This window comes from Flavobacterium sp. ACAM 123 (assembly GCF_000264055.1).
Lineage (GTDB): Bacteria > Bacteroidota > Bacteroidia > Flavobacteriales > Flavobacteriaceae > Flavobacterium.
This window is the reverse complement of the sequence record NZ_AJXL01000002.1, coordinates 1-57,671: the sequence shown is the minus strand read 5'-3', so window position 1 is coordinate 57,671 and position 57,671 is coordinate 1. Positions and strand designations below refer to the sequence as shown.

Annotated in this window: 48 protein-coding genes and 1 pseudogene; 12 read left to right on the top strand and 37 right to left on the bottom strand. The window is 35.3% G+C overall.

The annotated features are described in order from the left end of the window. Positions 1 to 80: 80 nt before the first annotated feature. The 12 genes and pseudogenes from A3SG_RS0100730 to A3SG_RS0100675 form a co-directional block, all read right to left on the bottom strand. Positions 81 to 1,295: an efflux RND transporter periplasmic adaptor subunit gene (locus A3SG_RS0100730; RefSeq protein ID WP_016988090.1), complete on the bottom strand. Its 1,215-nt coding sequence runs from the start codon at positions 1,293 to 1,295 to the stop codon at positions 81 to 83. Between the two features lie 2 nt (positions 1,296 to 1,297). Further along, on the bottom strand, positions 1,298 to 2,545 hold the full coding sequence (locus A3SG_RS0100725) for an efflux RND transporter periplasmic adaptor subunit (RefSeq protein ID WP_016988089.1): 1,248 nt from the start codon (positions 2,543 to 2,545) through the stop codon (positions 1,298 to 1,300). 2 nt (positions 2,546 to 2,547) lie between these two features. Continuing rightward, on the bottom strand, positions 2,548 to 3,777 hold the full coding sequence (locus A3SG_RS0100720) for a TolC family protein (RefSeq protein ID WP_016988088.1): 1,230 nt from the start codon (positions 3,775 to 3,777) through the stop codon (positions 2,548 to 2,550). After that, positions 3,764 to 5,701 (bottom strand): efflux RND transporter permease subunit, encoded by a 1,938-nt coding sequence (locus A3SG_RS22645; RefSeq protein WP_029596528.1) that lies wholly within the window; start codon positions 5,699 to 5,701, stop codon positions 3,764 to 3,766. Before A3SG_RS22645 ends, A3SG_RS0100720 begins: the two co-directional genes overlap by 14 nt. 7 nt (positions 5,702 to 5,708) lie before the next feature. Further along, positions 5,709 to 6,989, bottom strand: coding sequence for an efflux RND transporter permease subunit (locus A3SG_RS22640; RefSeq protein ID WP_016988086.1), 1,281 nt, complete (start codon positions 6,987 to 6,989; stop codon positions 5,709 to 5,711). 5 nt (positions 6,990 to 6,994) lie between these two features. Beyond that, a complete protein-coding gene (locus A3SG_RS0100705; RefSeq protein WP_016988085.1) occupies positions 6,995 to 7,465 on the bottom strand; it encodes a heme-binding domain-containing protein in 471 nt (156 codons plus the stop codon). Then, positions 7,466 to 8,173, bottom strand: coding sequence for a DUF3347 domain-containing protein (locus A3SG_RS0100700; RefSeq protein WP_029596527.1), 708 nt, complete (start codon positions 8,171 to 8,173; stop codon positions 7,466 to 7,468). 76 nt (positions 8,174 to 8,249) lie between these two features. Beyond that, a pseudogene (locus A3SG_RS0100695) lies at positions 8,250 to 8,615 on the bottom strand (heavy-metal-associated domain-containing protein); the annotation flags it as partial. Between the two features lie 150 nt (positions 8,616 to 8,765). Continuing rightward, positions 8,766 to 9,131: a hypothetical protein gene (locus A3SG_RS0100690; RefSeq protein WP_016988082.1), complete on the bottom strand. Its 366-nt coding sequence runs from the start codon at positions 9,129 to 9,131 to the stop codon at positions 8,766 to 8,768. A 100-nt stretch (positions 9,132 to 9,231) separates the two neighbouring features. Then, positions 9,232 to 9,576 carry a phage holin family protein gene (locus tag A3SG_RS0100685; protein ID WP_016988081.1) on the bottom strand — a complete coding sequence of 115 codons (345 nt, stop codon included), beginning with the start codon at positions 9,574 to 9,576 and terminating at the stop codon, positions 9,232 to 9,234. Positions 9,577 to 9,620: 44 nt separating this feature from the next. Further along, positions 9,621 to 10,391 (bottom strand): alpha/beta fold hydrolase, encoded by a 771-nt coding sequence (locus tag A3SG_RS0100680; RefSeq protein WP_016988080.1) that lies wholly within the window; start codon positions 10,389 to 10,391, stop codon positions 9,621 to 9,623. A gap of 144 nt (positions 10,392 to 10,535) precedes the next feature. Further along, entirely contained in the window at positions 10,536 to 11,249 is a 714-nt protein-coding gene (locus A3SG_RS0100675; protein WP_016988079.1) for a pyridoxine 5'-phosphate synthase, read from the bottom strand. A 116-nt stretch (positions 11,250 to 11,365) separates the two neighbouring features. On the opposite strand from A3SG_RS0100675, the gene A3SG_RS0100670 reads away from it, so the two are divergent. The 8 genes from A3SG_RS0100670 to murI all read left to right on the top strand — a co-directional run bounded on the left by A3SG_RS0100670 (position 11,366) and on the right by murI (position 19,696). Beyond that, complete coding sequence (locus A3SG_RS0100670; protein WP_016988078.1) at positions 11,366 to 12,022, top strand: CBS domain-containing protein; 657 nt, start codon at positions 11,366 to 11,368, stop codon at positions 12,020 to 12,022. Between the two features lie 72 nt (positions 12,023 to 12,094). Beyond that, complete coding sequence (locus A3SG_RS0100665) at positions 12,095 to 12,979, top strand: NAD kinase (RefSeq protein WP_016988077.1); 885 nt, start codon at positions 12,095 to 12,097, stop codon at positions 12,977 to 12,979. A 172-nt stretch (positions 12,980 to 13,151) separates the two neighbouring features. Continuing rightward, the gene (locus tag A3SG_RS0100660; RefSeq protein ID WP_016988076.1) at positions 13,152 to 13,835 is read left to right on the top strand and encodes a DUF6089 family protein; all 684 of its coding nucleotides are present in this window, start codon (positions 13,152 to 13,154) and stop codon (positions 13,833 to 13,835) included. Between the two features lie 4 nt (positions 13,836 to 13,839). Then, on the top strand, positions 13,840 to 14,580 hold the full coding sequence (locus tag A3SG_RS0100655) for an isoprenyl transferase (protein ID WP_029596526.1): 741 nt from the start codon (positions 13,840 to 13,842) through the stop codon (positions 14,578 to 14,580). Then, a complete protein-coding gene (bamA, locus tag A3SG_RS0100650; protein WP_016988074.1) occupies positions 14,513 to 17,242 on the top strand; it encodes an outer membrane protein assembly factor BamA in 2,730 nt (909 codons plus the stop codon). Before A3SG_RS0100655 ends, bamA begins: the two co-directional genes overlap by 68 nt. A 36-nt stretch (positions 17,243 to 17,278) precedes the next feature. Further along, complete coding sequence (locus tag A3SG_RS0100645) at positions 17,279 to 18,280, top strand: OmpH family outer membrane protein (protein ID WP_016988073.1); 1,002 nt, start codon at positions 17,279 to 17,281, stop codon at positions 18,278 to 18,280. Positions 18,281 to 18,305: 25 nt separating this feature from the next. Then, positions 18,306 to 18,806, top strand: a complete 501-nt coding sequence (locus tag A3SG_RS0100640) for an OmpH family outer membrane protein (protein ID WP_016988072.1) — start codon at positions 18,306 to 18,308, stop codon at positions 18,804 to 18,806. Positions 18,807 to 18,919: 113 nt separating this feature from the next. Further along, positions 18,920 to 19,696 carry a glutamate racemase gene (gene murI, locus A3SG_RS0100635; RefSeq protein ID WP_016988071.1) on the top strand — a complete coding sequence of 259 codons (777 nt, stop codon included), beginning with the start codon at positions 18,920 to 18,922 and terminating at the stop codon, positions 19,694 to 19,696. 10 nt (positions 19,697 to 19,706) lie between these two features. Here the strand turns inward: murI and A3SG_RS0100630 are convergent, their stop codons facing one another. Both A3SG_RS0100630 and A3SG_RS0100625 read right to left on the bottom strand, forming a co-directional pair. Next, on the bottom strand, positions 19,707 to 20,222 hold the full coding sequence (locus A3SG_RS0100630; RefSeq protein ID WP_016988070.1) for a gamma carbonic anhydrase family protein: 516 nt from the start codon (positions 20,220 to 20,222) through the stop codon (positions 19,707 to 19,709). Between the two features lie 13 nt (positions 20,223 to 20,235). Continuing rightward, positions 20,236 to 21,234, bottom strand: coding sequence for a type IX secretion system membrane protein PorP/SprF (locus A3SG_RS0100625; RefSeq protein ID WP_016988069.1), 999 nt, complete (start codon positions 21,232 to 21,234; stop codon positions 20,236 to 20,238). A gap of 157 nt (positions 21,235 to 21,391) precedes the next feature. On the opposite strand from A3SG_RS0100625, the gene A3SG_RS0100620 reads away from it, so the two are divergent. The 3 genes from A3SG_RS0100620 (at position 21,392) to A3SG_RS0100610 (ending at position 24,202) form a co-directional block, all read left to right on the top strand. Next, the gene (locus A3SG_RS0100620; protein WP_016988068.1) at positions 21,392 to 22,297 is read left to right on the top strand and encodes a NifU family protein; all 906 of its coding nucleotides are present in this window, start codon (positions 21,392 to 21,394) and stop codon (positions 22,295 to 22,297) included. A 125-nt stretch (positions 22,298 to 22,422) separates the two neighbouring features. After that, on the top strand, positions 22,423 to 22,623 hold the full coding sequence (locus A3SG_RS0100615) for a dodecin family protein (protein ID WP_016988067.1): 201 nt from the start codon (positions 22,423 to 22,425) through the stop codon (positions 22,621 to 22,623). Positions 22,624 to 23,374: 751 nt separating this feature from the next. Continuing rightward, complete coding sequence (locus A3SG_RS0100610) at positions 23,375 to 24,202, top strand: mechanosensitive ion channel family protein (RefSeq protein WP_016988066.1); 828 nt, start codon at positions 23,375 to 23,377, stop codon at positions 24,200 to 24,202. A 3-nt stretch (positions 24,203 to 24,205) separates the two neighbouring features. Here A3SG_RS0100610 and tsaB read toward each other — a convergent pair whose 3' ends face one another. The 3 genes from tsaB to A3SG_RS0100595 are packed head-to-tail and all read right to left on the bottom strand — an operon-like array spanning position 24,206 to position 27,616. Next, positions 24,206 to 24,880, bottom strand: coding sequence for a tRNA (adenosine(37)-N6)-threonylcarbamoyltransferase complex dimerization subunit type 1 TsaB (tsaB, locus tag A3SG_RS0100605; RefSeq protein ID WP_016988065.1), 675 nt, complete (start codon positions 24,878 to 24,880; stop codon positions 24,206 to 24,208). 57 nt (positions 24,881 to 24,937) lie between these two features. Then, complete coding sequence (locus A3SG_RS0100600) at positions 24,938 to 26,239, bottom strand: efflux RND transporter periplasmic adaptor subunit (RefSeq protein ID WP_016988064.1); 1,302 nt, start codon at positions 26,237 to 26,239, stop codon at positions 24,938 to 24,940. A 6-nt stretch (positions 26,240 to 26,245) separates the two neighbouring features. Beyond that, positions 26,246 to 27,616, bottom strand: coding sequence for a TolC family protein (locus tag A3SG_RS0100595; protein ID WP_016988063.1), 1,371 nt, complete (start codon positions 27,614 to 27,616; stop codon positions 26,246 to 26,248). Positions 27,617 to 27,810: 194 nt separating this feature from the next. Here A3SG_RS0100595 and A3SG_RS0100590 point away from each other — a divergent pair, with 194 nt between their 5' ends. Then, the gene (locus A3SG_RS0100590) at positions 27,811 to 29,220 is read left to right on the top strand and encodes a DUF4403 family protein (RefSeq protein WP_016988062.1); all 1,410 of its coding nucleotides are present in this window, start codon (positions 27,811 to 27,813) and stop codon (positions 29,218 to 29,220) included. Between the two features lie 12 nt (positions 29,221 to 29,232). Here the strand turns inward: A3SG_RS0100590 and A3SG_RS0100585 are convergent, their stop codons facing one another. The 20 genes from A3SG_RS0100585 to ruvB form a co-directional block, all read right to left on the bottom strand. Then, a complete protein-coding gene (locus A3SG_RS0100585; protein WP_035663110.1) occupies positions 29,233 to 29,460 on the bottom strand; it encodes a hypothetical protein in 228 nt (75 codons plus the stop codon). Between the two features lie 34 nt (positions 29,461 to 29,494). Beyond that, a complete protein-coding gene (locus A3SG_RS0100580; protein ID WP_016988060.1) occupies positions 29,495 to 30,037 on the bottom strand; it encodes a DUF420 domain-containing protein in 543 nt (180 codons plus the stop codon). A 5-nt stretch (positions 30,038 to 30,042) separates the two neighbouring features. Beyond that, positions 30,043 to 30,729, bottom strand: coding sequence for an SCO family protein (locus tag A3SG_RS0100575; RefSeq protein WP_016988059.1), 687 nt, complete (start codon positions 30,727 to 30,729; stop codon positions 30,043 to 30,045). An 11-nt stretch (positions 30,730 to 30,740) separates the two neighbouring features. Further along, entirely contained in the window at positions 30,741 to 31,382 is a 642-nt protein-coding gene (locus A3SG_RS0100570) for a hypothetical protein (protein ID WP_016988058.1), read from the bottom strand. A 77-nt stretch (positions 31,383 to 31,459) separates the two neighbouring features. After that, positions 31,460 to 31,816 carry a cytochrome C oxidase subunit IV family protein gene (locus tag A3SG_RS0100565; protein WP_016988057.1) on the bottom strand — a complete coding sequence of 119 codons (357 nt, stop codon included), beginning with the start codon at positions 31,814 to 31,816 and terminating at the stop codon, positions 31,460 to 31,462. A gap of 18 nt (positions 31,817 to 31,834) precedes the next feature. Continuing rightward, the gene (locus A3SG_RS0100560; RefSeq protein WP_016988056.1) at positions 31,835 to 32,812 is read right to left on the bottom strand and encodes a cytochrome c oxidase subunit 3; all 978 of its coding nucleotides are present in this window, start codon (positions 32,810 to 32,812) and stop codon (positions 31,835 to 31,837) included. A gap of 42 nt (positions 32,813 to 32,854) precedes the next feature. Next, positions 32,855 to 33,442, bottom strand: a complete 588-nt coding sequence (locus A3SG_RS0100555) for a heme-copper oxidase subunit III (protein ID WP_016988055.1) — start codon at positions 33,440 to 33,442, stop codon at positions 32,855 to 32,857. A gap of 2 nt (positions 33,443 to 33,444) precedes the next feature. Continuing rightward, positions 33,445 to 34,347, bottom strand: coding sequence for a heme o synthase (cyoE, locus tag A3SG_RS0100550; RefSeq protein ID WP_029596525.1), 903 nt, complete (start codon positions 34,345 to 34,347; stop codon positions 33,445 to 33,447). 170 nt (positions 34,348 to 34,517) lie between these two features. After that, positions 34,518 to 36,587, bottom strand: coding sequence for a gliding motility protein RemB (locus tag A3SG_RS0100545; protein WP_232226228.1), 2,070 nt, complete (start codon positions 36,585 to 36,587; stop codon positions 34,518 to 34,520). Positions 36,588 to 36,654: 67 nt separating this feature from the next. Then, a complete protein-coding gene (deoC, locus tag A3SG_RS0100540; protein ID WP_016988052.1) occupies positions 36,655 to 37,398 on the bottom strand; it encodes a deoxyribose-phosphate aldolase in 744 nt (247 codons plus the stop codon). Positions 37,399 to 37,641: 243 nt separating this feature from the next. Beyond that, a complete protein-coding gene (locus tag A3SG_RS0100535) occupies positions 37,642 to 38,025 on the bottom strand; it encodes a VanZ family protein (protein ID WP_016988051.1) in 384 nt (127 codons plus the stop codon). Continuing rightward, complete coding sequence (gene gcvH, locus A3SG_RS0100530; protein ID WP_016988050.1) at positions 38,018 to 38,398, bottom strand: glycine cleavage system protein GcvH; 381 nt, start codon at positions 38,396 to 38,398, stop codon at positions 38,018 to 38,020. Before gcvH ends, A3SG_RS0100535 begins: the two co-directional genes overlap by 8 nt. Positions 38,399 to 38,487: 89 nt before the next feature. Beyond that, the gene (gene sprA / locus A3SG_RS0100525) at positions 38,488 to 45,648 is read right to left on the bottom strand and encodes a cell surface protein SprA (protein ID WP_016988049.1); all 7,161 of its coding nucleotides are present in this window, start codon (positions 45,646 to 45,648) and stop codon (positions 38,488 to 38,490) included. 25 nt (positions 45,649 to 45,673) lie between these two features. Beyond that, on the bottom strand, positions 45,674 to 46,255 hold the full coding sequence (gene ruvA / locus A3SG_RS0100520; protein WP_016988048.1) for a Holliday junction branch migration protein RuvA: 582 nt from the start codon (positions 46,253 to 46,255) through the stop codon (positions 45,674 to 45,676). Between the two features lie 92 nt (positions 46,256 to 46,347). Next, positions 46,348 to 48,630, bottom strand: coding sequence for an NADP-dependent malic enzyme (locus A3SG_RS0100515; protein WP_016988047.1), 2,283 nt, complete (start codon positions 48,628 to 48,630; stop codon positions 46,348 to 46,350). Between the two features lie 153 nt (positions 48,631 to 48,783). After that, positions 48,784 to 48,936, bottom strand: a complete 153-nt coding sequence (locus A3SG_RS22050) for a CBS domain-containing protein (RefSeq protein ID WP_016988046.1) — start codon at positions 48,934 to 48,936, stop codon at positions 48,784 to 48,786. Between the two features lie 954 nt (positions 48,937 to 49,890). Then, positions 49,891 to 51,423, bottom strand: a complete 1,533-nt coding sequence (locus A3SG_RS0100505) for a RagB/SusD family nutrient uptake outer membrane protein (protein WP_016988045.1) — start codon at positions 51,421 to 51,423, stop codon at positions 49,891 to 49,893. Between the two features lie 21 nt (positions 51,424 to 51,444). Beyond that, the gene (locus A3SG_RS0100500; protein WP_029596523.1) at positions 51,445 to 54,453 is read right to left on the bottom strand and encodes a SusC/RagA family TonB-linked outer membrane protein; all 3,009 of its coding nucleotides are present in this window, start codon (positions 54,451 to 54,453) and stop codon (positions 51,445 to 51,447) included. 1,153 nt (positions 54,454 to 55,606) lie between these two features. Beyond that, complete coding sequence (gene queG, locus A3SG_RS0100490) at positions 55,607 to 56,533, bottom strand: tRNA epoxyqueuosine(34) reductase QueG (RefSeq protein WP_029596522.1); 927 nt, start codon at positions 56,531 to 56,533, stop codon at positions 55,607 to 55,609. Positions 56,534 to 56,562: 29 nt separating this feature from the next. After that, on the bottom strand, positions 56,563 to 57,585 hold the full coding sequence (ruvB, locus tag A3SG_RS0100485; RefSeq protein WP_016988041.1) for a Holliday junction branch migration DNA helicase RuvB: 1,023 nt from the start codon (positions 57,583 to 57,585) through the stop codon (positions 56,563 to 56,565). Positions 57,586 to 57,671 lie beyond the last annotated feature (86 nt).

Genomic DNA, 57,671 nt, shown 5'->3' with positions numbered 1-57,671 from the left:
TTTCAAAGTTCATAGAGCTAAGTTAATTAATTATTACCCATTAAACGACTAATAAACAGTATATTACGTATTCTTTATCCTTACATTTTCATCCCTGCCATAGGATCGCTTCCTTTACGGAATATATATTCACTGTTAATAGCATAGGCGCCGGTAATAACTACTTTTTTTGTACTGTCCACTTCTGATGTGATTTCGACCATTCCATTAGCTTCTACCCCGGTTTCAACCATCACATTCTCAAATAGACCATGACTTTTTTCGACCCATATGTACTTATGATTTTCTTCTCTAATGACGGCATCTATTGGAATAAACAATCCTTTTTTATTGGATTGGGTTAATTTTGCCACTGCCTGCATTCCTGGTTTTAACAACAAGTTCGAGTTAGCGATTTCCATGCGAATTAATAGCAACCTAGAATCTGGATTGATCTCCGGATTAATAAATGAAATAGTAGCTTGTATTTCTTTATCAGGGTAATCAGTGAAGGAAACTAAAGCCTTCTGTCCAATTTTTAATGATTTTGCATAGCTGACGTTTACTTGCGTTTCAAGCCAAAGCATGTTTAAAGCGACCAACTTAATTATTGCGGCACCTTCCATCACATAACTGCCTTCAGTAGCCGTTATCTCCGAAATATATCCGCTGTAGGTACTATAAAAAGTGGTATATGGTGAAATTTGAGCATTACTTTTAATGATTTCAATTTGCGCATTGGACAAACCATAAAACAATAACTTTTGTTTGGCCGCTTGCAGCATGCTTTTGGCATTGTTCCCAAAGTCACCAGGCATTGACAGTTGTTTATAGGCCGCAAAATAATCCTGTTTAGCAATGGCTAAATCCTCGCTGTACAACTGATAAATAGCTTGATTTTTTTCAACATAATCGCCTGTAGTTTTGAAATATAATTTCTCAATTCGCCCCATCGCTCTTGCTGAAATGGTTTTAACTTGTTCCTGATTAATTGTCAAAACACCCGTATAGTTTTCGTTTAGACTACTATTTGTTTCCTCTATATTTTGAGTGCTTATATTTCCCAGTTTTATTTGTTGATCGCTTAGGGCAATTTCATTAGAGGCCGAATTGTCTTTTTTCATCGGGGTCAAATCCATATGACAAATAGGACATTTCCCGGGCTTGTCTTCCTTTATCTGGGGATCCATGGAACAGGTGTAAAATATACTTTCTCCATCTTGATGCGCGCTATGATCTTCCTTATTTTTAGTATTACATCCCATTAAGACAACTAATGCCAGGATCAGGAAACTGAATTTTTTTATCTTTTGCATAATTATTCTGTTTTAATAAAGCTTTCGCTATCCATTAAATAGTGTGCATTTTCAGCTATTGCCTCATTTACATCCAGCCCTTCGAGGACCTGGATAAAATCATTGAGTTCAATTCCTGTTTTTATTTCTTTTGCTTTAAAACCGTTTCTTTTTTTAATAAAAACTACTTTTTTACTGCCGATACTCACTAATGCTTGCCTATGAACCCAAATGCCCTGAATGGGATTTGTTTCAACAACACCTTGCAATCGCAATCCAATCGGGAATTTCAAATTACTATTATTCAAATACACTCTGATTCTGTTCGTCTTATCCGTTGCGCTGAGTTGTGTTTCTATAAAATTCACTTTGGCATTTATAAAATCATTATCATCTAATTCTGAAGAAAACCGAATCGCTTGATTGACCTTGATCAAAGTGCTTTGTCCTTGCATCACATTGAAAATTCCCCATACTTTATCGGTATTCACTAGCTTAAAAACTACTTCGTTTTTCTTAATGTAATCTCCTTCTTTCAATGTTAAAGAGGTTGTTGTGGTCGAACTGTTTTGCATGGATTCTGCTACGCCAGTAGTCATACTTTCGGTTCCTTGAACAATTCCGTAAGTGGGACTGTAAATAGTGATCACAGGATTTGTTCTATTGGCTGCAGCCAATGAATTAATCTGACCTGTTGTCATTCCATAAAGCGCTAATTTCTGTTTAGAAGCATTTATAATAGATTTGTTTTCGGCATCGTTAGTGATTAAATAAATAAAGCTTTGCTGTGCTGTCAATAGTTCCGGACTATACAAATCAAAGAGTCGTTGTCCTCTACTTACTTTCTGGTATTTGTAATTTACATACATTTTTTCGATTCGGCCGCTAATCCTCGCCGCAATATTCACCGATGAATTAGGATCATACGCCACTATACCGGGCAACTTTATTTCACTACTGATAGTCGTATCCTTTGCCGTTGTAGTTTGAAAGTCCCCTACTACAAACCTATCGGTAGGTCGCAGTAAATGGTCAATGTCATTGCTTTGCACCGATTGTCCCTCAGTCACTTTCTTTACCAAATCCATCCCGCATATCGGACAATTTCCAGGTTCGTCCCTAATAATTTCAGGATGCATCGAGCAAGTATATACTTCAGAGGTCTTTTCAACGTCAGATTGTGCATTGTTATTATTTATAGCATAGTATACTCCAAATCCAACTACTAAAACAACAACTGCCACCAAGCTATATTTTATGTATTTGTTCATAATTATTTCGTTTCTAGTTGTTTTTCAATCGCTACTTGAGTGCTCAATATGGCCTGCAACTTTTCTAACTTTTCTATTTGAGCCATATTCAGGGCTTCCCAAGCATCTAATACTAAAAACAGATCTCCAGTATTATTTTGCCAGGCTATTATAGAAGTGTCATAATTTCGTCGTAATGCCGGAATGATGCTTTTGTCGGCAATTTCATACTGCTTTTTTAAGTTGGCCAACTCCGCCTGCATGCCTGAAATCATTCCTGTTGCTTCATTCAGTATCATTTGTTTTTGCCAATCCAGACTTTCATTTTTTATTTTAAAACTACTGATATTGGCTTTGTTCATTTTTGATGACCAAGGCATAGGGATTGTGATCATTCCCATCAAGGAAAATTGTTGCGGACCATTTCCAAAAGTGAACATGTGAACGTAGTTGACACCAAATTCAGGTAATAATTTAGCTTTCTCGATTTCAATCTTCAACTGATTTAAGGCAATCGTTTTCTCAATCGCTTTGACGTCACTTCTATTTTCAGAAAGCGAAACTGTATCTGATTTCAAAGGATTAAACTCCTTTAACACAAAATCAGATTCTATATCAAAAACAGTACTTTTGTCTCTTGCCATTAAAGTATTAAGTGCGATTTTCCTTTGTGAAATCTCATTTTGCAGCATCACTACCCTGCTTTCTAATGCACTGTATTGTGATTTTGCCTTGTAGTAGGTGGGTAGTTTATCCATATTATACTGATAGCGTATCTCCATACTTTTTATCATATACTCTAAAAGCAATAGATTATCGGTAGCTACTTTTATTTTTTTATCGAGTACAATCCATTGGTAATAATTCGTTTTTACCAAGGCATTCAACTGATTCAAAGTATAGTTTTTATTTTCTGCCTCTACCGAAGACATGGCGTTCATGTAATCAGAATCGGCTTTTAGCCTTGAAGCATTCGGAATCATTTGTGTCACACCTACCATATAGGAGCCCATATCTGGATTTATGTTGTAAGGAGTCATGAACAAGCCTGTACTCAGTTGAGGTGCCATCCAACTACGCGCTCCTTTGGCCGCTGCATCCATGCTCTGTATATCGGCATCGTACATTTTTAACTGGGGATTATTCGTTTTGACATTAGTCAAAATGGCATCCAATGAAAGTGTCTGCGCTACTGCGGCAGTACCGTTTAGCAGCAAACAAGTGATAATGATATAATATTTAATGTGTCGCATCGATAAGATCTATTTTGCCTTTTGTTCTTAATTCATGTTGCTTTGTCATTTCAAAAACAATAGGAGTTACTAATAATACATAAATAACAGAAGTGATTGTTCCTCCAATAAGCGGAACCGTAATGGGAATCATCACATCAGCACCCGTCCCTGTCGACCAAAGAATGGGAACTAATCCAAATAGAGAAACCGAAACCGTCATTAATTTTGGTCTCAACCTTTTTGCAGAGCCATCAATAATGTACTGTCGGAGGATGTCCGTGGTAATTGTCTTATTGCTATTGCCATGTTTTTCAACCATCTTATTCATGGCCTCGTTCAGGTAAATCGTCATTATCATCGCTGTTTCTATCGCCATTCCAAAAAGTGCGATGAACCCGACTGCAACGGCAACAGATAAATTAATCCCATAAAAATAGACCATAAAAATCCCTCCTATTAAAGCAAAAGGAACTGTTATCATCGTTATTAATGCTTCCTTCATTGATTTATATGTAAAATACAAAATCAGGAATATAATTAGTACAACTATCGGCAATATCAGAGATAGTGTTTTGTTGGCCCGAATTTGATTCTCCCATTGACCGCTCCATTCCACATAATATCCTTTTGGCAGTTTAGTCATCATGGTATTGAGCTTATCCTGCGCTTCCTCTACCGTACTTCCTAAATCCCGATCCCTAACATTAAACAAAACACTCCCACGCAGCATGGCATTTTCACTGTTTATCATCGGCGGTCCATCACTTATCTTTATATCTGCGACGGCATCTAAGGGTATTGGCCCGTATTCCATAGTTTGTACCTGCAGCTTTTTTAAGTCTTCGATACTATTTCTATACTCTTGGGCATATCTGGCATTTACAGAAAAACGCTGTCTCCCTTCAATAGTAGTCGTCAATGTCATTCCGCCAATAGCCGCTTCTACCACATTATTCACATCATCAATGCTGAGGCCGTATCTACCAATAGCCTCACGCTTTGCTTCAATATCGATATACTTCCCACCGGTTATTGGCTCGGCATACAAATCTTTCACTCCTTCAGTTCCTTCTAGCGTCTTTTTAATTTTTTGTGCCAAAGCTTCGATAGTATCCAAACTTGCCCCATAAATTTTCACTCCTACGTCTGTTCTAATTCCCGTCGAAAGCATGTTTATTCGATTAATAATAGGCTGCGTAAAACCATTAGTAACACCCGGTATTTGCAGTTTATTATTTATTTCATCTATGATATCACTTTTGGTTTTACCAGCTCTCCATTCGTTATGGGGTTTAAGCAAAATGATTGTTTCAATCATACTTATAGGACTATTGTCCGTTGCCGTATTGGCTCTGCCCGCTTTTCCTAAAACATGGGTTACCTCAGGAATTGATTTTATTATTTTATCCTGAACCTGCAATATTCTTTTTACTTCAGAATTAGAAACATCAGGTAAGGTGACAGGCATAAACAAAATAGATCCTTCATCTAAAGGAGGCATAAACTCTGAACCGAGACGCGTATACATCAATCCTCCTATCAGTAAAGCAATGCAGTTTACTAATAAAATGCTTTTTCTCCATTTTAAACAAAAAATCAGAATTGGCGTATACCAACTTTCCATTTTTTTATTGATTGGATTCTTATTCTCTGGACGCAATTTTCCTTTTAGCAAATAACTAATTAGAACTGGGGTCAGTGTAATGGCTAAAAAGGCATCTACTATCAGTATAAATGACTTTGTCCACGCTAAGGGACTAAATAATTTTCCTTCCATCCCCGTTAGTAGAAAAACGGGTAAAAAAGAAGCAATTACAATAAGTGTTGAATAAAAAACTCCAGGTCCTACGAGCTTAGATGAAGATTCAATTAACTTCATTCTTTCATCAGCTGATAATGGATCGTGTTCTTTTTTAAATATCTTTTTAAATAACTTTTTCATCGGTTGATTATTGATTGTTATCCATTTCTTCTTGTTTCTCAGAGATGGTTCTATAGGCATTTTCGACCATGACTATTCCATCGTCAACCACGACACCAATCGCTAAGGCAATTCCGGTAAGCGACATAATATTAGAGGAAATCCCAAAAGCCTCTAGCAAAATAAACCCTATAGCAACAGATATTGGCAACTGTATTAAAATAATCAAGGCACTTCTCCAATGGAAAAGAAAAAGTAGAATTATTATGGAGACTGCAATCATTTCTTCGATTAAAGTTCCTTTAACGGATTCAATTGCTTTTTTAATTAGCTCGCTTCTATCATAAGACGTTTTAAAAGTTACTCCTTCAGGCAATCCTTTTTCGACTTCTTTCATTTTCAGTTTCACCGCGTCTATGACCTTATCCGCATTTTCACCGTAACGCATCACAACAATCCCACCGACTACTTCACCTTCTCCGTTTGCGTCAAAAATACCCAGACGTAAATCTCCGCCCATTTGAACTGAACCGATATCTTTAACTCTTACGGGAACCGAATTATAATTCTTTATGGCAATTTCTTCAACATCTTTGATGTTTTTTATATAGCCAAGCCCTCGAACAATATAGGCCATGTTGCTCATTTCAAATTTGCGCCCACCAACATCATTATTACTAGTCTTTACGGCTTTCATCACTTCCATCATACTAACATTGTAGTACTGCATTTTCAAAGGATCTAAAACCAATTGATATTGTTTTTCAAAGCCTCCAAAGGACGCTACCTCAGCCACACCAGGAACCGTTTGTAAAGCAAATTTCACATACCAATCTTGCAGTGCTCTTTGCTCGCCTAAATCCATTCCATTCGTCTCTAAATGGTACCAAAATATATGCCCTACTCCTGTACCATCAGGGCCCAAAGTGGGAACTACGTTCTGCGGCAACAATCGTTGTGCATAATTTAATCGTTCCAGCACTCGAGTTCTTGCCCAATAAGGATCTACATTATCTTCAAAAATGACGTAAATAAAACTCATCCCAAACATGGAAGAAGCTCGGATGTTTTTGACTTTAGGAACTCCCTGTAAATTAGAAACTAAAGGGTAGGTTACCTGATCTTCTATTACCTGTGGACTTCTACCCATCCACTCCGTAAAAACAATAACTTGATTTTCTGATAAATCAGGAATCGCATCAATGGGGTTTTCTTGCACACTATAAATTCCCCAACCAAACAAGCAGGCGGAAACGAGCAAAACAATCGCTCGGTTTTTTAGTGAGAATGATATTAATTTTTCTACCATTAGGATTAATTATTTGCTGAAATACTGTCGCTCTTTTTTTCCATCCAATTTAGCAATACCGCTTTACTCTCTTTAGTGAGTCTGGCATTTTTATGTATGATCGTATAAGAATCCAAAGGCATTTCATCTGATTGTATTTGTTTGATCATTCGATCTAATTTGCTTCGTTGTTTTCGCTTGGAGTAAGTGCCGTATTCGCTAAAATTCAAATTTTCTTTTCCTTCACTAATATGACTGTCCAGAAACAGTCGTACCGGCTGAACATAGGAGTACCAGGGATAATTAGTACTATGGCTATGGCAATCAAAACAGGAATTTTGCAAAATAGTTTGCACTTTTGCAGGAGCTGAAAATGTCTTAGAAAAATGTAACGGTGTGACTGGCCCGTAATCTATATTACGGGCTGGCTGATACAGTTGCATCAACAAAAAAACGGCAATACCTAAAAGGGCTGTTTTCTTGATGACAGATCTCATTTAAAACTCTCTTTCCACTCTCCCACAACTCAACATTTCAGCGCCGTAATATGGGTTTTTGATCTCTTTCGAGTCACTTATCCAATAACCACTTTTACCTTGATCATACATTGGGCAATACTCTTGATATAATTTTTTATTGGTACCAAAAATTTTTATCATGTCATTCATGTCTCTACTCAAAAGAGCAAAATGTTCTCTTTGATGACTTATTTTTCCAGAATTATCTCCAATATGTTCGGCATGTTCTTTGGCATCATCTACAATATCATCGTATTCCTTTTTCAACTTTGCATCGATTGCAGTTGCGTTTGCAGTATTGAAAGTTGCCAATAATACTTTAGCTGCGGCAGCTGCACCATTTGAATCATCCTTAACAAGTGCATTTTTAATTTTCAAATAATCATTTACATTAGCATCTACAATTGCAGAAAAAGGAGTTACTGCAACTTTTTCTATTTTTACTTCTCCAGAAACAGCTTCCGCTTGCACTACTGGCTCAGTTAGTTTCATACCGCATTTAGAACATTCCTCACCTTCCTTTCCTGTAACTTCAGGATGCATTGGGCAAGAGTATAATTGACCCTCTGTCTGATTATCGCTTGTTTCCATAGTAGTTGTTTCAGCACCAGCTTCTGTTTTTCCATCCTTACAAGATGCAAATGCAACCATTAAAACAAGGAGACTTAATTTTGATATATTTTTCATTTTGATTTATTTTTATTGTTTTATTATTTTACTTTTTCTTGCGTTGTACTTCTACTGCCTGACTTCTATGAACAGTATTTTCTTTTTCTTCTTTTACATCGGCTGCTCTGTCATACTGACAACAGCCCGGAAGCTTATTAAAAGCAGCCTCTTCTGCATGGAACTGCTCACTGTCATAACCCACTAAAGCAATGCGCTTCAGGATTTCATCTTTATTGGTTATTTTCGAATCATAAATAAGCGTAGCCATTTTACTGTCTTTATTCCAGTCTACAGAGGCTATGTCTTTTTGATTCCCTGCTTTTTCTATTTTAGATTCGCACATGCCACAGTTTCCAAATATTTTTACGGTTTCTGTTTTAGAATTTTTAATTTGCGCAGTAGAAACTACAGCCGATAACAATAGAGTTATTGCCATCAATCCTTTTGTAATTGAGTTCATTTTATAAATAATTTAAAAGTGAAGTTGCTAAATCAATGTCTACAATAGCCCTAATGTCATTGTTAACAGTTGATAATAGCCGATAAAAAAATGATTTTGAAGCAAGATTTGCTTCGAATTTGACACACGATTGGCTGTCAAGAATAGGTTTTAGCTTATTTTAGGAATAAGCCAAAGATTAGTATATCCAGCAGAAGTGAAGGATACCGATTGATAAAATTTTTGTTTTTCAGATGAAAAATTAAAATTGGCACTGTCAATTTCAAATTGCGCATGAGAAGCAATTGCTGTATTTACAGTTGGAGTACTGCATAAAGCCTTTCCACATTTTCCATCGCAACCTTTATGTTTGTTACTTTTAGAACGGGAGTCCTTTTCACAACAATCTTTCTTCTTAGTCTTAGAAGACATTTCCATGGTACAAGAACCACCATCTGAATTTCCACACGCAAAAGTTGTATTTGGCATCATAAAGAGGCCAAGCAAAACGATTAATATAATGTGGATTTTTTTCATATTCTTTAAATCTAGTTTACAAAATTACTGAAAAAATAGTAGCACGTCACTAAATATTTGTTAAAAATGGCGGTTTGCTACTACTTTTTTATTCTTGTTCTTACTTATCCTCTCCTAATATTTTATACATAATGGACTGCAATATGGATAATATAACACTGAAAAACAAGGCAGTCCAGAATGAATCTACACTAAATCCTCCTACAATATTATCACATAATATGATAATCAAGGCATTGATAACTAATAAAAACAACCCTAAAGTTACAAAAGTAATTGGCAGGGTTAAAATAACCAAGATGGGTTTGATAAAAATATTAAGTAGTCCAAGAACAATTGCTACAATTAAAGCAGTAGTAAAACCCGCCACACGAACCCCTGTCATAAAGTTAGCTATTAGCAAAACCAAAGCCGATGTGATAAGAATTCTGATGATTAATTTCATGTTTTTTATTTTAAATTTTTATTAAAAGTGCTACTTATTTTAAATTATTTAATTCCCTTGAAAAAAGACATTGCTAGTTCATGAAACAATTCTGGGTTTTCGGCATGAAGCCAGTGCCCCGTATCTGCAATTGTTTTTGTGCTTGCCTTCGGAAAATAAGTTCTTATATTTTCAAAATCACTGTCTAAAACATAATTAGAATCTCCGCCACGGATAAAAAGCATTGGTTTCTCAAAAACGGAAGTTGCCGGCAACGCCACTCCTATCTCCTCCATTTTTTCATTAAAAACGGCGAGGTTAAAACGGAAAGCCAATTGTCCTGGCTCTTGCCAATACAAACTTTTCATTAAAAACTGTCTCGTACCAAAATCTGTTATGTATTCTGATAGTGTGTCTTCCACTTCAGATCGGCTTGGTTTTTTAGCAAAATCCACTGCATTCAACCCTCCCAGTATAGATTGGTGGTGTTGCGGATAAAACTTAGGCCCAATATCAGCGATAATCAGTTTGTCTACCATTTCTGGATGCAAGGTCGCAAAAAGCATCGCCGTTTTACCTCCCATAGAATGTCCTATCATATCGACATTTGTTAGATTATGGCCTTTGCAATACTCCAATATATCTTGAGCCATTAATTCATAACTGAACTCCTCAGAATGTAAACTTCGTCCGTGATTGCGAAGATCTAACAGATGAACTTCGAATCCCTCAGTTGCAAACTGGACTCCAAGTGTTTTCCAATTGTCTGACATCCCCAGAAATCCATGAAGAATTAAAAGTGGTTTTCCTGAACCTTCTATTTTTGAATATAACATATTGTATGTTTTAAAGAGCGCGTGAGGGATAGCAGCGAAAATCCTTTTATAGTATGGAGCGATAGCGGAATACTATAAAAGATTATAGCGCATAGCCCGACCATGCTGTAACGCTAGTGAAAGCATGGTCACGCCCTAATTATCTTATTTTAATTTTTGTAAATACATATTGACTACATTTTCCAAACCAAGGTATAATGACTCTGTGATTAAGGCATGACCGATGGAAACTTCAAGCAAATCTGGAATGTTATCTTTAAAAAACTGGATGTTATCCAAGCTTAAATCATGTCCTGCATTGATTCCCAGTCCCAGTTGATTAGCTAAAATCGCCGCTTTTACATACGGATCAATTCCGCTTTTATTCCCTAAACCATATTCATGCGCAAAAGCTTCAGTATAGAGTTCGATGCGGTCTGTCCCGGTTTGCTTGGCCCCTTCTATCATATCGAGATGGGGATCTACAAAGATAGAAGTGCGAATACCGTTGCGCTGAAACTCTTGAATCATTTCTGTTAAATAGGATTGATTTTTCACCGTATCCCAACCTGCAGAAGAGGTTATGGCCCCAATAGCATCGGGGACTAAGGTTACTTGCTCGGGTTTACACTCTAAGACCAAATCGATAAAATTATGTTGTGGGTTTCCTTCTATATTGAATTCAGTATATACGATTGCTTTAAGATCACGGGCATCCTGATAGCGAATGTGGCGCTCATCTGGTCGTGGGTGTATGGTGATTCCCTGGCCACCAAATTTTTGAATGTCTGTGGCCACTTTTAATAGGTCGGGTACATTTCCTCCGCGTGCATTACGTAAAGTAGCTATTTTGTTGATATTTACACTTAACTTTGTCATTGGAATAGGGTTTGATTATGAAATAACTATATAATTGCTACAAAAATACAAAGTAAAAGGTAGGCGTTTTTGCCTTTTTTTGATTATTTTGCATAAAAATTGAGGATTTATTTAAGATGGAAATTACAAACTACATAACCACTGATTATAAAGCCATTGACAGCCAAGAGACTATTGCGACTGTTAAAGACTTTTTTGATGATTTGACTTTTTCACACTTCCCAGTTGTCGAGGACGGTATCTACATTGGTAGTATATCATCTGAGGACATTGAAAATTTTGATAACGACAAAAAAGTGATTGATTATAAATATACTCTTGCGGGCTTTTTCACAAGAGCAGATTCAATCTGGCTCGAAGTATTAGAAGTTTTTGCAAAAAACCACACGAACCTGATTCCTGTTTTGGACGAAAAGAACAGCTATATTGGCTATTATGAAATAGACGATATTATGAGCTTTTTTCACCAAACTCCCTTTTTAAAAGAACAAGGAAGAATTATAAAGGTAAAAAAAGGAATGTTAGATTATTCCATGAGTCAGATTACGCAAATCGTGGAAAGCAATAACGGAAAACTTTTAGGTTTATTTATTTCTGAATCTAATGTCAACAGCATTGAAGTGACGATGAAAATTAGTTTGGGTGCCATTAATGAAATAATTCAATCTTTCAGAAGGTACAATTATGAAATAATATCAGAACACCCAGAAGACAATTATATCAATAGTTTAAAAGAACGCTCAGACTATTTAGACAAATACCTTAATATGTAATTATTTACCACGGTACTGATTTACGCTTTGCGCCAATTCAACGATTTTACAAACAAACGACTCAATAATAAAATGAAAGTAGCGATATACGGTCAATATTATCAAAATAGTACAGAACCTATCATAAAAGATATCTTCATTTTTTTTAATAAAAACAATGTAGAGTTAGTTATCGAAGCTTCTTTTCTGGAGCTTCTTTATGAGAAGCAAATTATAAAAAAAGAATATAGTACCTTTTCTTCCCATACAGAATTAGATCAAAGTTTTGACATGCTAATCAGCATTGGTGGCGACGGAACAATTTTAAGAGCAGCAACGATGGTGAGGGATTCCGGAATTCCAATATTAGGTATTAACGCCGGTAGATTAGGGTTTTTAGCAACGGTGCAAAAAGAGAATATCGATGAATTTCTTCAAATTGTGATTGAAAAAAAATACACACTGTCCAAAAGAACATTGTTGAGCTTATCTTGTAGCCCTAAAAATGAAGCCCTACAAGACATTAATTTTGCTATGAATGAAATTTCAGTGAGCCGAAAGGACACTACTTCAATGATAACGATTGACACCTATCTTAATGGTGAGTTTTTAAATTCTTATTGGGCCGACGGCTTAATTGTTTCAACACCTACTGGATCAACAGGGTATTCTCTAAGCTGCGGAGGACCCATATTAACTCCTGACGTGAAAAGCCTAGTAATCACGCCGATTGCCCCTCACAATCTCAATGCAAGACCACTGGTTATCCCCGACGAAACTGAAATCAAATTAAAAGTTTCAGGACGTGAAGAGCATTATCTCGTTTCATTAGACTCCAGAATTACCTCCGTAAGGAACGAATCCATTCTGACAATTAAAAAAACCCCTTTTGAAATAAACATGGTGGAACTCCCTGAAGAAACATTTCTAAAAACATTGCGCACCAAGTTATTGTGGGGTGAAGACAAAAGAAATTAAACTTTTTTTCCTGCCAAACTATACTATTGTATCCCATTTTTTCGTTTCGCCTTTAATAAATCCCTCTCTGGTATCCATTATGATGCCGATTCTTTATTTAATGGGCACATTTAACCTAATCGGTTTTGATTCGAAACGATAATTATTATATTTGCACGCAATTTTACTCAAAATGAATAGAACTTTTGCCTTATTTATAAGCTTATTCCTTAGTATGACCCTGTATTCACAGATACATGAAGTTGGAATTTTTCTGGGTGGAAGTAACTACATAGGAGATGTTGGACCCACGACCTACATCACCCCTAGTGAACCCGCTTTTGGAATATTATATAAATGGAACAAAAGCCCACGGCATGCTTATCGTTTTTCTTATACCCAATCAAAAATCACCTCAAATGATCTCGATTCAAAAGAACCCAGCAGAAGTCAAAGAGGATATCGTTTTGAAAATAGTATAAAAGAAGTATCTTTAGGCCTTGAATTCAATTTTTTTGATTTTGATCTTCATCAGCTGGAACGTAAAATTACGCCTTATGTGTATTCTGGGATTAGTTATTTCAGGTACGATGAATTGTATGTAGTATCAGGAGAAACGAGAACAGAGGAGCGTGCAAATTCATTTGCGATACCTATGATTGTAGGGATAAAATCAAACATTACACCTAGTTTAATATTGGCTTTAGAAGTGGGTACGCGTTACAGTATTACTGATAATCTGGACGGAAGCAATCCGAAAAGTGAAAGACTAAAACCATTACAATTTGGAAATATAAATAATAATGATTGGTATGTTTTTTCAGGGTTGACGCTAACCTATACCTTTGGAAAAAAACCATGTTACTGTGCAGAATAAAAAAATGAATTTACTAGAAAATATAGATAAGTATAATTTGCCCCAACATTTAGCCATCATAATGGATGGTAATGGACGATGGGCAAAACAGCAAGGCCTACTCAGAGCTTTCGGACATGAAAGCGGTACAAAATCCGTGAAAACCATAATAAAAGCTTGTGCTAAATTAGGTTTAGAAAACTTAACACTCTACGCCTTTTCCACGGAGAACTGGAACCGACCAAAACTGGAAGTCGATACTTTAATGAAGATCCTGATAAAATCATTAAAAAAAGAACTCCCAACGCTTCTGGAAAACAACATCAAATTGAACACGATTGGTAATTTAGAAAAACTACCTCAGTCTGCACAAAAAGAGCTACTTGATGTAATAAATAAAACTAAGGATAACACTCATATGACATTAACATTGGCATTGAGTTATGGCTCGAGAGAAGAAATAGTAAATGCTGTAAAAAACATCTGTAATAAAGTTAAAAATAATACAATTTCAATAGACTGTATTGACGATTCAATTATAAATGAGCATCTTTACACGCAAAATTTACCGGATGTAGATTTATTAATAAGAACAAGCGGAGAACATAGGATAAGTAATTTTTTGTTATGGCAAATTGCCTATGCAGAAATGTATTTTACAGACGTATTGTGGCCAGACTTTAAAGAAGAAAATTTATATGAGGCTATCATTAGTTATCAAAAAAGAGAACGTAGATTTGGAAAAACAAGTGAACAAATTAAATAATTTTTTAGTGTTGAATAAAAGTATAAAAGCAGTCCTTACTCTCCTAATTTTAGGAAGTTTTTCACAAGTTAAAGCCCAAGAAAAAGTTCCTTTCGATCAAGGTAAAAAATACATACTTGCAGATGTTGTCCTTACGAACAAAATCAGTTTCAATGACCAAACTGTTGTCACTTTTGCTGGTCTAGAAAAAGGTCAGGAAATTACAATTCCGGGAGAAGAAATCAGCAGCGCCATCAAAAAGTTAGGGAAACTTGGACTTTTTGACGAAATTTCATTTTATATCAACCGAATACAAGAAGACAGTATATATCTTGATCTAGAAATCAAAGAATTGCCGAAATTAAATAACGTAAGGTTTGTTGGAATCAAGAAAAACAAAACCGAAGCTTTAATTAAAGATAATGGTCTTACAAAAAGCAAAGTCGTAAACGAAAACTTAATCACCACGACAAAAAATTACATAGAAAGCAAATACAAAAAAGACGGGTATTACAACACGAAAGTAAACATAAACGTTGTACCAGATACATCCTCAGTGAACCAGGTAAATATGGTTGTAAACATCGATAAAGGCGAAAAAATAAAAATTGATGAAATCGACTTTATTGGTAACGACAAATTATCAGATAAAACGCTGCGGAAAGCGATGAAAGATACCAAGCAAAAAAACTTCTTTCGTATATTAAAAGCATCAAAATTTATAAAAGCAAAATACAAAACCGATTTAGATAAAGTAATCGCTTCTTATAAAGAAAAAGGATATAGAGACGCTAGAATAATTTCTGACTCCATTACTTATCTAAAAGATAAAAATGCTTTGTCTATAAAAATTAATGTAGAGGAAGGAAATAAATATTATTTTGGAGATATTAAATTTTTGGGGAACACCGTTTATTCGGATCAATTACTAAGTCGCGTCGTTGGTGTGAAAAAAGGAGAAACCTATAATGGAGTACTTCTTGAAAAAAGAATTGCTGATAAGTCAAAACCAGACGGCGAAGACATCACTAATCTTTATCAAGATAATGGCTATTTATTTTCAAACATAAATGCTGTGGAAGTGAAAACGGTTAACGATACGATCGATTTCGAAATAAGAATTAACGAAGGTCCTCTCGCCTATTTCAATAAAATTACAGTGGTAGGGAATGATAAAACAAATGACCGCGTCATATATCGAGAATTAAGAACAAAGCCAGGAGAAATATACAGCAAAGCCTTATTAATTAGAACCATTCGTGAAATTGGCCAACTGGGTTTCTTTGATCCTGAAGCAATCGACCCTAAATTTAAAAATGTAGATGCATCCTCAGGAACTGTTGATATTGAGTACAATCTTGTTGAAAAAGGATCCAGCCAGATTGAACTTCAAGGTGGTTATGGTGGTGGCGGTTTTATCGGGACATTAGGACTGTCTTTTAATAACTTTTCAGCAAGAAACCTATTAAATAAGGAGGCCTATAAACCTTTACCTATGGGTGATGGTCAAAAAGTGTCTTTAAGACTTCAAGCCAGTACGTTTTTTCAAACCTATAGTGTTTCGTTTTCAGAGCCCTGGTTTGGACAAAAAAAACCAGTTCAATTTAGTTCTTCGATTTCTTATAGTAAACAATTTCTAAACGACTTCCGTACGCAACGAGTAGACAAGGAGAAAAGTTTTAATATCTTGACATTATCCGTTGGATTGGCAAAAAGGCTAACAGTACCAGATGATTTCTTTGTATTATCACAATCTCTAAGTTACCAACATTATGATCTGAACAATTACAACACAGGACTGTTTACTTTTGGGAATGGAGCATCAAGAAACTTAGCCTATACCATTGGATTATCAAGAAGTAATAAAGGGGTAAATCCTATATTCCCAACTTACGGTTCAGAGTTCAGTATATCAGCAAAACTAACCGCGCCTTATTCTCTTATAAACGGAACAGATTATGCGACATTAGGAGACAAAGAAGAATATAAATTAAAAAATACTGTTGATAGAACAAATACAGTGGACGCAAACGGAAATACAGTTGCAATAGGAGATTATATAGATGCTGCCGGAAATAAAGTATTTAACTTTGAAGATGCTGCCGCAGACCCTGCCTTAGTAGATCAAAAGAAATTTAATTGGTTAGAATATTACAAAATAAAGTTCAAAGCAGATTGGTACACAAAAATTTATGGTAAATTAGTACTGCGAACGCTAACTGAATTTGGATTCTTAGGCGCTTATAATCAAGATCGTGGTGTGGTGCCATTTGAAAGATTTTATGTAGGTGGAGACGGGTTAGCTAATTTCTCGATGGATGGTAGAGAAACAATTCAATTGAGAGGTTATCCTAACAATTCCCTAACACCAATAAATAGTAGAGGGGAGCAACTTGGGGCTACCGTTTACAATAAATTCTCTATGGAATTACGTTATCCTATAACCTTAAAATCGTCTGCATCTATATATGCATTAGGATTTTTAGAAGCAGGTTCGTCTTATCCAGATTTTAAAAGCTACAATCCATTTGATTTAAGCCGCTCCGCAGGAGTTGGATTACGAGTATTTATGCCAGCATTTGGACTATTAGGTATCGATTTCGGTCATGGTTTTGATGCGCTACCAGGGCTGACTAAACCCAATGGATGGGAGACCCATTTCATTATTGGACAACAATTTTAAAAACATTGAATCACGATTTTCTAATACTCTAAAGTTATGAGAAAACATTTTTTAATACTATTTTTAGCCTTGATTGTAGTAAATACGATTCATTCGCAAACCAGAGGAACAAAAGTAGGTTACATAGACATGGAGTATATCCTTCAGAATGTACCCAATTATACGGAAGCGACTGTCCAACTGGAACAAAAAGCACAAAAATGGAAACAAGAAATTGAGACCAAGAAAATCGAAATCAATAAAATAAAAGAAGCTCTTGCCGCCGAAAAACCTTTGCTTACAAAAGGACTCATAGAGGAGAGAGAATTAGAAATTAAGTTCCTTGAAAACGAGATGCTGGATTTTCAGCAAAAAAGATTTGGAGCAAATGGTGATTTAATACTACAAAAATCTGTCTTGGTTAAACCAATACAAGATCAAGTGTTCACCGCAGTTCAAGACATAGCAGAAGCCAAAAGATATGACTTTATTTTTGACAAATCGTCTGATTTAACAATGCTATTTGCCGCTAAAAGGTTTGATATTAGTGACCAAGTACTTCGTGTACTCAACAGAGCTGAAAAAAGAGAAGAGTTAACAAAAAAACAAATCGCAGCCGAAACAGCCAAAGAGAGTAGAGAAGACGCTATTGCAGATAATCCTTTATTATCTGAAAGGCAAAAAATACTAGACGATAAAAAAGCTGCACGAGATTCAATTGTTGCAGATCGTAAGTTAGTCCAAGAAAAAAAGAAAGCGGAATTTGAGGAAAGACGACAAAAAATGCTTTCCGATAAAGAAGACAAGAAAAATGGCACGGTTTCTGCCCCTACGATAAAAGGAGATTCAAAAGAAAGTACAAGTAATGCAGAAGAGGCAAAATCAACAGCCGACGTAACAAAACAAGAACAAATTGACGTAAGAGCCAAAACGATAGAAGATCGCAAAAAAATGATGGAAGATCGTAAGAAAGCTTTGGAAGATAGGAGAACGAAAATACTTCAACAGAGAGATTCAATTAAAAAAGCAAGAGAAGAACAATTAAAACTAAAACAATAATTAATTACTTAATATTTTAAAAACGATGAAACAGATTAAAACTTTATTAATTGCTGCAATATTCATTTTCGGAGCAAGTCAAACAACCAGTGCACAAGCAAAAACAGCTCACGTTGATGTTAGTGAAATAATGGCCAAAATGCCAGCGATGTTAGATGCTCAAAAGCAATTAGAAAAATTAAGCGGAACTTATGATACTGATTACAAAAAAATGGTAGAAGAGTACCAAGCAAAATTAAAAAAATACGAAGCTGAGTCCGCTACCGTTAGTGATGTAATAAACGGAGATCGTTCTAAAGAAGTTCAGGACATGCAAAAAAGAATTGTTGATTTCAGAGATAACGCTCAAAAAGAATTACAACAAAAAGAATCTGATATTGTAAATCCATTAATGGGGAAAGTAAGAGCTTCAATTCAAAAAGTAGCTAAAGCAAAAGGATTCCAATATGTATTAGACGGATCTACTCTTTTACTTGCTGACGGTCCCAACTTGACTGCTGACGTGAAAAAAGATTTAGGTTTCTAGAAAAACCAAAAAAATCAAAATAAAAGTACCGCTCTCCCTCTTCTGGATTGAGCGGTTTTTTTGTCCCATAAATTCTTTAGGTTTATTAGTCGATACCGCTTAACTTTGTTTTAATGGACAACAACCAAGCAATAGGCATTTTTGATTCAGGCATTGGAGGAACTTCGATATGGAAAGAAATTCACAATCTCCTTCCGAATGAAAAAACAATATATCTTGCTGATAGCAAGAACGCTCCTTATGGCCAAAAATCGAAACAAGAGATTATCGCCCTAAGCATGAAAAATACTGATCTTCTGCTTAAGATGAACTGCAAACTCATTGTTGTTGCCTGCAATACAGCTACTACAAATGCTATCCGAGAATTAAGGACTAAATATGATATTCCTTTTATTGGTATAGAACCTGCCATAAAACCTGCTGCCACTAATTCAAAAACAAGAAAAATTGGCATTCTAGCTACACAGGGGACCCTTATCAGCGAGCTTTTCAATAAAACGGCACAACAGTTTGAAAATACCAAAATAATAGACCAGGTAGGACATGGATTAGTACCACTTATAGAAAACGGGAAAATGTATTCACCAGAAATGACTGACTTGCTTCGCTCCTATTTGACACCTATGATTGATGCAGACATCGACTATCTAGTGTTGGGCTGTAGTCATTATCCCTATCTGATTCCACAAATAAGAGACATCCTTCCCAATCATATCCAAATTGTTGATTCAGGTGAAGCTGTAGCTAAACAAACGGAAAGTCTTTTAAAAGAAAAAGTGGGATTTACAACAGAAAAAAAAAGCCAACCAATTTTCTATACGAACTCAAATCCAAAAGTATTAAAGGAAATTTTAGAAAATAGATATATTGTCATAGAAAAAGATTTTTAGGCTGGGAAACCTACTCTTCTTTGAACCAGCTAGAATACATTACATAATTATTCGAAATGCGTTCTATCTCCCCTGCAAAATCTGATTGATCAATGTCTTTCACTTTTCTGGCAGGAACCCCAGCCCAAATTGATCCAGATTCGACCGTTGTGTTTTGGGTAATAACGGCACCGGCACCTATGATGGTATTGCTCTCAATTAAGCAATTATCCATCACTATCGCTCCCATGCCAATCAATACATTATCCATAACCGTGCAACCATGCACTATTGCATTGTGTCCAATTGAGACATTATTACCTATGATTGTAGGGTGCTTATTATATGTGCAATGAATTACTGCTCCGTCTTGGATATTCACTTTGTTCCCTATTTTAATAAAATTCACGTCGCCTCTAATGACGGCATTAAACCACACACTACAAGACGCACCAAAACTTACATCGCCAACGATAGTGGCGTTATCAGCTACAAAACAATCCTCAGGTATACGAGGTGACTTTCCGTTTACAGATTTTATTAACATAAAGTTTCTATATTTAGTTGATAGCTGGACAATAACACTCGTACTTCACGGGTTTGCAAAAAAGATTGACACCTAAGGTAATCTGATGATAGCCTCCTTGATCAAATTTCACGTCCCCAGCCAAATGCGAATAGGTATATGCAAACATGAAGTTATTGAAAGTAACCCCTATAATTGGAGTTATGTATTGTAGCTTTTGTTTTGAGATGCCGTTCGCATTGCTATATTCAGCTCCGTCAAAACTTCGTCGATAAGATAAACCTCCCCATAGTGTTCCAAAATCCATGTTTTTATAGGCCTTCATATTTATATCAATCGATTTCTCTTGGGTTTTCTCAACAAGCTGAAATAAAAGAGAGGGCTCGAATAATATTCTGTTGCTATCCCCAAAAATGTAACCAGCACTCAATAAATATTTTCGCAAATTATCACTCTCATACTCGGTATAGATATCTCTTCTGGTTTCAAGCGCATTTTTGACTGTCCCGTGTGCATAAAAATCTAAAAGATTGTAGGACGCACCAATGTCTACATTAAAATAAGAGTCCTTCTGTACTACAGTACCATCAATAATAGGGTCAAAGTCTCCGGATTGCAAAAAACTAGTTTCATCTAACTGACTCTGAATCAATCCGCCACTAATACCAAACGACAATTGATTTAAATCAACTTCATCTCTAGAAAACATAAGGTGATAGGCATAAGTAAACTTGACTCCTTTTTGAGAATGATACCCATTTTTATCATTAAAAATAATAACTCCCGCTCCCGCTTTTTCACTAACTCTCCCATTAAAACTAATGGTTTGAAGTTCCGGTGCATCCGCTTGTCCGAACCATTGCTTTCGCGCGGTTAACCTTATCTTGGCACAATTTGCAGCACCAGCCATAGAAGGGTGGATCAAATAATAATTATCTGATAAATAATCAGAATAGACTGCTATTCCTTCTTGCGAGTAAGTGTACGAAGAAACCAGGAAAAGAAAGAACAAAAATTTGAGTTTGATATACATTGAAATACTATTAAGTGGAATGTGAACAATAATGCAATTGATAAATGATATAAAAGACCCTGAAAAACTAAAATTGAGTTAATTTAATCATTATTAAATCAAATATAGTTAATCGTCCAAAATAACTTTAGTAAATTTGTACAAATTTATAATTATCATGACAAAAGTTACTATAAAAGAAACACAAAACTCTACTATACTTAAATTTGAATTTGAAGATTTTATTACTCAGAATGAAAGTTTCGAATTCAAAAACATAGACGAGGCTAAATCATCACCTCTTGCGCAAAAGCTATTTTACTTACCCTTCGTAAAAACAATCTATATCTCGGGTAATTTTATTGCCATAGAAAAGTACAACATCGTAGAATGGGAAGATGTCAAAGACGCTGTAGCAGAGCAAATAAATACTTTTGTTAACGATGGAGGAATAATCATTACCATCGAAGAAAACAAAACGAAAAAACAACCAATAACGGTTTATGGAGAAACAACTCCAAACCCGGCTGCATTAAAATTTGTCGTAAGTCGCATGTTGACTAAAGAAGCAATAGAGTTTAAAAGTATTGATGACACTGCCGCCTCACCATTGGCTAAAGAACTGTTTAAATTTTCTTACGTAAAAGAAGTTTTTATTGACGAAAACTATATTTCTGTTACTAAATACGAAATCAACAACTGGGAAGAAATAACATTAGAAATAAGAAGCTTTATTAAACAATTCATTGAAAATGGCGGAATAGTACTCGATGAAACGATGCTTGCCGCTGCTGCCGTTGACAAAAAAGAAAATAATAAAACACAGGAGTTTGACAATTTAGATGTCACATCACAACAAATCATCAATATATTAGAGGAATATGTGAAGCCTGCTGTTGCAGCTGATGGTGGAAATATTGTTTTTGATTCCTATAACGAAAAAGATAAAATTGTAAAAGTAATACTTCAAGGAGCTTGCAGTGGTTGTCCATCCTCAACATTTACCCTAAAGTCCGGTATTGAAAACATGTTAAAGAGCATGTTGAACGATGAAAAAATTCAAGTAGAAGCAGTAAATGCATAAATAGTATAACTGTAAAAATAACATAACTGACTGACAACGTATATTTTAAAAAATATTAATGTGCTTTTGAATGTATATTTCGTAAATAATTGCTAAATTTAAGTTCAACTTAAAAAATAGAAATTATGTCAGTATTAAAAGTTATTGAATTACTCGCCAGTTCAACTATTAGTTGGGAAGATGCGACACAAAAAGCGGTTACTAAAGCTTCAAAATCGTTGAAAAACATAAAGTCGGTGTATATTAAAAACCAAAGTGCCGCTGTATCAGAAGGTAAAATTTCCGAATACAGAGCTACTATTAAAGTGACTTTTGAACTTGAATAGTCCAATTTGCAAAAATAAATTAAGCGTTTCGTAAGAGGCGCTTTTTTTATTTGTTCTGTTTTTAAAAAATATTCTAAAAACTCATGAAACCCTTTATGTTTTTTTTTAGAAATAAAATAATTGACTTCTGATGCTTATTATCAGAACAACATTACTCAAGTCTTTCAATTTCTAAATAAAAAAATATGTGCCAATGTAATGTAACAGCAAGAGCTTTGGCAGTATCATTTTTTTAAAAAAAGAATATAGCTCCGCCATAGAAAACACAGATAATTTCGATGTTAAAGCAGAATTACTACCACTTGTGTATTTGATATAGAACAATTACATCGTACTATTTTCTTATTACATTGACATCGTACAAAACCGATTTGGACTAAAAAATAAATTCGTTTAGTATAACTTTCGTAAATGCACAAGAAAATGAATTCCCGTATATGGAAAAGCGGAGGTATTTGCAGGGATGTCCATAGAAAAAAACGGAAGAGACAAGTATCACTGTATTAAAAATCGTTAAAACGGTAAAAGAAAGGCCTGCTGCTTTCAAAGAAATAGAAGCCGTAAGCGTCGACTCTAGTGAATCACAGGCTAATATAATGATATCAAACAGCCTTTAAACAAGGAGAGCACTTCATAAAAATTTAATCATAGAATTGAAGAAAATACTGATTAGTTTTTAAATAATAATAATCCGTATTTTTGCGACATAAACATAGACCTTTTTTTTGAGAGGGTTTTTTATTATCTTACAATGTATTTAGACCCAAAATATGTTACTCATTACGCTAGTAACTTCGTAAAAGCTTTTGTTGAATACTCGCCAAACTTGATTTCGGCATTTCTCATATTATTGGCAGGCATTTATGTCATAAGAGTGATCAATAAAATAATTAAAAAGATAATGGTCAAGAGGGAGTTAGACCCAACTCTGACTAACTTCCTAAGCGATATTCTACTTTGGGTTTTACGAGTATTATTATTTGTGACATTCATATCCAAGTTAGGAGTAGAAACTTCCTCTTTTGTGGCTATACTTGGTGCAATGGGACTGGCAATAGGGCTCTCTCTTCAGGGTTCGCTATCTAATTTTGCAGGAGGAATGCTAATCATTGTTTTTAAACCCTTTAAGGTAGGGCATACCATAGAAGCACAAGGCGTTTTTGCTACAGTTAGCGAAATTCAAATTTTTGTAACTAAATTGATTACACCAAATAACCAAACGGTATTTATTCCTAACGGTATTTTATCTAACGGCAATATCATTAACTATTCTCTAGAAAAATTCAGAAGAGCTGATCTAACCTTTGCAATTTCTTATGATTCAGATATTAAAAAAGCGAAAGATTTGATTCTGTCAATCTTAAACGAAAACCCAAAGGTACTTCAAACACCCCAACCAGAAGTTTTTGTAAAAAACCTAACCGACAGCGCCATCGAAATGGCGGTACGCCCTTGGGCAACCCGCGAAGATTTTGGTGCTGTTTTTACTGAAACTCTAGAGAGTTGCAAAATAGCTTTTGATGCAGCAGGAATTATAATACAGCCTTATTTAAAAGAAATCTCTAAAATTGATAAGTAACGGCTAAACCTTTTTTTTTGACGTAGTTACCATAAAATCTTTTAGATAAAAAGGCTCAAAATAAGCGACATCTACAGTGTCGCTTTTTTTATACTTTTCGAAACTCAGCCCGCTCATTTCGTTTGCGGAAGGGTATTTAATTTCTTCTAAGAACGTAAAGTTTATTTTTGTTAAAACAGTTTGCCCCTTCTCAGTGCAATCCCCTATAAAATAAACAGGCCCCTCCAACTCTTCAAATGACTTTTCATCAATAATTTCAGCACGAGTTTCCCTTTTGTTTTCTAATTCTGGAGTAAAAATCGCGCTATACACCTCCATTCTTCTAGCATCAATCATCGGGATGATTAATCCGTCGGAAACGGACGCCTGAGCTGCTAATATTTGCAAAGTATCTACTGCTATTAAAGGAATACTTAATGCGTAACAGAAACCCTTAGCTGCAGAGACGCCAATACGAAGTCCGGTATAAGACCCCGGACCCTGACTTACCGCAATGGCTGATAAATCTTTGTATACAATTCCCGCTTCTTTTAAACTTGCTTCAATAAACACATGCAGTCGTTCAGCATGAGAATAACCTTCTTCTGCAATTTCTTTACAGATGATGGTTTCTCCATTTTCAGCAATTGTTACCGAACAATTTTTAGTTGAAGTTTCGATGTTTAGAATATAGGCCAATACTTTTCTATTTAAGATTTAATTATTTACCGGCAAAAGTACCACTCTAAAATAAAACTACTTGCCTTTTTCTTTATCGTTTTCTGATTTGACAAATACCATATCACCAGAATTCAATTCTTTAGAAACAGTCGTGTATGGCCCCGTAATGACAACATCTCCTTTTTTTAGACCACTCTTCACTTCGATATTAGTATCATCTTGAATTCCGGTTTTGATGACGCGTATTTTAGCCTTACCTCCAACTTTCACAAAAACACATTCAAATTTCTTATCGCTTTTAGGAGCTTCCTTTTTATCATCTAATGGCTCCTCCACTACTTTTACATCACTAACCGCCGATGTATCTGATTTTATGACTACCGAACTTATTGGCACCGCCAGTACACTCTTCTTTGTTTTAGTGATAATATCAACCGTTGCTGTCATTCCAGGTCTAAAAGGAGAATAAGCGGCAGGTTTCCCTTCCAATAAATCCAAGTATGACTCTTTAAGTATTCTAACTTTCACTTTAAAATTAGTTACTTGGTCTGCTGTTAATGAGGAACTGGCCGAATTAGAAATACTGGTCACTACACCACTAAATTGTTTTTTCAAATAAGCATCAACCTCTACCTTAGCCGCATCACCTACTTTTATTTTTACAATATCATTTTCATTTACATCTACTTCAACTTCCATATTGTTCAAGTTCGCAACTCTCAAAATCTCAGTACCAGTCATTTGTTGCGTCCCTAACACCCTTTCACCTAGCTCTACATTTAGCACAGAAATAGTCCCGTCTGCAGGAGCATAAATAACGGTCCTCCCTAAATTATCTCGCGCTTCATTTACGGAAGCTGAAGCACTTTTTACACTAAAATAAGCAGACTCTTTCGCAGCTTTTGCCACTTCAAAAGAAGCAATTGATTTATCCCAATCTGACTTAGAAATTATCCCTTTTTGAAATAATGTTTTATTTCTTTCATAACTTGCTTTAGCTTCCTTAAATTGGGCTTCAGCTTGCGACAATCCGGCTTTTGACCCTGATAAACCAGCAATTGTTCTGTTTAAACTAGAGGTATATAGATCTGGGTTTATCTTAACTAATAAATCTCCTTTTTTAACCACCTGCCCTTCTACAACAGACAACGAAATGATTTCCCCGGAAACCTCCGATGAAATTTTCACTTCAATTTCGGGCTGAATTTTACCAGTAGCTGACACCGTTTCGACTATAGTTGTTGCATTGACGATGGTTGTTTCAACTTCTTTACCTTCATTTTTATTTCCAATAACTCCTGTTTTTGAAAGAATAATTAATAAAGCTATAACGAGAATGGCACCGCCTATTAATAGATAAATTGATTTCTTTGACATAATGTATTAATTTTTAATGATAGGAATTCCAAAATAGAATTCTAATATTTTGATTTTGAAAATATAATCGTATTTAGTCCTAATCACATCAGATTGTGCGTTAGACAGTAAGGTTTGAGATTGGTTTAAATCGAAAGAATTCATCAAGCCAACATCAAATCTTTCTTTTGCATAATTATAAGCTTCCTGCCTAGACTCTAATGCTACTATCGCTGACTCATGAGCATTTAACGCACCTCTTGCATCCGTAAATGCAACATAAACATTTCTTTGCAAATCTAAATCTTGTTGCTCTACAGCAATTTTAGATTTCTCTAAACTTACTTTTGAACGCTCTACGTTATTTCGAGCTGAAAAGCCATTAAAAACAGGAATTGATAGCTGTGCTCCAAACGATTGCCCTTTGTTGTCATTGAATTGCGTGAAAAACGCAGGAGGCGAATACGTTCCAATTACATTACCACTATTGTCTCGCAAAGCAATATCAGCATAAGAAATCCTAGTGTTGAAATTATAGAACCCTCGTAAAGTTGGTTGATAAGCCCCTTTTGCGATAGCCACATTTTTTTCGGCTATTTCGAGATTAGTCTGAGCTATTTTCAACTCCGTTCGCTGCTCTTTTGCTTTATCGTAAATAGCTGTTGGACTTTGCAATAATATACTATTTTCATCTTTCACCTCCGTATCATCAACAACATCAAAATCCTGAAAATTTGTTAATTGCAATAATTGAGCTAAACTCAACTTGGAAATCAATAAAGAATTCTCGGCAGTAATTACTCTTTGATTATCGGATGCCAAAGTTGCTTTAATATCTAACAAATCGCCTTTGGGTATTGTCCCAGCATTAACTAATTCCTGAGAACGAATTAACTGCTTTTCATTAATACCCATTTGCACTGTTTGCACCTTTAAATTTTCTTTATTGAAAAGCACTTGCAAAAAAGCATTAGCCACATTAAGCGCAATATCTTCCTGCATTTTCAGCAACTGATATTTAGCCGCAACTATCGAAAGGTTTGCTCTTCTAAGGGTATTTTGATTCTGCAAGCCTTTATAAATGTCAACCGCTAGGGTAGCCCCGGCAGAGGTAAACTGGGTGGTTTGATTTTGTAAAAGTCCCGTTGTTATATCTTGGTTTAAACCAATATTCCACGAGTGGGATGCATTAGCATTTACTGAAGGGAGAAAACTCCCTATTGCTCCCCTTTTATCAATCACAGACGTTTTGATATCTAACTCGGTTTGTTTAACTGATATATTATTTTCTAATGCATAATCTACACATTCCCGTAATGTCCACTTTTTAGTTTGAGCATTAGAAGACAAGCTATAAATTACTAATAAAAACAGACTAAAATAAATTTTGTTTGACATAATTTTTTAAATAAATTGTAATGTAAGGAGTGCAAAAAAACTTTTCCTTTCCCTTTATTTTGAATAAAAATACAAAACGTGAACGGATTTAACCTCACACATAAAAATAATTAGACATTTAAAATCTGCTTTTGTTACAAAAAAACAAAAAAATATATTCGTTTCACTAATTTTGTCGAATAAAATCAAAACAAATGTCAAAACCAGCTTCCTTCTTGCTTATTTCGCTCGCATTTGTGCTTTTTTCTAGCTGCTCTCCCGCACAAAAAATATTGTCTTTAACACCGGAACCAGAAGACGCAAGCCCTATCATTTATGAAAATACTCCTTCCTTTATCAATTTACCAATAACCGTAAAACTGAAGGACATTGAGAACCAAACTAACGCACTTTTAAATGGATTAATATACAAAGACGACAACGTCGAAGATGATAATATCGAAATGCAAGTATGGAAACTGGCTCCAATCACTATTGAAAGCACCAATGAAAAATCAAGAGACAGAATTAAAACTACCTTACCACTAAAAGTTTTGGTGAAATACAGAATAGGAACAAAAACTTTAGGAACTTCATTTTACAAAACCCAAGAATTTAACCTTAATGGAATAATAACTTTAATGAGCGACGTCAGTTTAAGTAATTGGAAATTAAATACCGAAACTGAACTAAGTTCTTTAGAATGGAATGAAAGTCCTACTGCAACTATTTTTGGAAAAAATATTCCGGTTACGTACCTAATCAATCCAGCAATAAAACTATTTAAGACGAAAATAGAACAAAAAATTGATGAAGCCGTAGGTAAATCAATGGACTTTAAACCAACTGTATTGACTGCACTAGAAGCAGTCAGTGTGCCTTTTAAAATGAACGACGACTATGAAAGTTGGTTAAGAATCGTTCCTTTGGAAATTTATAGCACGGCGTCGAAATTAAAGAAGGATCAGTTTTTACTGCAAATGGGAATGAAGTGCAATATGGAAACCCTGGTAGGTCAACAACCCGAATCCAAATTTGACTTGAATAAAATCATTTTAAAAACTGTAACTAAAATTCCCAACCAGATTTCAGCTAATATCGTGGCTGTCTCCACTTACAACGACGCTTCTCAGGTCATGAAGAAAAATTTCGAGGGACAGGAATTTATCTCGGGAAACAAAAAAGTAAAAGTACAGGATGTTGCGATTTGGCACAAAAACGGTAAAATAGTTATTGCTTTAGATTTATCTGGATCTGTAAACGGTAAAATCTATTTATCTGGTTTTCCTCAATATGATGAAAACTCTAAAGAAATATATTTTGAAGATTTAGATTACGTTCTGGATACTAAAAACAAATTAATGCGCAGCGCTAACTGGCTTGTCCAAGGATTAGTCCTTCGAAAAATAAAACAAAATTGTCGCTATTCAATTCAAGCTAATTTAGATGAAGGAAAAAAAACCATAATGAGTTATCTAAGAAATTATTCCCCTATGCCGGGTGTTTTTGTAAATGGAAAGATGGAAAACATCCAATTCCGCAAAGTTCAGTTAACGAATAATGCTATTATAGCCTCCATTACCGTGAACGGTGAAGTTAATATTTCGATTGATGGCTTAAAATAAGAGTCGGCCTGCTTAATTCATTTTTTTATTTTTCCTCATGCGATACACAGCATAACCAATTCCTGCAACTAAAACATAGGGAACCGCCATTAAATAGACGATACCGTCATTCACTGCCTGCGCCTGAGCAGTATTAGACTCTCCTCCTAATGCAGCTCTACACATGGCGCATTGCGCCCCAACATCTAGAGAGAAAAAGAAGGATAAGATAAAAAATAATATTGTAATTCTCTTTTTCATAACTCTGTTTTCTAACTTTCTATTTCCTTTTGTCTTATCTAACATAGTAGGGTGATATCATTAAATAAACAACAACACCTGTGACAGCAACATAAAGCCAGATGGGGAAGGTAATTCGAGCTATTTTCTTATGCTTATCAAAAACCTGCGCCCAAGCACGTACATAGGTAATCAGAACTAAAGGAATAATTATAATGGACAACACAATGTGCGTCACTAATATAAAATAATAAACATATTTGATAACTCCATCGCCACCAAACTTCGTGGAATCAGCAGTCATATGATAGGCCACGTACATTACAAGGAAAGCGACAGATAACGCGACGGCGCTGGTCATTAACGACTGATGAAGTCTTCTCTTTCCATTTTTGATCGAAACGACACCAGCAATCAACAACACAGCTGTAATACCATTTGTAGTAGCATATATAGGCGGTAAAAAAGAAAGCGGTTCAACATCATAACCAAAATCTTTAAGTTTAACTCCAAAAAGAAACGCGACTGCGATTGGTATTATTATGGATACCGCTATGATCCATTTATTATATTTCTGCTCTAAACTTAATTCGCTCATCTTGCTTATTCTTTTAATAAAACATTAATATCTTGTTGAATATCTCTAACTCCTTTTTTTTCTAAACCATCATAATAAAGGATCGGATTTCCAAAATCATCTTTTCTACAACGAATGTCTCCATTTTTATCAATCAAGGCAAACAAACCAGAATGCTCAAAGCCACCGTTGACCTTACTATTTTCTCCAGCATATAGATTGAAGCCTTTATTCGCTAAATCGTAAATTTCGTCCCGATCACCGGTTAAAAAGTTCCAATTTGAGGATTTAACACCCAAAAGCTTAGCATGTGCTTTCAAGACTTCAGGAGTGTCGTGTTTAGGATCGATAGTGATTGACACTATTCCAAAATTTGGATTACCAAAGAATTTTTTCTCGATCAACAACATGCTTTGATTCATTTTAGGACAAATGGAGGGGCAAGTAGTGAAGAAAAATTCTAAAACATAAACTTTCCCTTTGTAGCTTTCATTAGTAATTTTCAAGCCATCTTGATTGATTAATTCAAATTTAGGTGCCGGCCCTATTTTTGTCAACTTATCCTCTGATACATTTGTATTTGTAACGTTGTCCAGCCGGTCCCCTTTTACAATTTCACCGTTTTGTATTCGGGATATTATTTTAGGCACTGCGTATATTCCGAAAATTAGTATAATAAACGAAATTCCGATGTAAGATTTATTTTTAAACATATAACTTAAATTTATAGTTGCTTTGTAGCATTACGATTTTTCTTGAGTGCTGCTCTGTATTCGTATAGAATAACTTTAAAATCATCTAACATCTCATTACTCAATTCAGCAGGACTAAAAGTACTATATCCCTCCTTATAATCTTTTACCTTCTTTCTTCCTCTAAGATTTCTCTCCTTGTCTAGAATATAAACATCAGGAGTACCAGCATTAGCATCTAATTTTCCAACTAACTTTAATTGCGAATAATAGGAATTGATCTCTTGGGGTGTAGCAAACAAAAAATGCCATTGCGCCAAATCTGTGAACTCCTCTAAAGCGTCAAAAATACTTTTAATATCGCTCTCTGTACCCAAAGGGCAAATCATCACAAACTGCACGTCCTTGAAAGTATGATAACGTTGATAAATTTTTTGATTAAGATTAAAAAGGTTACCCCGGTTTTCCAAAATACTAGAACCGCCAAAACCTAAAACGGTGATTTTATCATTTAAAGTAATTTTTTTTCCGTCTAAAGACTTCCAATCCCCAAAGTCATTGACTTTAGGAGTAATTACAGGCAATTTTGTAAAACCATTTACTCCGGTAGCAAAGAAAAGATACGCTACTATTGGCAAAACAAAAAGTACGAAAAGAACTATATTTTTTTTCATTATACTTAAAATACTATTTAAAGTGCAAAAATAAAAAAAGGCACGCAAAGCGCACCTTTTTGTGAATTAATATATTGTTAAAAATTCCATTTTATAGTCGAATTTTTAAAAACCCCATATATATAGTTACCTTCAGTCAAAAGAATGAAGAGAATATATAAAATTAAAAATATTACCGGCAGTACAACTGCATATCTCAAAGCCGTTTTTTCACCGTCCATGTGCATAAATGAATAAACAATATAATATGCCTTGTAAACCGTAAGGGCATAAAATATCCAATTAAGCAGATTCATCCCCATAAAATTGCTGAACTGCAATGCGTCTGGCTTAAGAATACCTAAAATTACCTCTATGATAGTAACCAAAGATAATATTCCGAAAACTTTCCAGATTTTGCTGGTATTAGATACAAATTCGTGTTCGTGTGACATAATAAAAACTTTTGAAAATTAAACTAGATAGAAAACCGTAAATACAAATACCCAAACTAAATCGACGAAGTGCCAGTATAAACCAACTTTTTCGACCATTTCGTAACTTCCTCTTTTCTCATAGGTTCCACTCAGAACATTAAAAAATATAATGATATTTATAATAACACCTGATAGAACGTGAACACCGTGAAAACCTGTTATAAAGAAAAAGAAATCGGCAAACAACTTACTACCATACTCATTCCTTTTGAGATTAGCACCCTCAACAACATAATGCGCCTCACTCAATCTTAATTCAGATTCCTCTCTTGATAGAATTGTTTTTTGCTTTTCAGCAGTCAACACCTCTGTTCGTACCAGTATATCTGGATGGGATTTAAAACCTGCCTGAACCTCCGCTACCGAAAAAGACGGTAAAGCTGGCTCACTCATGAACCACTTTGCTTTATCTGGAGTCAATTGCTCTCTTGCGTCATGTAAATTCGCTGCAAAATCTGCAAGAGCTACACGTTTGCCTTCCTTATCAACAAATTGGAGCAAACTACCTCCTTTTGTCTCGATTGCGCCATACTCCCCGGTGATGAAATTCTTCCATTCCCAAGCTTGGGATCCTACAAAGATTCCTCCACCAAGGATGGTCAAAAACATGTACAGAACGACTTTATCTTTTTTCATTTGATGACCCGCATCAACAGCCAAAACCATTGTTACTGATGAAAAAATCAAAATAAAAGTCATCAATGCAACATAGTACATAGGCGCTGATACACCATGCATGAAAGGAAAGTGCGTAAACACTTCATCTGCCAATGGCCATGTCTCAATAAATTTAAACCTAGAAAACCCGTAAGCCGCTAAAAATGCAGAGAACGTTAAAGCATCTGATACAATAAAAAACCACATCATTAATTTACCATAACTTGCTCCCATTGGCTCATTGCCGCCTCCCCAAGTTTTTTCTTTGCTATTCCCAGCAGTAACTGTAGATCCCATAAAAGTTATTCGTTAAAAAGTTCTCAAATTTACGTTTTTTTCTTATTTAAAGAAATATAAAAATACAAATAAATAAATCCACAAGAAATCAAGAAAGTGCCAGTACATTGCACCTAGTTCTATTCCAAGAGTTTGACTCGAATTGTATTTTTGTTTAAAATGATTATAAATTATAATCAACAATGAAATCAAGCCGCCAGCGAGGTGCAGTAAGTGTACCACAGCTACGACATAAAGAAACGTAGTTGTAATCGTACTCTCACTTCCTGTAAAATAATACCCCTGTTGCACTATCTGGTCAAAGCCTACAAACTGTAAAATTACAAACAATATTCCCAATACTAATGTCGTAAAAAGAAATGTAGTTGTAGCCTTTTTGTTGTCTTTTTGAATTGCTTTTTTGGCCAAATGAAAGGTAACACTACAACCAATTATCACCAAAGTACTGAAATAAAAAGCCGATGGTAATTCAAAATCTTTCAACCAATCTACTCTAGATTTACTTACCACAAAAGCACTGGTAAGACCTGCAAACATCATGGTCATGCTGACCATAGAAAACAACAAAATCAATTTATATGACCTTCCTGTTCTCGATTTATATTCTTCTCTTGTCATTGTAACTTCCATAACTATCTCAAAAATTTATCAATTATATACACTAATTGTAACAAGGTGATGTACCCAACACTAACCAGCATTAAGGTTTTCGCTGCTTTTGCTGTTCTTAACTTATAAAGTTTTACTGCATAAAACAACATCCACACACCCAATAAAAAAATAACTACTGCGGCCAGAGGCGAAATAAATAACTTCCCGGTATACCCTAACGAGGGCAACAATGAAGCTATAATAAGCCATACTGTGTACAAAATAACCTGCAAAGCAGTACCTTTATCTTTTTTTCCTGTTGGCAACATAAAAAACCCTGCTTTTTCGTAATCTTCATACAACAACCAACCTATTGACCAAAAATGAGGAAATTGCCAAAAAAACTGAATTAAAAATAACGTTCCCGCTTCTATTCCGAAATCACCCGTTGCTGCTACCCAACCTAACATGAACGGAATCGCTCCAGGAAAGGCACCCACAAAAACAGATAGTGATGTCACCGTTTTCAAGGGAGTATAAACACTTGTATATAAAAATATAGAAATCGCACCAAACATCGCTGTCTTAGGATTGATCATATATAACAATGTGATTCCAATTATAGTTAGTAGGCTCGCTACGACCACGGCTGAAAAAGTAGACATTCTTCCCGTCGGAACAGGACGATTTTTAGTTCTATCCATTAAGGCATCTAAATCCTTTTCTATTACCTGATTGAATGCATTTGAAGCACCCACCATACAATATCCACCGATAGCCAGCATTATCAATACAGACCACTGAAAGGGATGCTCCTTACTAAAACCCAAAAAGTATCCTGCAATAGAGGAAAATAAAACACTTATGGCTAATCCAGCCTTCGTGATTTCTTTAAAATCCAAAAAAACAGTTTTAAGGGAAAATGTATTTGACGAACTATTCAATGCGGTTTTCATTAGGTTTTCTAAAACTGTTGCAAAGGTACAACTTACTGATAGAAATCGGAATGAAGATTTTAGATTTTTTTAAAGTAATATTTATAGAAAAAACCGCCCCTATTTACAAAATGAGGCATTTTATTTTGAATTACAAAGGCAGTTGCCTAAAAGGAGCTTTAGTAATCAAAATACCAATTAAAGACGTCGGCACGCAGTCCCAAAGTAAACCAACTGGTACTCTCGTTAAATTTTGTTACCGTATTCTTCGTAGGATCAAAACTCCTGTAAATATAACTACCGTAAATTTTTAAATTAGTAGTGGGATTTACTAAATACCCTCCTTGAATATCCGCTATAAAAAGAGACGTTTTATTTCCCTGCCCCACTTTTACACCACGGTCAAATGGTCTGTTTTCATCATAATCCTTGTATATATTCCCACCGTAGTTGTTGCGGTCATCGGCAGTGTCAAAGTCGAGACCACGGGTACCCGCCGTAACTTTTGCATCAGCGAAATACCTGCCTTTGTGGTAACGCGCAATAGCAATAAATTCTTTAAAGTTTCCGCCCCATTGATGACCAATGCTTTGATTATTGTGTCCGTAATTTGTAATTGGCACACTATGACTATACACATAGGGACGCACATGATTGTACTCTAACTGTAATAATAAATTATCAACCTGAAATGCATTATAGTATTTAACTCCCAACTGATACCCATACTTATTTTTCCAACTATTATCTTGTCTTTTTATATCTCCCAAAGAAAATTCATCTAATAAAAATTGGCCGTATACATTAATTTTATCGCTCCACTTATACTTGTATGTAAGTCCTAATAGCGCATTTCCTGTTCTGGCTGAAGACGCAAACTCAACTGATCTATAAAATACAATCGGATTGACAAAACTGGCGTCAAAACCCCTGTCATTGGTGTTGGTCCATATAACTGATTCAAAGAAGCCAAGATTCAATCTGTTAGATATATTCCAACTCAAATAGTGGTTTGCCATAAACTTAGTCGCATAGGTTCTTTCCAAAGTAACTTCCGGACGAACGTCTTTGAGCCACATGTACGTATTCGTATATTTTATTTTCCAAAAATTAGTGTTTACTTTAAAGTAAGGATAGGGATTGGCTCCATCACTTTCCAACAGCGAGCGATATCCGTCGCCAATAAAATTCCTTCCATATCCCAATTGCAAATCAATATGCTTGCTTGCCGTCAATGTCAAATTAGCTTCCGCCAAAGGAAAATCGTAGGAGTCCGTTTTAAAATTTTTAGCAATCCCCATTCCAGGAATAATTGCTGGATTACCACCTGCAGGTTTTATCGATTCGGCATAACTATTAAAATAATCTGCAAAACGTCCTTGGCTTTCAAATACGGTTGTAGTAAAATTAAGTTTATCTCCAAGACCCCCTCTAAAATTAAGTGCGCGTGTATTGACATACGTATAGGAAACGTCGCTATGAGAAGCTTTACCTACTTGTAAATCTAATATTGGATTTAATGACAACCAATAGCCGTCTCCTTGAATTTCAACTGTATTTTCATTCCACAACTTTTTGGCCCACCAACCAGAAACATTTTTTTTAAGTTTTTCATTTGCCGCTTTAACATCATAATACTTTGACACCTCAGTATACGTGTACGGTTTTGAGGCTGTGTGACTATTGCTCCCTACACGGTTTAACGCGCCATCAAATTGCGCGTAATAACTATGAGAAAAAGGGATATTTAAATGGCTATCATACTCTGGATTATTGTATTTCTTATAAACCATACTATCTAATTCCGTTAACTGCTTTGTTTTGCTTTGTATTATCTCGGCTCGAGCCAATACCTCGCCCGCTCTTGTTTCAGCACTTTTCAATGGAATTGAAATAGTAATATTGTATTTTGAATAGACTGACCTGCCGTTGTAGGTCGAGGGAGTGATTTTGGGAAATTTAGCAAAAACTCTTTTCGCTTCTGCTAATAATTCCTCATCAATTGCATTGACATAAATTACTTTGAAAACACCATTTGCATCTACCTCAAAAAGCACTTTTACATTTCCTTGAAAATCGTTTTCAATCAGGTCTTCGGGTACCACAAAATTGCGAAAAACAAAATCTTGAACTTCATTGTAAAAACAACTTTCCAATTCCGCATTCTCCCTGTTTTCACAACGAGGAAAAATAGGAAAACGCTCTGGAGAACGATTTGACTTTAACAAGTCTTGGCCTTGCGAGTACATAAAAAAAGAAAAAAATGACAAAAATACAGCGAATAAACCCTTTTTCATATTGATTTTAATTGTAAAATTAGTAACCACTGTTCGTGCTTTCTCCATCTGCAATTGCTTTTGCCCCAGAAGTCCCTATTCGATTCACACCTAAATTAATCATTTCGACCGCCTCCCCATAAGTCCTAACACCACCAGCTGCTTTCACAGAAAGTGGTGTAGCATTTTCTAACATTAGACTAATCACTGGAATTGTTGCGCCATTAGGTAAATTATTTTCAGTCTTATAAAACCCAGTCGAAGACTTCACAAATACAGAAGCAAAATTAGCCTCCTTAAAATTTGAAATTACAACATTTTTAATCAAAGCCGTCAATTGTATAATTTGCTTATCATTCAATGCGGCGACCTCAATAATCCATTTTACCACTTTATTGTTTTCGATACCAAGTTGAGTTCCTTTCAGAATCTCTTCTTTAACTAAATCTATATTGCCATTTTTAAAGGCCTCATAATTACAGACAAAATCCAAATCATCCGCTCCATCTTGAATCGCCTTTTTAGCTTCGACTAATTTAACATCAATAGTTGCCTGCCCATCCGGAAAATCTATAACAGTACCAATTTGCAAATCTGAAGTAGCATCCGTGATCATTTGTCTGACCAATGAAACCATGTTAGGGCGAATCATAATCAGTTTAAAATGCTCATCAATAGCTTCTTGAACAAACCCTTTGACCACTTTAATATTACCTTCCTTATCAAGTCCTGCCTGATCCGCCGTTTTCAAATAGGTCGAATCTAAATATTTTTTGATGTTCATTATTCTACTGGTTTAAGTATAAATGATAATTTAATAGGTTGTAAAAATACATATTAAATTAAGATTAGTTTTATCGAAACAGTTCCGTTTAAAGACAAAATCTGCAGCTATTAATTTGAATTCTAGACCTTCATGATAAGGACGGAATAAAACTACTAAAATCTGATGAAAATTAAATTATAAAACAAAAAGAATTACTTCTTTAACACAAAAAATCCCACCGAGGTGGGACTACTATTTGTATCAACTTTTATTTGAGCACCTATTTTTAAAATATAAAATAATTGAAAACACCGCTAAAGCCGCTCCGACCATATTTGCAGCTACATCCAATGCATCCTCTTTTCTGGTGGTGGTATATTGTCCTTGTAACATTTCTACTGTCACTCCAAAAAGGACAGAAAACAAAAATGAAATAATATAAGGCTTATAACTATCAGGGTCTTTTATTTGCGTTTTAAAAAACAAAATCCAAAGGGACGTGAATACAAAGTGAAAAAAAGCATGAACTACTTTATCCAAATTTTCAATATTCACTGCCGGAAGCTCATCTGATTGAACTAAACTTAAAAAAAGAATAACTCCCGTCCAAAATAAAGCAATCCAAAAAACTATTTGTTTAAGCACCTATAAGTTCTTTGTAAGCCTCACTTGAAAGCAAAGAATCGTAATCCGCAACATTTGAAACTTTAATTTTTATCATCCATCCAGCACCATAAGGATCAGCGTTCACAGCTTCCGGCGTACCTTCTAAAGCATCGTTGAATTCAACAATTTCTCCTGCTACTGGTAAAAACAAATCAGACACTGTTTTAACAGCTTCCACAGTACCAAAGACCTCATCTTTTTCCAAAGTTTGATCTAAAGTTTCCACTTCAACATAAACGATATCCCCTAATTCTTTTTGAGCAAAATGGGTTATTCCTACAGTTGCCACGTCACCTTCTAAACTAACCCATTCGTGATCTTTAGTATACTTTAAATCTGCTGGTATATTCATATTAAATATTTGTTGATAATTGATAATTTGATTATTGTCTCGCAAATGTAACACTCTTCTATTCAAATATAGTTCAGATTTTAATAAATTTAATTTCCAAAATTATATCGAAGCGTAAATCCTGACCGAATGTTTGTAAGTGGGAACGAGGTAGATATTACTGCTTTTGAAAAAGAGTGATCATAATAGAAAATAGCAGTCAGGTTTTTACTGAAGGCATAATCTGCCGTCAATTTTAAAGACCAGATATTTTGCCCCCCAGCTAATTGATTGTTGTCATAATCTAAATATCTTACTATGGTTTGGTTGTTACGATAGGAGAAGTCTGCTTTCATATTGATATCCCCTTTAATAATACCCGAAGGGTTATCTGCCAACCTAGAACTAAAAATTACATCCTTAAAACGATACCCTACTCCAACAACATATTCTATTCCCTGTACTTCCGTCAATAAATTATTGTCAAAACTCATTGACAACGCTCGGTCTTTCTTAATCTCAGTAAGTATCTTTAATGAACTTTTTAATTCAAAATCCATTCGAATAAGCGGACTGAACTGCTCAACCAAGTTGATATTAGACATTATTGTTTTATTAAAAAAGTCACCACTCGCATCAACTCCATTCGGTGTTTTATCATAATCAAAATTAGACCGATACTGATTAATGGTATAAGATGCCCTGTAATTATGTTGCAAAGAGAACCTTTTAAAGTTCCTTTTGAACAAGTCATAACGCATCAACCCATTATACTTTACTGCCCAGTTCGGAATAGGGGCGCTTCTAAAAATGCCAAGAGAGACGCCTGATGGATCACTTCCTGAATAGGCAGCCATAAAAGCAGGCAATAATACGGCTTGATTGCCTTTACTAAATCCTATCGGATATCCATCCGAATCAAGGTTACTCGGGTTATTGACATCTATACCTCGCTGGAAAGCTAATCGGTTTGCCACTACAAGTCTATTAGCTCTGAATTCATCAAATGCTGCAGAAGAACGTTCGTCACTGGTCGAAAACGCTGTTTTTATCAGAACTGTAGAAATAGAAAAAAGACCGTAGGTATAAGGGGAAAGCGAATAATACTGTCCGTCTAAAACATTATACTGTTCTGAAAAATTATTAGAATAAGACCTATCAGCCACTAAATCAATTTTTAAATCTGGAAATAAATCTACATTTGCCGTCGCCTTAAAAATTTCATTGGTTACCTGAGTATAATTTTGGTTAAACTCCTGATAACTGGTCAGCCAACCATTTTTCGCAGCTTCATATCGAACATCATCTTGACTCCCAAAAGTAAACCCGAATGATGGCCTTGATGATCCTAAAAATCCAACACTTGGCGTATAACCAGGTAAAACGGTACCGCTATTCTCTGTATAGTTAACTTGAATGTTTTTAACACTTGTCAAAACCCCCATTAAAACGTTAATAAATTCATTGTTTTGAGCTTGTGGTTTTACAGTAGTATTCACCACTTTCTCTCCTGGTTTTGGCGCTGGAGCTTTCTGTCTATTTGCCGGCTTACCAGAATTTTTTGTCAATCCTAAATACTTATAAAGCAATTCCATATTAAAACTTGTATTCAAGTTATTAGAACGTGCATTCTGAACCGTATTCCCTAAATCTGGAATCCCAATATCCTTTAGTTGAGAAAATGCATTGGATGATTTTTGCCAATTATAGTCTCCCGTATAGGAATAATTAGCCTTCACAAAGCTAAATAATGGAATTTTATTAATTGGAATCTCATAGTTTAAAACCAATTGTTGCATGTGCTGGTTTGGACTTCCAATATCCCAATAACTATCCCAAATCGTAAAACTATCAATGGGTTCATTATCCTCATTCAAGTAGTTTTTGACAATATTGTTTGATGAGGCTGTATAGGTTAATTTCAATGATTTTGTCAGATTATAATTAAATCCATATTGATAGTTGAACGCAAAATTTCTTCGATACAAAGGATCAAGACCTATTCCCTGCACATCAACCTGTCTAAATTGCTGACGGTTGTACTGCCTGTTAATATTAGTGTTGAATGATATATTAGAAGGCAAATAGTTGAAATTAAAATCATTAAGCAGTTTCCAATAGCTACTTTTTTTCATAAATTCTGTTGTTTTGAACGGCTCAATTGGTTTTGGTTGAAAACTGAAGGCGTAATCAACTGATGAACTGGCTTGCTGGTCTACATAGTCTTCAATCTCAAAATCATGTCGCTCCACTTTGTTATACGATTGAGAAAAAGTAAAGTTTTCTGGATCATAGACATGTTGTTTTTGTTCAGGACCTCTTTGTTTTCTAACACCAATAAAATTGATACTCATTCGCTTTGTATAATCGATTGCTCTACTTGAAATGTTATCTTTTTTAGCAGAATCATCAGTATTATCCAACAACTGTTTTAGTTTTATATCCTGATTAAAAGGATCGTATTCCGGAGTGATCGTTTCTTCGCCAATGGCGTAATTAAACGGTAAATTAACACCCCATTTTGGAGGTAATAATTTTCCCAAATTAACATTAGTCACGATATTATATTGTTGAATATCTTCACGGCTTCTTTCGTTTGGTCCTTGTTCCAATGCTCCAAAACCAATAGTACTTTTCTTCCCTGTGGCAGAAATTGTAGCAAAATCAGCAAGGTTAGAATCAACACTCAACACGGCGGCCATCCCTCCTTGATTATCCATATCCGATAAACGAAGTTCATTGAACCAGACTTCTCCTTTAAGATCCTGACGCGTTTCATTGCTTTTTACACCCACCATCAAAGTTCTAACTAATCCAAAGTTAGGATTTCCTTTTATCCCCAATCTCAGCTTATTGGGTTTATTACCTAAAGCAGGATTTAGCTCATCCTCATTTTGATAATAAATTCCATCCAAAGGCAAGGTACTTAAATCGACACTCATTGCCAATATTTTCAATTGGGTCAATAATGCCAATGACAAATCTATTTCGTTTTCTTCAGGCCATACTTCCTCAGCACTCAAAGGGGAGCAATCTGATGTCGATGATGCTGAAGGCACCGTCACTTTCAACGGAATTTCAACTTGGTAAAAATTTTGAGTGAAATCATTTCCAAAACGGATAAACCCTATCATTTGGTCATCTCTAAGCGTGGTTTCATTTGGTAATGACTCTGCATGTAGAAACATTTTAAGTTTTTTGAATTGACGCATGTCGATACTTACATTTTTGAAAACTGCCCTAGAATCTCCAAGTTCGAGTCCATCACCAGAAACCCGTAACGACAATGATTGTTCGTTCTGGTTGATAATGGTATTATTATTAAACAATTGCTCTCGTTGTACACCAGGAGGCGTTATGTAATTAATAGGACATCTTTGATTGTTTTCCTGAATATTCACAGCTGCCACGTCTAACTCTGTTTTGTCATCTGCTACATTTGTATCGTTGAAGTCAAGCGTATTGGTATACCTTCTCCATTCCCCTCTCACTAAATCTAACGCTCCAAAACGAACCGTTACTTCCTGATCAAAACCGGTCATAAACATCCTCATAAAACGAATCGACCTAAAATCTGAAATATTTCCTACTGTATTCTCCGGTTGCGTAACAGGTATTTTAAACTGAATCCATCTTGAATCCGTTACTTCGCCATTAGGCAACGTCACCTGAGTATCTCTAATGTCCGTTATATAATTCTTCCCAATAGTAGGATTTGGCTTGACATCGATGCTATATTCATAATAAGCATTGATAGTATTCATCGTATTGTCTCTGTTGATATCTTCAACATCAGGAGCCGTAGTAGATCCTCTATTTGCATTGGTGATATCTACTACCGAATTTCCATCAACTCCATTGTAATTTTTATATCGCTCTAATATATTCCCGGAACTATTCAAGTAAAAGGTGTAATCATCTGCAGCGGGATCAGTTTCAGAGGCAAAGTTGGTATATACCGCACCTTCATTGGCATTAGCCAATCCATCCAATCCTATATCCTGATTCGAACGGTTATTTGCATTAGCATCAAACGCATAGATTAAAGATTGCGAAGCAGGAACGTCTCCCCAAATTGGTCTTGGGTTTACCAAAATTTGATCTGGTCCAAGTCCGTTTTCATATTGTTTTCTTCCGTCCTTTAAAACATCTTCGGATACCTCCCCTAAATTGAAATATAGCTTCCCTGAATTATTTTGAGGAATTGCTCCTTTTCCAACATAAGGATCCATTACCCAAAATTGAATATAATCTACATTTCCTTGCTCAAAATTAGTAGAATTTAAAGAGCGCATGATTCCCCCAAAATTTTCTGAAGGATTAGACGCAAAGTTGAGGTTATTATTGTATGGCCCTCTTTCAGATGGATAATAACTTAAATCAAATGTATTTATTACTTGTGACTGCCCTTGTGCTATGTCCGTTACAGGATAAAGCTCTTCGTTATAGACTCTCCTGGTGGTGTTGAGCGATAAGTCGTCATTTGAAATTCCCGAAGGTTTTTGAGTATAAAACACAGGGTCAATGGAATACCAAGCTAGTCTAGATCTTTTAAAACCATAACTCAAATCATTGGCATTAGCATTGAAGTCATAGCTGCTTCGAGTATTTCTGTCAGGAGTAGACGCCAAGCTCCAAGCGTATGAGGAACGCATGTCGATGGTAGTTTGAGAACCTTCGAAATCATCTACATAAATAGTAGACTCCCCTTCAAACTGATCTGCTTTTGGCGAATCCGGTTTTAAAAAAGCCACTTCTCCCCTTATGGACAAGTTTGACGGCACATCAGTATCGACGTTTGGCAGCTTATTTACTAATCTGGTCAAAAAAGGAACTTCTGTCGAAAAAATAGTATTGAATCCAAAAATAGTATTATTCACCGATTCCTGTCCAAAACTTGATTTCTGAGTGAACGGTCTTTCAGTCATTTTTAAGAAAGTACCCCCAACCAAAAAGTTCTCTGAAATTTTATGCTCTACATTTACACCCATAAACCGTCTGGTTTGCTGCCCGAAAACCGAATTGTTTTCTAAAGAAACATTAATTGGAGTATTTGAAGCCTGCAGTGCGGGATCTAAAATTTGCACTCTCCCCAATTGATAATTAACGCTATAATCAACCCCTTCTAATAGAATTCTTCCACCTGCGGTTACAACAACAGAACCTCTTGGCACATTAAATGCTCCAATGGGTATTCCATCACCTCCCGTCGATTTATACTTCCCTCTTAGTAAAAATTTATTTTTATCAATGTCTTGCAATGCACCTGCTTGTGTATTACGATACATATTCCTATAAACATATTTCTTTTGATTTATATTGTAAGTGCTCGCATCGTTATAGTTTTCTCCTGAACCCGTATAGGATAATTTAGAAAACAGTAATTCTCCAAATGGTTCTTTAGTAGTGAATATTAATCGGCCGTTTTGAGAATCTACCGTAATCCCTTGTATAAAATCAAAAAAACCATCGCCCCCCGCTTGAGGATCGTTGTTATAATTCAATTTATCTAAGTTGAATACTTTTAGCAAAGGCGTCTCGGCCACTTTATTACCGGCAGAGGGATTAACTGGAAATGGGGCTGGATTTCCAGCTGCATCTTTTGCCTCGGTAATATAATTTAACGGAGAGGGATCTGTGTAAAGGATATTGAACCTGAAATCTTCTTGTTTTACTTGATAGGCCCCTGGTATCTGATAAATGTTTTTCATCATCAAATTCCACACGGGGTTTTTAACATTGGTTAAATTACTTTTCAGCATCTTCAAAATTAAACTTTGTGTAATAATTGCTTGATTTGAAGGAGTGTTACCAGTAACAATAGTTGCGTCTATACCGTCATTACCAAACTCTCCCACCTGGTATGCTTTGTCACCAATAGTATACTGATATGCTACCGCTAAAACCTCGTCATTAGCCAGTCTTTGTTGCAACGAAATATATCCCAATTGGGCATTATAAGTGTATTCGTTAGGATTCAGTTTCCTTGCATTTTCTAATTTTGAATAATCCTGGCCTTCACTTACAGTAACATTAAACCCTGAACTAGAAGTTACGATTTCACGAATATTTTTGTTCAGCAAACCTGTCCCCGCTGAAATTTGTGCAGGATCGTAATCATTATTTGCGTTATTTGAAGGGGTGTCAAAAGGACTATTAAACATCCCGATGGAAGGGTCTAAAACCACTACTTCACTATCTGGTATCCCTGACAATTGGCCTTCTCCTAAATCTTGAAGCGCAATAATATTTCTTAGATTATTAGAAGTCGTACTTACTCTGGTTTGTTTGTTAGTAACCCAAATTTCCAATCTTGAAATTTGAACTCTACTGTCTATAAAAGGATAATTTTTTAATGATGAATCGTATTTGTTTCTGAAATATTGGGATAAAAAAAAGTGCCTGTCGCTATCATAATCGAGGGCAAAAATATCAAAGTCCTGTATCGTACCACCACCTTGCGATACTACGCTTTTTGTCTGTGATTTCTGTTCTGAAAAAACCCCCGTAACCGTTGTCTTACCAAATTGCAGCTGGGTTTTTACTCCAAACAAACTTTGCGCCCCTCTAATTAAGGAACTATTCAAAGGCATACTTACATTTCCAACTTCAATTTTTTGAATAATATCATCTTCTGAAGGAGTATATTCTAGTTTAAATAAATTTTGAAATGCAAAAGTGGATTGCGTATCATAATTGGCATTAACATTAAGTCTTGTCCCTACTTTCCCCATTAAACTCATGCTTATCCTTTGGTTGAAGTCAAACGACAAATTAGATCTGTTTCTTGGAGAAAAGGACGGATTATCTTGTTTAGTGAAGCGCGCGCCCAAGTCCATTTCTACAGAACCGGTAGGCTTAACATCAATTGTATTGCTCCCGAAAATAGATTCAAAAAGACTTGAATTTACATAGTACTTTGGTAATAAATCTTTTTTAGCAGCGTCACTACCTTCTTTTTTACCGTCTATAGCGTCGGTCTTTTTCTTGAAATAATCTCTCATGGATTCTTTCAAGACTAAACTCTCATACTCTTTTGGTGTCAATATGATTGGATAATTAATGGAAAACCCATCAACTGAATTGGTGTAAATATACCTATTGGTAACTGGGTCGTATGTATAAGCAGACAGGACACTTTGAGGATCTTTTATTTGGACTTTTCCTAGAGCAAAACCAGTTTTTGTGGTATCTTGAGTTTGTTCCTTTACCTGAGCCAGCGATACCGAACCACAAAATAAAACAAGCAAAAAAGTACAAATTTTACGCATACAATTCGTGTTTTTAAGTTTGATTTTATAAGTTTTTTAGAGCTTTCTTAATAATCGATTCCACAGAAGCCTCAGGGTCCTCTTTCACTATTTTCTCGATAATTTTCTCTGATGTTTTTCTCACAAAACCTAAAACCTCCAAAGCTGATAACGCCTCATCTCGGTTTGTATTGCTTTGCGACATTGAAACTTCATCTAAATCATACAATTTCAAAACTTTGTCTTTCAAATCAAGAATTACCCGTTGAGCAGTTTTACTTCCAATTCCTTTAATTGACTGTATTGTAACAACATCTGCTGATGCAATCGCATTTGTAATCTGTTTTGGATCCAATGAAGACAGCATTGTCCGGGCTATGCTTGCCCCAATTCCTGAAACTGAAAGTAACATTTTAAAAATCTCTCTTTCTGACTTTTCAATAAATCCAAATAAAGTATGTGCATCTTCTTTTATTTGAACATGGGTGAACAATTTTACAAAATCAGCATCTGGAAGCAAAGAATAGGTATGTAAGGAGATATTCACGTGATACCCTACACCTCCACAATCAATAATTACGTGTGTTGGTGTTTTTTCCACTAATTTTCCTTGTAAATGTGCTATCATTTAATTGTTTTGTATTTAGTATAAATATAGAATTTTTAAAAATAAAAAAAACACTCCGTAAAGAATACGGAGTGCCCTTTTTATACAAAATTCTATTTATTTTTTTTCTTCTGTTTTTCCTGAGCATCAATAACGGCAATGGCAGCCATATTAACCATCTCTTCTACGCTCGCTCCTAATTGAAAGATATGGACTGGTTTTCCCATACCCAACATAATAGGCCCAATCGAATCTACTTGGTTTAATTCTTTCAATAATTTATAAGTGATATTTGCCGAATCAAGGTTTGGAAAAATCAATGTATTCACTTTTTTACCGGCCAATTTAGAAAATGGAAACTTTTCTTTCAACATCTCAGGATTCAAAGCAAAATCAGCCTGAACTTCTCCATCAATGACCATTTCTGGGTGGTTCTTGTGTAAATAAGATACAGCCTCTCTTACTTTTGCCGCACTTGGATCTGTGGAAGACCCAAAGTTTGAAAACGAAACCATAGCCATAACAGGTTCTACACCAAACATTTTCACCGTTTTCGCAGTCATAATCGCAATTTTGGCCAGATCGTCAGCAGTAGGGTCAATATTTATAGCAGTATCTGACAAGAACATTGGTCCACGCTTTGTCAACATCATATTTGTAGTCGCAACAATAGATGCTCCCGGTGCTTTACCAATAAGTTGCAGCATAGGCTTAACGACTGATGAATAACTTCTAGTATATCCGGTAACTAATCCATCGGCTTCACCTTCGTTGACCATCATTGCTGCAAAATAGTTTCTTTCCCGCATCAACTTTTGAGCATCCAATAAAGAGATTCCTCTTCTTTTTCTAGCTTCCCAATACTTAAGTGCGAATCTATTTCTTCGCTCGTCTTCTTCCCAAACTTTCGTATCTATAATCTCAACTTCGGCTTCAAAACCCAATTCTTTTTTCAGCTCTATTATTATTTCCATGTTACCCAATAAAATGGGATGGCCGATGCCTTCGTCTAAAACAATTTGAGCCGCTTTTAATACATCTAAATGATCCGCTTCTGCAAATACGATTTTTTTAGGATCAATTTTAGCTCTATTGGTAATCAATCGAACCATTTTATTGTCATTCCCCAATCTGTCTAAAAGCTCTTCTTCATATTTATTCCAATCCGTAATAGGGTTTAAGGCGACTCCGGAATCCATTGCTGCTTTTGCCACCGCCGGTGCAACAACACTTATCAACCTTGGATCAAATGGAGAAGGAATAATATAGTCTCTTCCAAAAGTTAATTTGGTTGCACCATAAGCAATATTCACTTGTTCAGGGACATATTCTTTTGCTAAAGCTGCAAGCGCTCTAACGGCAGCCATTTTCATGGCTTCGTTAATTTTTGTGGCACGAACATCTAATGCACCACGGAATATATAAGGAAAACCTAATACGTTATTTACTTGATTAGGATAATCTGATCTTCCCGTAGCCATAATAATATCCGTCCGGGTAGCTTTGGCTAAATGATAATCTATTTCCGGCACTGGGTTTGCCATAGCAAAAACAACAGGATTGTCTGCCATTGCCAGCAACATCTCTGGAGAAAGAACATTTCCTGCTGAAAGTCCCAAGAAAACATCTGCTCCCTTTATAGCCTCTCCTAATGTCAACCCTTTCTTTTCTGTTGCGTATCGTTGTTGTATGAGTGAAAGGTCTGTTCTGTCCTTAGACAAAACTCCGTCTTTATCAAACATGGTAATATTAGCTGCATTAACTCCCAACTGCACATATAAATTTGCACAAGCTAAAGCTGCAGAACCTGCTCCCGAAACAATAACTTTTGCATCCTCAATATTCTTCTCTGCTAATTCGAGTGCATTTAATAAGGCCGCAGATGAAATAATTGCCGTCCCATGCTGATCATCATGCATTACAGGAATATCGAGTTCTTCAACCAATCGTCTTTCAATTTCGAATGATTCAGGGGCTTTAATATCTTCTAAATTTATTCCTCCAAAAGTAGGAGCTATCGCTTTAACTGTCTCAATGAATTTGTCAATATCCTTAACGTCCACTTCAATATCAAAAACATCAATATCAGCAAAGATTTTAAACAACAAAGCTTTACCTTCCATAACTGGTTTTGAAGCCTCGGGACCGATATCTCCAAGCCCTAAAACTGCTGTCCCATTTGTAATAACTGCAACTAAATTCCCTTTAGCTGTATATTTATATACATTATTGACATCTTTTGCTATTTCCAAACATGGCTCTGCCACACCAGGAGTATAAGCCAGTGACAAATCCCTTTGCGTTGCATATTTTTTTGTGGGAACTACTTGGATTTTACCGGGGTTTGGCTTTGCGTGATATAATAATGCTTCTCTTCTCTTACTGTTCTGATTCATTTTTTTAGATTTTATTCTAGCGCACAAAGATATAAGAGTTGCTTTAATAAGTGCACTATTCTCTTATTCTTTTATAAAAAACAAATGTCTTTTGGTCGTAAAAAGAATAGCTACACTAATTGCAACTCTTTATATTGACAGTTCTATTTATAATTACACGTTTTTCCCACTGATATAAGAATCCAGATATTGAATTGTTTCTTTTTGTATTTCTATGATAGACTTTACTACATCTCCTATCGAAATGATGCCTAAAACCACGTTGTTTTCAAGAACTGGTAAATGTCTGATTCTTTTTGTACTCATCAATTCCAATCAATAATCAAGATTATCCGTCGGTTTAACTGTAATAACATCTCGCGCCATAATTTCATGTACAAGAGCATCTTTGGACGCTTTGTTTTTCAACACTATTTTTCTGGCATAATCTCTTTCAGATAATACTCCTTAAAGTAAATTATCTTCAATGACCAAAGCAGCACCAACATTTTTCTCTCCCATTACTTTTAAGGCTTCATAAACCGTAATACTAGAAACTATGGAGTGAACATCGCGTCCTTTAACGCTTAATATTTGATTTACAGTCCTATTGAAAAATTTTAATTAAATATAAAGTTAAAAAAAATAGCATGCGAACGACAGCTGTTTTGTGAAAAAACTGATTAAAACAAATCTTCCGGTAAAGCGACAGTATTCAATTTAGCTTTAGATTCATCATTCAAAATTTGCAAACCATATTGGTATGATGCATTTACCCATCCAAATCCTTCTTTAGAGATATAGTCGAATTCTGTTCGAATCTACTCGAGAAAGATCATACTGACACAAAATAAAATGGCAAAAGAAGTACCGAAAGAGCATTAGACTTTAAACCAAAAAAGGTGAATCAACTTATTATGCCAAAAGGTCATCAAAAAAGATAAAATCGACTTTAAGAATAGATTTACAAAATAAAACCTCAATTACTTCAAGGTAGAAACTGATAATTTTCACCAATCGTAAATAGATACAGTACTTTTATTTTAATGGAGCAATTAAAGTAATCTGATTCAGAATTTTTATTCAATCCCATTCTTTTTTCTAGAGAATTGGCACCAAAGTATGATACAATCAAATAATTATTCAGTCTTGGCACTCCTTGAAAAGGATCATATTAGACGCTTATTTTTGAGTCTTAATAACTAATTCAAAAAACTCTTTTAACTGCAAAAAAAATCAACGCCTCACGACGTTGATTTTTATTACTATTTAATCTAATTACTAGTACCCTGGGTTCTGATCTGCATTAGTTAGAGCATCATTCAAATTAATTTCATTAATTGGAATAGGAAACAGATTGTTTTTTGCTGTGTAACCCGTACCCGCTAATTCAGTACCAGCCTTACCCCATCTTACTAGATCCCAAAAACGTTGACCTTCAAAGGCAAGTTCTAAAAACTTTTCGTTAGCAATAGCATCAAATAAAGCTGTTCCACTAAGTGCTGGTGACACATCTGTCAAACCTGCTCTTTTTCGCACTTTATTTAATTCGATTCTCGCTTGAGCATCTCCGTTTGGAGTCGCTTTGTTATAAGCCTCAGCAGCTAATAATAAAACTTCTGAGTACCTTAACAATCTCCAGTTTGTTGTGTAGTTCAACTCTTGAATTCCAGCTTCATTTGTATCAGAAGTACGAGTAGCATATTTTGTTCTAATAGCACCTTGATAATCCCAAGGCAAACCAGTTCTACCTCCTCCTTTAGCTACAAGTTCAGCTTCAGTCATTAAAGTGGCTGCTTTTCTATTTACATCACCTTCTGCTTGAAACGCATTGACAATTTTAGCTGTAGGGAGATTAAATCCCCATCCATTAATAAGTCCTGTACCTTTTAGATTAAAAACTCCATCTCCTCGAGGTCCCATTAATTGAACATGTAAATTGCTTTCCATTCGCCCTCCCCAAACAACATTACCCCAGTCATATCCTTTAGTAGAAATATAACCTAACTCAAACAAAGATTCTTTACCAAACTCTGATTTTACTGACCATACATCTGCAGAACTCGTCTCTAGTCCGTAGGCTGGATTTGAAATAACTGCCGCCAGATAAGGAATAGCCTCGGAATATTTTCCTTCAAAAACTAATACTTTACCCAACAAGGCTTGAGCTGTAGCATTTGAAACTCTAAAACTTTGTTTAACAGCTCCTCTAGCTGGTAAACCAGCGATAGCATCTATCAAATCTTTTTTTACTTGTGCATAAATAGTAGCTCTTGGACTTTTTACTAACCCGAAGGCCTTCGCATTCAACTCTGTTGGGTTTGTTAAACGCAAAGGAACGTCACCCCACATAGTGGTTAATTCGAAGTAGCAATATGCTCTTATAAATTTAGCCTCAGCTAAAACAAATTGTTTATTACTTAAGGACCCTACTTCAGCCTTATTAATAATTGTATTAGACAACGCAATTGTTCTATAATACAGATTCCAAACACTCAAGATACTTGAATTTGATACAGACACGTTTGTGTAATCATCAATATCTTGTAGTTGTGGTTGATCTGTAGAACTACCTCCTCCTGCATTAGCCTCATCTCCTGGTAGCACCTTTAAAAAATAAGCGCTTGACCAGTCTTTAGCATAATTGTATTGCATTAAGTCATACAAACCTATAAGGGCCTGCTCTGCATTTTCTTCCTTATCAAGAAATGTATCGCTTTCTAAAACTCCTACGGGTGCGATTTCCACAAAATCATTACTACATCCTACACTTATAAAAAGCATAACTATAGTACCGAACATTAATTTTTTCATAATTGATTGTTGTTTTTTTAATTAAAACTCTAGTGATAATCCTAATAATGCTTTTGCGGGAATAGGATAAAATCCTCTATCAACTCCTATGCTATTGTCAGCAAAACTTCCAGATTCTGGATCTAAACCCCTGTACTTAGTAAATGTAAAGTAGTCATCTAATGACAAGTATAATCTTAATTTTCGCAATTTCAATGTTTGAACTAAATCTTTAGAGAAGTTATATCCAACTTGAATTTGTTTGATTCTCAGGTAAGAACCATCTTGCACCATTAAATCAGTATCATACGACTCTATTACATTTGCTGCACCAGGATATTTCGCATCTGTCCTTCCTGATACCCATCTATCGTTGAAAAATTCGACAGGTTTATTAGTGATAGGTCTTGATGGTTGGTGGTAAGCTGCAAAAATCTCATTACCCTGTGTTCCTTGAAACATAAGATTGAAATCGAAGCCTTTGTAAGACATATTAAAACTTCCTCCAAAAAGTAAATTTGGTTGAGGAGAGCCAATTATTGTTTTATCATTAGAAGTAATTCCCGGAACCCCATCGGTGTCAACCTTTATCACTTTGCCTGTTGCAGGATCAATTCCATCAGTTTTGTATCCATAAAAATACCATAGAGGGAATCCTTGTTCAAAACGAGTTACGCCGTCATTGTTTTGTGGTGCACCGGCACCCACTAAAGCAGCAGGAACTATTATTTCTGTAACCTTATTTTTTAAAGTCGAAAGATTTAGGTTGATACCGTATTGTAAACCACCTTGAGTTTTATCAGAATAACCAACTTCAAATTCTAATCCTTTATTTTCAACTGTTCCGCCATTAATAGCTCCAACTGTTTGTCCTAAAGACGGAGGAGCTATAATATTTCCATCAGGAATAATTAAGTCTCTTGTTGTTTTTTTGTAATAGTCTGCTGTGAAATTTAATTTTCCGTTAAAAGCTGTTAAATCGACTCCTAAATCTATTTGTTCTGAACGTTCCCATGTTAATTTAGGATTGGCAAGATCACCAGGTGTTACCCCACTAACTCCTTCATAAACCACTGAAGCAGCACCATCTACTGTTTTGTAAACTTGGATGTCTCCATTTCCTGCTAAATTCGCGTCACTACCATTTTGTCCCCAACTTCCTCTTAGCTTTAAGTAACTGATTTTTGAATCAGTATTCCAAAAGTCTTCTTTTGAAATAACCCATCCTGTGGATACAGCAGGAAAGTAACCTCCTTTTTGCGATTTTGGAAATACACTAGACTCGTCATATCTTATAGACCCTTCTAAAAGATACTTTCCATTATAATCATATGATAATCTTCCGAAAACAGAATTCATGTTTTTTTGATATATGTTTCCACCAATGACATCATTATCTCTATTTGTAAAATCGAAATAAGCGAATTCTTCTGACTGCAATGGAACTTCTGAACCTTTTAAAGAATAATAAGGGTTCTTTCTTTTTTCAGCTGAATACCCCAATAAACCTGTGAAGTTATGTTTTCCAACATCTTTTGTATAACTAGCAAAATTTTCCCATAACCACCTTGAATTTCTAGAAATATTATTTCTTAAAGTTACTGATGAGTTTTGAGCCTCTGATGTTATATAGTAAATCGGATTCCATCTACTATCAATTGAATTTGATCTTTCGTATCCTAACCTTGAAGTCACAGATAAGCCTTCAGCTAATGTAAGTTTAGCATATACTGTTGATAACATCCTGTCAGTATCAATATTACCTCTAAATCTATAGTTTGTTTCTGCAACTGGATTCATCACTTCTCCATTTGAATAGGTAGGATATCCATAAACATTGCCGTTAGAGTCAACCATTGCTGTTCCGGCAGTAACTCCGTCTATTGCTCTTTGTGGCAAAGCGCCATTATAAAATACAGGGGTCAATGGATCTATAATTAATAAGTGATTAACAACACCTCCAGTTGAATCATCTTCAGAAATTGGTGAAGAACCTGTATTTGAATAGGAAATATTTGCACCAACTTCTAACCAATCCTTAACTTGACTTTTAATGTTTGTTCTCAAGGTGTATCTTTTGTATGCAGAATCAGCACCTCCAATAATACCTTCTTGATTAAGAAAAGTTCCAGACAAATAATAATTTGTTCTTTCTGAAGCCCCAGAAATGCTAAGATCATGACGTTGAGCAAATGCATTTTGAAAAGTTTCATCGATCCAGTTAGTATTTATCCCATTGTCAACTATTGCAGCATTACCTGCTTCATTAAAATAAGTAACAAACTGCGACGCATCCATTAGTTCCATTTTAGTCCTAACTGATTGCGTAGTAAATTGGGAGTTGTAGCTGACAACGATGTCACCCACTTTACCTTGCTTAGTAGTAATGATAACTACTCCATTTGCTCCTTCTGTACCATAAATTGCTGCTGATGCAGCATCTTTTAATACTTCTACGTTAGCAATATCACTAGGAGCGAGGTTTTCAATAGTACTCACTTTCATTCCATCAACGATATATAATGGATCAGAATTTCCGTTAGATCCAGCACCTCTAATTCTCACTTTTGCACCAGAACCCGGCGATCCTGAAGAAGACACTACAGTTACACCTGATGTTCTACCTTGAAGAACTTGTTCTACCCTTGCATTTGAGCTACTTTCAATCTGTTTTGAGCTAATGCTAGAAATTGAACCTGTAACTAAACTTTTCTTTTTAACTCCGTAACCTACTACTACTACCTCTTGTAGCTCGGCAGAATCACTTTTCAATGTTACATTGATAACATTTTTTCCTGCGGTATTCACTTCTTGCGTTTCAAGGCCAATATAAGTGAAAATTAAAACGGCATTTGAACCCGTAATTTTAATGGTAAATTTACCATCTGGATCAGTTTGCGCTCCATTTGTTGTTCCCTTTACTAAAACAGATGCTCCTGGGAGCGGTCCATTCGAATCTGATACCGTACCAGTCACCTGTTGCGAATAGGTCAAACTTGTACAAAGTATTGTTAGAAACATAATCAAGCCTTTGGTTAGACTATTTTTCATACGTAATAAATAAATTAATTAATAATTTGGTTTGGTTTTTAGTAGGAACAAACTTAGTAAAAATTTTAACACAGTTTTAAGAAGTTGTTAACTACAACGATTGCGATTATAAAAAAAGTTTCAAAATTAAAATCAATACCATAAAAATTTAATTTTTAATTTACATAAAACATAATAAATATAGAAAAAAGATGCTTTTATGCTATTTAAATACGGTTTTACTAAAAAACGATAGTCAATTTAACAAGACCTACTTACTACTGAATCCGTTTAGCTGTTTCAATGAAATATTTATCACGAACTTTCCATCACTTAAAATACAATAGTCCCGATTACCTTAAATAGAAATGCAATTTGGGGGAGAATCAGTGGCAATAAAAAACCTCTTTTCTGTTCTTTAGTCATTATATTACTAACCGACGGAATTTACATAATGTTTTCTAACTTCTGACTGATTGATAAAAGCAACATACTATATTGCAAAATAGTACCGGTGTACTTTAAGAATCTGAATCCATAAATAAGAACCTGATAATATCCTCTGTCTTTTTGAAAACAGGATTAGTGCTATTGGCCGAATGCGGCGTAAGTGCAAATAATATAATACTGCCTTATAAGCCGAATATAGACTTTGCCCAAAACAAACAGACAAAATACCACTGACCGCTACATAAGTGATAGGAAAGAATAAAGGATTCCAATATCTTTATTGACCAACGTACCTTGCTATATACTCACTAACACGTATCTAATCATGAAAGAAGCAGCATTATTACACAAATTTCACCAGAAACCCTTGAACTAAAACATATATTTGTTTGGTATTGCTCTTGAGTCTAGAGTTATAATAGAGTATTTGCAATCACATATTTCATCATAGCGGAAGCGCTTTTTTATTTTAAGAACCCTATGGATCAGAATTTCGGAACAAATGGCCGTAATTGGTTGTAGCAATTACACGATATATTATGCCCCTTAACAAAAACACTTAAAATAGATCAACCTAGTCATCAAATGGGCGTAGAATCATTTAATCTCTTATTAGAAGAAATGAATTGTCATAAATTAGACCTTCCCTTTATCCCCAGAACGATTTTACTGGAAACTACTGTTATTCCAAGAGAATCATCCCTAAAAAAAGGAACATCAAAAATTATTTTAAAAAATTGATATTACGTTTCAACCCTGAAAATTTCGCTCTTTTAAGAGGCGAATCCTTGAAGACCGCCCTGAAAGTTTCTTCTGTGATTTCGTCCCAATCTTTTCTATTCATCGATAATAAATCTGGATTAGGGTTGAGCAACGGCTCATTGTGTGGTTTAGAGAATTTATTCCACGGACAGACGTCTTGACATATGTCGCAACCAAAAGCCCAATCCTCGAAATGGCCTCTCATCTCCTGTGGAATACTTTCTTTTAATTCTATGGTAAAATAAGAAATACACTTATTTCCATCGACTATATAAGGAGCGACTATAGCCTGAGTAGGACAGGCATCAATACAGGCAGTACAAGTACCACAATGATCCGTTGTTGCATAATCATAGTCCAAATCTAAATCGATAACGAGTTCTGCAATGAAATAGAACGAGCCTACTTTTTGAGTTAAAAGGTTACTATTTTTCCCGATCCATCCTAAACCACTTTTGGCAGCCCAAGCTTTTTCTAAAACTGGAGCAGAATCCACAAACGCCCGACCAGAAACTTCACCTATCGTTTCTTGAATAGAAAACAACAATTCTTTAAGCTTACCTATGATTACCTGATGATAATCCGCGCCATAAGCATATTTAGAAATCTTATAAGCCTCGTCATTTTGTTTTTGCTCCGGATAATAATTCAGCAACAAAGAGACCACACTTTTAGCATCTTCAACCAATAAGGTAGGATTTAAACGCTTGTCAAAATGATTTTCCATATAGGACATTTGCCCGTTCTTGTTCTTGTTCAGCCAAATCTCTAATCTAGGAGCTTCTTCTTCAAGAAATCCAGCTTTAGAAACACCACAAGACAAAAATCCGAGCCGTTTCGCTTCGGATTTAATAAATTGCGTATATTTCGATTTCGACTGAATAACTATATAATTATAACCAAAGACCCGTTGTCAGTTTAAAACAAACCTCCTTGAATATTCGTGTTAATTTTACCAAGATGCCTATAAGCTTTATCGGTAACTTCTCTCCCCCTAGGTGTTCTCATAATAAAACCTTCCTGAATCAGGAATGGTTCATATACCTCTTCAATTGTTTCACTGCTTTCTGATACGGCAGTTGCCAAAGTAGATAAACCAACAGGCCCTCCTTTAAATTTATCGATAATGGTCGTCAAAATTTTATTGTCCATTTCATCCAGACCATGCGCATCAACATTTAACGCTTTCAGCGCATATCTAGAAATTTCAATGTCTATTGTTCCATTTCCCTTAATTTGAGCAAAATCACGTACACGACGTAATAAAGCGTTGGCGATTCTAGGCGTTCCCCTGCTTCTTCCAGCAATTTCGATTGCGGCTTCCAATGAAATTGGCATTTTCAGTATTGACGCGCTTCTTTCGACAATTGTAGTCAACAATTCAGCAGTATAATACTGCAACCGAGACGATATCCCAAAACGTGCACGCATTGGTGCTGTAAGTAATCCAGACCTTGTAGTTGCTCCAATAAGAGTAAATGGATTAAGATTGAGCTGAACTGTTCTCGCATTTGGCCCAGATTCAATCATTATGTCAATCTTGAAGTCCTCCATCGCAGAGTACAAATACTCCTCAACGATAGGGCTTAAACGATGTATTTCATCTATAAAAAGAACGTCTCTTTCCTCTAAGTTTGTTAATAGACCAGCTAAATCGCCAGGTTTATCAAGAACAGGTCCCGAAGTAATTTTTATCCCCACCTGAAGTTCATTAGCTAAAATATTAGCCAAAGTCGTTTTTCCTAAACCAGGTGGTCCATGGAAAAGAGTATGATCTAACGCTTCGTTTCTTTGATTTGCAGCCTCAACGAAAACTTTAAGGTTTTCTAATATCTGATCCTGACCCGCAAAGTCATCGAAAGATAAAGGCCGCAATTTTTTTTCGAGATCTAATTCTTCAGAATTATAACCACCCGCTGTTGGATCTAAATTTTCATTCATGTAACAAAGATAAAATAAAGTACGCAGTTAAATACAGCACAAATAAAAGAGTTCAGAAATAAATACAAAAAAAAGCCTTTACTTAT

Coding starts and splice junctions, on each gene's coding strand:
- A3SG_RS0100730 (WP_016988090.1), bottom strand. CDS start 1,295: ATGCAAAAGATAAAAAAATTCAGTTTCCTGATCCTGGCATTAGTTGTC.
- A3SG_RS0100725 (WP_016988089.1), bottom strand. CDS start 2,545: ATGAACAAATACATAAAATATAGCTTGGTGGCAGTTGTTGTTTTAGTA.
- A3SG_RS0100720 (WP_016988088.1), bottom strand. CDS start 3,777: ATGCGACACATTAAATATTATATCATTATCACTTGTTTGCTGCTAAAC.
- A3SG_RS22645 (WP_029596528.1), bottom strand. CDS start 5,701: ATGAAAAAGTTATTTAAAAAGATATTTAAAAAAGAACACGATCCATTA.
- A3SG_RS22640 (WP_016988086.1), bottom strand. CDS start 6,989: ATGGTAGAAAAATTAATATCATTCTCACTAAAAAACCGAGCGATTGTT.
- A3SG_RS0100705 (WP_016988085.1), bottom strand. CDS start 7,465: ATGAGATCTGTCATCAAGAAAACAGCCCTTTTAGGTATTGCCGTTTTT.
- A3SG_RS0100700 (WP_029596527.1), bottom strand. CDS start 8,173: ATGAAAAATATATCAAAATTAAGTCTCCTTGTTTTAATGGTTGCATTT.
- A3SG_RS0100690 (WP_016988082.1), bottom strand. CDS start 9,131: ATGAAAAAAATCCACATTATATTAATCGTTTTGCTTGGCCTCTTTATG.
- A3SG_RS0100685 (WP_016988081.1), bottom strand. CDS start 9,576: ATGAAATTAATCATCAGAATTCTTATCACATCGGCTTTGGTTTTGCTA.
- A3SG_RS0100680 (WP_016988080.1), bottom strand. CDS start 10,391: ATGTTATATTCAAAAATAGAAGGTTCAGGAAAACCACTTTTAATTCTT.
- A3SG_RS0100675 (WP_016988079.1), bottom strand. CDS start 11,249: ATGACAAAGTTAAGTGTAAATATCAACAAAATAGCTACTTTACGTAAT.
- A3SG_RS0100670 (WP_016988078.1), top strand. CDS start 11,366: ATGGAAATTACAAACTACATAACCACTGATTATAAAGCCATTGACAGC.
- A3SG_RS0100665 (WP_016988077.1), top strand. CDS start 12,095: ATGAAAGTAGCGATATACGGTCAATATTATCAAAATAGTACAGAACCT.
- A3SG_RS0100660 (WP_016988076.1), top strand. CDS start 13,152: ATGAATAGAACTTTTGCCTTATTTATAAGCTTATTCCTTAGTATGACC.
- A3SG_RS0100655 (WP_029596526.1), top strand. CDS start 13,840: ATGAATTTACTAGAAAATATAGATAAGTATAATTTGCCCCAACATTTA.
- bamA (WP_016988074.1), top strand. CDS start 14,513: ATGAGGCTATCATTAGTTATCAAAAAAGAGAACGTAGATTTGGAAAAA.
- A3SG_RS0100645 (WP_016988073.1), top strand. CDS start 17,279: ATGAGAAAACATTTTTTAATACTATTTTTAGCCTTGATTGTAGTAAAT.
- A3SG_RS0100640 (WP_016988072.1), top strand. CDS start 18,306: ATGAAACAGATTAAAACTTTATTAATTGCTGCAATATTCATTTTCGGA.
- murI (WP_016988071.1), top strand. CDS start 18,920: ATGGACAACAACCAAGCAATAGGCATTTTTGATTCAGGCATTGGAGGA.
- A3SG_RS0100630 (WP_016988070.1), bottom strand. CDS start 20,222: ATGTTAATAAAATCTGTAAACGGAAAGTCACCTCGTATACCTGAGGAT.
- A3SG_RS0100625 (WP_016988069.1), bottom strand. CDS start 21,234: ATGTATATCAAACTCAAATTTTTGTTCTTTCTTTTCCTGGTTTCTTCG.
- A3SG_RS0100620 (WP_016988068.1), top strand. CDS start 21,392: ATGACAAAAGTTACTATAAAAGAAACACAAAACTCTACTATACTTAAA.
- A3SG_RS0100615 (WP_016988067.1), top strand. CDS start 22,423: ATGTCAGTATTAAAAGTTATTGAATTACTCGCCAGTTCAACTATTAGT.
- A3SG_RS0100610 (WP_016988066.1), top strand. CDS start 23,375: ATGTATTTAGACCCAAAATATGTTACTCATTACGCTAGTAACTTCGTA.
- A3SG_RS0100600 (WP_016988064.1), bottom strand. CDS start 26,239: ATGTCAAAGAAATCAATTTATCTATTAATAGGCGGTGCCATTCTCGTT.
- A3SG_RS0100595 (WP_016988063.1), bottom strand. CDS start 27,616: ATGTCAAACAAAATTTATTTTAGTCTGTTTTTATTAGTAATTTATAGC.
- A3SG_RS0100590 (WP_016988062.1), top strand. CDS start 27,811: ATGTCAAAACCAGCTTCCTTCTTGCTTATTTCGCTCGCATTTGTGCTT.
- A3SG_RS0100585 (WP_035663110.1), bottom strand. CDS start 29,460: ATGAAAAAGAGAATTACAATATTATTTTTTATCTTATCCTTCTTTTTC.
- A3SG_RS0100580 (WP_016988060.1), bottom strand. CDS start 30,037: ATGAGCGAATTAAGTTTAGAGCAGAAATATAATAAATGGATCATAGCG.
- A3SG_RS0100575 (WP_016988059.1), bottom strand. CDS start 30,729: ATGTTTAAAAATAAATCTTACATCGGAATTTCGTTTATTATACTAATT.
- A3SG_RS0100570 (WP_016988058.1), bottom strand. CDS start 31,382: ATGAAAAAAAATATAGTTCTTTTCGTACTTTTTGTTTTGCCAATAGTA.
- A3SG_RS0100565 (WP_016988057.1), bottom strand. CDS start 31,816: ATGTCACACGAACACGAATTTGTATCTAATACCAGCAAAATCTGGAAA.
- A3SG_RS0100560 (WP_016988056.1), bottom strand. CDS start 32,812: ATGGGATCTACAGTTACTGCTGGGAATAGCAAAGAAAAAACTTGGGGA.
- A3SG_RS0100555 (WP_016988055.1), bottom strand. CDS start 33,442: ATGGAAGTTACAATGACAAGAGAAGAATATAAATCGAGAACAGGAAGG.
- A3SG_RS0100545 (WP_232226228.1), bottom strand. CDS start 36,587: ATGTACTCGCAAGGCCAAGACTTGTTAAAGTCAAATCGTTCTCCAGAG.
- deoC (WP_016988052.1), bottom strand. CDS start 37,398: ATGAACATCAAAAAATATTTAGATTCGACCTATTTGAAAACGGCGGAT.
- gcvH (WP_016988050.1), bottom strand. CDS start 38,398: ATGAATATACCAGCAGATTTAAAGTATACTAAAGATCACGAATGGGTT.
- sprA (WP_016988049.1), bottom strand. CDS start 45,648: ATGCGTAAAATTTGTACTTTTTTGCTTGTTTTATTTTGTGGTTCGGTA.
- ruvA (WP_016988048.1), bottom strand. CDS start 46,255: ATGATAGCACATTTACAAGGAAAATTAGTGGAAAAAACACCAACACAC.
- A3SG_RS0100515 (WP_016988047.1), bottom strand. CDS start 48,630: ATGAATCAGAACAGTAAGAGAAGAGAAGCATTATTATATCACGCAAAG.
- A3SG_RS22050 (WP_016988046.1), bottom strand. CDS start 48,936: ATGAGTACAAAAAGAATCAGACATTTACCAGTTCTTGAAAACAACGTG.
- A3SG_RS0100505 (WP_016988045.1), bottom strand. CDS start 51,423: ATGAAAAAATTAATGTTCGGTACTATAGTTATGCTTTTTATAAGTGTA.
- A3SG_RS0100500 (WP_029596523.1), bottom strand. CDS start 54,453: ATGAAAAATAGTCTAACCAAAGGCTTGATTATGTTTCTAACAATACTT.
- ruvB (WP_016988041.1), bottom strand. CDS start 57,585: ATGAATGAAAATTTAGATCCAACAGCGGGTGGTTATAATTCTGAAGAA.